Below are 57,671 nucleotides of genomic sequence, written 5' to 3' on the forward strand. Positions count from 1 at the left end.
GAGTTAATCTAGCCACACCCTGATTCCTTGCGCCGCGCCTCAAAACGGGTTTTATCCTGATTCTTTATCTTCCCACTAATATGGTCTGTTTATTTCCGCCGACCTGTACTAGTGGTATTGCTCACGACCTCAATAATGTCTTGGCACCAATTTTAATGACAGCCCAACTTTTAGAAGTCCAATTACAAGATGAACGTTCTCGCAGGTTATTACCAATATTAATCACGAACGCTAAACGTGGAGCAAATTTAGTCAAACAAGTCTTGTCTTTTACGCGGGGAATGGAGGGAGAACGCACCCTTGTCCAATTCAAACATTTAATCATCGAAATTCAGCAGATTATTAAAGAAACATTTCCCAAAACTATCGAAATTACAACTCTATTAGCGCAAAATCTATGGGTGATATCTGGTGATGCTACTCAACTACATCAAGTGCTGATGAATTTGTGTGTGAATGCCCGTGATGCCATGCCCAATGGGGGAATATTAAAAATTACTGCCGAAAATTTTGTGGTAGATGAAAATTATGCCAATATGCACCTTGATTCTAAAATTGGCCCATATATAGTGATTTCTGTAATTGACACTGGTTTAGGTATTCCCACAGAAATATTAGACCGCATATTTGAGCCATTTTTTACAACTAAAGAACTTGGTAAAGGCACAGGGTTAGGACTTTCCACAGTACTAGGAATTGTAAAAAACCACGGCGGTTTTATCAATGTTCATAGTGAAGCAGGACAAGGTAGCCAATTTAAAATATATTTGCCAGCACAGGAAATCACCGAAACTGTAGAAGAAGTAGAAGCAGTATTTCCTGGTGGTAATGGAGAATTAATTTTGATTGTTGATGATGAAGCTGCAATTCGGGATATTACTAAAACATCTCTTGAAAGTTATAACTATAAAGCCATTACCGCCAGCGATGGCATTGAGGCGATCGCTTTATATGCTGAACATCGAGATGAAATTTCTTTGGTATTAACTGATATGCTTATGCCTTCTATGGATGGTCTGACGACTATTCGCACTTTGCAAAAAATTAACCCAGAAGTCAAAATTATTGCTATCAGTGGCCTGGTTTCTAGTGATAAGGTGAATGCCGCTTATAATATGGGGATTCAAGCTTTTTTGTCGAAACCTTATACAGCTAATCAGTTATTAGAAGCGATTAGTTTTATCAAAGATAAAAACTAAAATTCAAAGAAGGCTGTCATTGATTATGGAAAACTTGCTCTCCGTTCCCTTATCCGCCGCCGCTTCGGTGATGGTTAATCATGGCAGACAAAGTTTCATCCAAAAGTGCGATCGCATTTTGGTAGCGTCGATTGTGAATTGTTCTTTCTGGAGTACCACAAAGCATCAACCCCCAGCGATCGCATCTGTCTTCTTTTATCGTCGTCACAAACTTGGGATGAGGTAGAGTCAGTAAATCTTGGCTCATAGCAACATTACTCCATCAAAATCTGCAATAATATATGAGTATTGCTCATGTTTTAATAATATGAGCAGAAATCATTTATTGTCAAGTAGAATGTGAGTATCGCTCATTTATTTCAACAGGCCTTTGGAGCAATAAAGTTCAGTAACAATTGATGGTTGGTGCGTGACGCTATAAATCTGATGACTACGTTCAAATCTTCTCATTGCGTCACACACCCTACAGAAAAAATATGCTAGTTGCGTAAGTCCTACTAAATTAGAACAAAACCAGCAAATGATAACTCAACAAAAAACAAAAAAATGACTTTGGAGGGGGATTGGGGGATTCTCTCCCAAATCTTGCTCATTTTCTAATAGGTAGAGCAGAAATTGAGAAATCAACTCTCATCACCTTAATTGTATTGACTTAGGAGGTAATCTATGAATGAAAATCCATCAGCAGCAGGTGGAATGCGCCGCCAACCCAGACAAGCGCGTAGCCAGGAACGAGTTAATCGGATTTTGGATGTAGCAGAAGAACTTTTTATTACTCAAGGCTATGCAGCCACCACAACCAATGCGATCGCCTCTGGTGCGAAAGTCCCGATTGGGTCACTTTATCAGTTTTTCCCGGACAAATCTGCAATCATGCAGGCACTTGCCTTGCGTCATGAGGAAAATATTCATCAAAAGTTAGCAGTGCTGGATAATCCTGAATTAGCCAATCTGCCCTTAGAAATTCTAGTAGAACAAATGATTGATATCACCGCCCAGCATTTCTCTGATAATCCTGGTTACTACGCCATTTTTATGGCACTCCAGGGTTCAATGCCCGAATTAGAAGCCGTCGGAGAGGTGATGGATGCTAAATTGATGCAAGATTTAGCCAGTTTACTAGCTAAACGCAAAGCAGGGTTAGAGACTACAGACTATGAAGCGATCGCCTTTATTTTAGTCAAAGCGATCGGCACATTACTATGGCTATCCCTCAGTCAAGAAAAAACATTTCAACCGCGATTGATAGCAGAAACCAAACGCTTGGCGTTAAGTTATCTGCAAAGCTATTTCCCGTCTGGTGGAAACAACGCGACTTTGTGAAATCATCACTATTTGTCCAACTTATTGCTTACATCCAACACCCTCATAAGCTATTAAGCACTTAGTTTGCAGTTTAGACCGCAGGGGAGCAGAGGGGCAGAGGAGAGAGTTTAAGTCATTTATGTACAATTTCAATAGTGCAGCTTAAATGCTGATTAGCTTATAATTCGTCGGGGCTTAAATTTCAGGATCAGCCAAGCGAGTAGTCGGGCGACTTTGAGACAAATCTTGAATAACTTGTACAGCAGAAACCACAGCTACTAAGGCGATGACGAAGATTGGTAATAAACCTTTGCCAAAAAGTGCGATCGCCAGTAGCACCACAGCACCACCCAAGCGATACAGCGAACGAATCTTACAATATCGAATCACACCATAGCGGTGCAGAACACCCACAGCTAACGAGCATAATGCCACTGAACCACAAATCAACCATCTTTGGGCATCTGGTAACGCCAGAGTTGGCGGACTTACCAAGATTTTTTCGACACCAACACCAGTAGCTGCAATTCCAATTACTAAGGGTAAATGGGTATAAAGCCAAATATTAACCGTCCCAACTTTTCCTTGAGTGCGTGCAGTTTCAATTGGTGTCCCACCTAAATTGTCAAAATAAACCCACCACCAACTAAAAGCAATTATCAGTCCAAAAATTGCGGAAATGACAGTCAACACCTGCCATTTTTGTTGTGAGACACCTTCAACCACCGCAATAATCGCTTCCCCCAACACAATAATTGTGAACAATCCAAAACGTTCTGGTAAATGAGAAGCGTGAGGAAGTAAGCCAATTTGATGTTTGCGTGCGGTGATTGGTGTACCAAAATCAATCGCAATTCCCACGCCCCAAAGTGCAAATCGCCAAGGAACAGGGACAAAAGCCGAACTCAACCAAATCAAAGATGCGATTGCAAAACCAATGGCGTAGCGAGTTGTTAACGGACGCGCCGACGGAATATGTATCCCCGCCCGCACATACTCCGCCACCAATACCGCCCGACCAAGTGCATAAGCTAAAGCAAAACCCGGCGAACTTTCTCCCAAGCCATGATGAATATTCACAGCCATCCCCGCAGCCGTTAACATTTGTACCCCAACCAACAACCGATGAATCACATCATCGCTATCAAAGCGGTTAGCATAAAACGTCGTCCCAATCCATGACCACCAAATCGGGATAAACAAAACTACAAATCCCAGTAATCCCGACAGCGAAATGTCTTCCTTGAGATTATGCGCTACTTGCGACACAGCAACCACAAACACCAAATCATAAAACAGTTCCAGCCAAGTGGCGCGTCTTTCTTCTTCACTATCTTCCTCACCAATACGTAATCTTGGCGGCTGGAGAAAATTTGTCATAAAAATTACTGGCAAATCGCTAATAGCTTTTTATCATACTGACAAAAGAGATAAGGAAGACAAAGGAGGGAGATGTTTGTCAATCATTGAGAATTGCTATAGGCTTTTCTAGCCTACTGATGTACAAATTCATCTGCGTTTATCTGTCTTGAAAAGTTTGCTCAATTCGGCAGAGCCACCCACGCAACGCCAGTGAAGGAGTCGGGGAACCCGCCCAACGCACTGGCTCAACTTTTCGCTGCGTTCATCTGCGGTTAATTAAAGTCAGAATTTAAATGTAATCTCAAGAAACTGTACTTTAAATCAGATTAATAAAGACAAAATAAAAAGTCCGCACTTGCGGACTTTGGTTAGGCTTTCTGTCACTGTAATTGGCTACAATCATGTATCATGATGCTTTTATTTTTCCTTATTTATTATTAGCAATCAAGCTGTGTAGTCTGTATATATAGACATAAAATCATAAATTTTATCCTGGAAATTTAATTAATCAAAGTCATTAAACAAGAAAAAATATAATTTTGAGCAATATAAGTGAGATTGTCCACAAAATATGTATAGAATCATTTTATTGAGATAATAATATCATATTAATAATATTTTTCATAAAATCTTGCTAGACATAAGCCAAATATTTAAGTCTATTGTAAACATCCACTTTAATTTTGCATCAATTATAAATAAAGTAAAGGTGGTCAGGTTATCAGCCCTAGGGATTCCCAGCCCTAGGGTTTTACTTTTTTGTGTAGTGCCAATTATTGATAAATTGATGTGTAGAATTAAAAAAAAATTAACCACTCGTCAGATAGATGTAACTGACAAAAAGACTATTTAAATTATAAATATAAAACCAAGGACGTTACGAATTTAGGGTGCAACTATCCTAATGAGCAACCAAAAAATACACAGAGTAAATATAATTTTACTCTGTGTTTATCTGTGGCTGAGGATTGCTAGAGCAGTCTTATTTGATATGTGAAGAAAAGAGATAAGGGAAAGATGTGGGTAAATCATTTAGGATTACGAATATTGAGCTACAGCCTTGCTTGCCATAGCTCAATATCCTCACAATTAAATTTCAGCGCCGGCTTTAGGTTCTGCACCCATTGGTGACACATAGTCGCGGAAAAGATTAATCTGCTGTTCAAAAGCTAATTCTTTAATTTGCTCCAGCAAAGTTTCTGCTGCTGAAGAAAGACGATAACCAGCAGGTACAGGAATAATTACATTACTATCCATTCCTTGAGAGAGACGATACCAAAATAGCAGTTTGGTAGTATCTCCTAACGAACCATATTCTCTGCTTATTTGAGTATCTGCTCGATTAATTAAGTCTCGCTGAACTTGTAATTGTTCTTCGTGACTTAATTCTTTTACCTGATTAAATAAACCTTCAGCAATTTCTGGAGAAACAGTACTAGCAGCAGGAGCCGCAGGTGTAACAGACTCACCCATTTCTTTATAGATAAACCAGAATAAACCTAGTTGTTCATCTACATCTAATTTTCGCCAAGATTCAACACATTTACGAATGGTAGGGTCACTAGTTTGAGTGTAGGTCATAACAAATCTACTTGTGATTTATGTTGCCATTAGTCACCTTATCAAACACCTATTTCTGGTTTAACCCTACTGAAGACAGATGTGGTTCAACCAAAGAGAATAATTCAGAAATGATATGAATCATTGAAAATATGGAGGTTAGACAAGCTGGCTATCCTCCCAAATTCATGATTTATTATTTACAAATTCTTAGGCATTAACGAAGATATCTGCATTGGTTAAGGCTAATCCGGTGTTGAGTGTCGCAATTTGAACTCTGGCGATCGCACCTGAGCCATCTTGGTCAAAGAATAACCGCCTGTTGTATTGTTGTAACTTAAAGTATTTTTACTGAATTTTGGCTGAAATTATCACATATTGATGAGAATTTGTTGATAGGCTTGAATCATTTGCCGGGCGATCGCATCCCAGCTAAAATTTTCTAAGGCATATTTTTGAGCATTTATTCCCCGGCGTTGGCGTTCTTGGGGATTTTGCAAAGCTTGTTGCAATAACTCCAACAACGAAGATACCTCTGTTTGACCCACCCATCCCGACTGACTATCGCTTACTTGCTGCCAAATATGCACCTGGTCAGAAATCACTACAGGTATCCCCGCAACCATAGCCTCAGCGACTGCAATACCAAAGTTTTCGTAATAAGAAGGTAAAACAAATAAATCAGCCGCTTGCAGTAAACCAGCTTTCAATTCACCACTCACAAAGCCTGTAATGGTAGTATGCGATCGCAATGGTGAATTTTCGATTTGAAATTTGATTTTGTTTTCATAGTCTGGGTCTTGAGGATTTGTCCCAGCTAAAACAAAATGAAACTTGTGATTATCCGCCAACAGCTTTTCTAAAGCCGGAATCAACAAATTCAAACCTTTCTTTGGGTCAATACGCGACATAAACAACACCAAAGGCACATCTTCCGGTATACCTAACTGACTGCGTACTGCACTTGCTGAAATTCTTTGCGTTGGTTTTACACCCAAAGGAATTACTAAATCTTTTGTCTTGACTCCAAATCTTGCTGATATTTTTGCTTCTTGTTCACTAGTAAAATGAATTGCGGCTGCACCTGCTAAATTTTGGCGTTCAATCAACTCAACATACAGCTTTTTTAATTGTTTTTTCTTTTGTAAATCAGCCGGGTCAAGAGTACCTAAAGGACGCAAAATATAAGGTAATTTTTTCTCCCGACATACTGTCGCGGCTGCACTACTAATTGGCGAAAATAAAGCATGAATATGCACTAAATCAAACTCCTTAGCATGAATTTTTAGCCAATTGAGTAACTCCAGGGAAAATTTATAGCGACGAAATGGCGCACAACGAAAGTAAATTATTTCATAACCATCTTGTTGAATTGGGCGATTTAAAGGTACATCTAAAGGTTGTTGACCAGTATCACCATTGCTATCTGTGGTCAGAATAGTAACTTTTACACCTTCTTTTGCTAAAGCCGGCGCTAACCCTAAAACCATTTGGCTAGGGCCACCATAAATTAACGAAATAGACGGAACAATTTGTAAAATTTTCATGCCTATTTACTCTGAAATAATTCTTGATAAAACTCATACTGCTCTTTAGCAAGTGCCTTATTAGTGTATTTTGCCATTGCTTTTTGATAGCCATTTACAGCTAGATTTTGGTGTAATTCTGGTTGCTTGAGCAATTTTTTGATGCAATCAGCCAGTAGTTGAACATTGCCTTCGGGAAATATTAATCCACTATCACCAATCACATGAGGTATTTCCCCAGAATCAGAACCAATCACAGGCACTTGACAAGCCATAGCTTCAATTAATACATGACCAAATTGTTCTTTCCAACCAGCAGCAGTTAAAGTTTTAAATTTATAAGTAGTTTCGGAAGGTAGCACCAAGGTACTCATTAAATTAATATAATTAGTAACTTCGTGATGAGGAACACTTTCTACCATAATTAATCTGTCTTGGATTTGATTATCTGTGGCTATTTTCAAGATTTCATCTCGCAGTTCGCCTCGTCCTAAAAGCATTAATTTCCAAGATTCATTTTTTAAAGTTACTAAAGCCTGCAATAAAGTCAATAAACCTTTTTCTGGAACAAATCTTCCAACAAAACCCACCACAAAATCATCAGGTTTAATCCCTAATTTAGCAGCTAATTCTGGTTGTTTTTTGGGAGAAAAAAGAGTTTCATCAACACCTAATTGGGGCATAACTTTAATTGCGCCCTGATACCCTCTTTGCCGTAAAACTTCTGCTCCATCTTGATTCCCAGAAATAATTCCGTGGCTATTATTGAGATTAAATTTTTCTAATAAAGCCGCAGGTAATTTTAATGTGTAGGGTAAATTCCACCAAGTAAAAAATATATTTTTTGCCTTTAATCCCAACAATTTATTTAAAATAATCATTTGACTGTATGCCAAGCTTCTTGATGCTTGTTCTACTTGAATAACTTGTGGACGAAATTGCTGCATCAAAGATATTAAATCAGTTCCAAATGTCAATAGCCCTTGATGATTTTGACTGAAATTAGAAATCGGCACTATTTTAAAATTACCTTCATCTTTATATTGACTTTCAATAGTCTGATTCTGTACACCACCGGGCTTCCAGATTTTAGGCACAACAACTGTCACCTCAATATCTGGTACTAACTGAGCTAAAGCACGTAGTTTTTCACAATTAAGGTCTACTATATATGTATGACTAGCAACTAAAATTCTCATAGTTAATTTTCATGATAGATTGATAAATTTAACCGCAGATAATATCATTTATCTGCGGTGATAAAATCTAAACTTGTTCATCCAAATGGCTATAGATTTGTCCATCATTCCACACTGACTGAATGACAGTACCCAAAGCCTTCAGGAAACCCAAAGTGTAAAAAATAGCGCGAGTGAGAATTTTGATAGGTGAACCACTTTTATGACAAGGTGGTCTTCCGAGAACATGACAATCAAATAAACGGGCGTATAAACGTAAGGCTTGAGTCAAGGTTAAATTTTTCAGCCCTAATAAAAAGTGGTTGTGATAGAAAGTGAGTTGATATTTGAGCGATCGCATACTAATATCATGACAACCCCCAGTCTCTTCTCCCAAATGCACTAAATCAGCTTTTGGGTCATACCAAATTTTGTATCCAGTCTGTCGCAGTCGCAAACAAAAATCCGATTCTTCCCGGACTGCACTCCCGCGAAATCTCTCATCAAACTTCAGTCCGTATTTCGTAAAAATTTCGCGCCGAAAAGACATATTGCAACCCCTAGCTGTTAAAACCTGCTGGGGCTTAATAGTATGTACTAAATCAATATGATACCAAGCAATGCCAGGATCCATTGCTTGGGGAGGGAGATATTCAATTTCTAATTTTCCGCCAGAATCACCCAATTTCATTCTGTCAAATACTCGTCCGGCTACAGCTCCTACCTCTGGATTTTGTACATAATTTTTCGCATGAGCCATTAAAAAGCCAGGCGTTAATTTTACATCATCATCAATAAATAAAATTATTTCCCCAGATGAGCGACGCACACCATAGTTTCGCGCTCCTGGTAAACTTGCCCAATTTAGGTGAAACAATTTAATTTTCCCTTTTGCCGCTACCTCTTCTAAATATGCTTGAACTTCTGGTTGGTGTTTTGGATATTGGTCGATTACCAAAACTTCAAAATTTGGATAGTCCTGATTGAGAATATCAACTATACTATCGCGTAGTGGTTCATCTCTTCCGTAAGTTGGTATGATTACGGAAATTAAAGGAAAATCATTCATGTGTTTGATTGTGAAATAAATTGTTTGTTTTGCTCGTAGAATTGCCCAATGTGGAGTCTATCGCTGTTGATGGAAACTTAATGAATTAAAACTTAATTTTTAAACCTTTTTTATTTGTTGCTTTTTCAGGGTTGGCATCTTCCTTCTCTTGTTTATCTATCACTGGCAATTTGAATAGTATTCCTGCACCCAACCAGTAATATACAGATACTGGATCGACATCTAAAGGATAGTAGTAAGTGTTGTAACTAATAAACAATATAAACACCCACATCGACGCTGCGTAACTGCGGAAATTACGGTTTTTTATCGAGCGATAAGTTGTGAACGCCGTAAATGTCAGTGTAGTAACTAAAGCCAGAAAACCCAATACGCCAAAAATCCCAATCTCATATATTAATTTGGGGTAGTAAGTCTCTACTAGTTTGGTTTTACCTAATGCACGAGCAGAGTTAGTGGCTCGACCTAAACCACTTCCTAGAGGGCTATCTGTATCTTTTAAGTTTTCTTCAAATTGCTGAATAATAAAATCTTGAGGTGGTGAAGCATTCCAACGACTGGCAAAACTATCTATTCTCTCTTGAACGACTACAGGGTTACTCACAACGGCAATTCCCAAAATCATCACTAACCCTACTCCTATGGGGATAAACCGTTTCAAGTTAGCAATTTGACCAGTCAGCAAGAGTAACATGACAAAACAAGTAGGTACTAAGCCTAGGGCGATTCTTTGTCCCGAAATTACTGCATTGACAAAGATTAAAGCCATAGAACCTAAACTTATTAACCGCCAAAAAATTGACGGGTCGGAAAAGCCTGTAGCAAAGGCAAAAAAAGTACTAGAAATTAAAAACCATGCCCATTGCCAAGGTGCAACAAATGTTCCTGGTAGCCGAATTATTCCTTGACTGGGACTGTAGACTAGGGAACCACCAAAATAACATCTAGCGTCAAGTGTAGCCTTAAATAAGGCAGAACCTTCGAGATTTTTAGTTCCTTCACAAATTCCAGTGAGTAAGAATAAGTATTGGATCAATCCTAGGACACAACAGACGATAATTAGTACAATTTGTAGACGCGATAAGAAGAAAAAATCTTGCTTATTGCGAATTAGGTAGTAAATACAAGTAATTAAAGATACGTAACCTAAAAGAACTTTTAAACCGAGAATTCCTAAGCCTATGGGAAATTCTTTAACAGGTTCCTCTAATAGTCCAGCTGGTGGTGGGTTAAACTGTTGTCCACCATTGATAAATACGAGAGTGAGCAAACAAGAACCCAATAAAATAAACAATGGAATTTTAATTTGCTTGGGGATGATGAATGGTAGTTTCTGTTTGCGGCAAATTTGCCAAAGAGCGATCGCAGCTGGGATGTAAAATGAATCTTTAGCCAATTGCAGAATCGGACTATTACCAATGTAATAAGTAATTGTGCCGCCAAAGGGAACGTAGATAATAAAGGCAATTAAAGCCTGACGAGGGTATTTATAAGAAAAAGACATCACCAGTACCCCCAAGACAGCAGGTAATGCAGCCTTAATACCGGCAACTAAAAACAGCAAAAAACCTAAAAACAACGCACCAGATAAGGATTTAGTGAGTAAATCCATAAATTCTTTGCGGGCTTTCGTTGCTTGACGCTTTTGGGCTAACCTTTCTTGGAGGCTAAGAGTCGGTGCTTCCTTTTTAGGCTGCTTTTTCGAGTTTTTTGATTTCTGGACTTTTGATTTTACTTTTGCCATAGCAGCGCCTTAGCCTGTTAGCCTTTGTATAAAAAGTGCTGGTTACTGAATTAGAAATATAAGTTTTCCAGTGCTTTTTTTGTGTTGATGCTGGCTAATTACTCAATCCTGAAAGTTAAAACCCGATAATAACATACATAAAGCTAGTGTCTAATGAGACGCAAGAACTTGCTGATACTAAGTTGTAGTAAGTCCTAAAGTCGTATTTCCTCATACATTATCCAATGTGTTGACTCAGCAAGACCTCTATCTCCCTTGTCTCCCTTGTCCCTGAATGATGAGATATTTTTTTAGTTGTCAATCCCCAAGATTATTCCTGGCGCACACCTCCAACTACAGGTGTAACTTGATTCGTCGAAAATGGATCTGTACCACCAGTCCAATTAAAGTCACTAATGCGAATGCTGAAACCGCCTAATTCTAAGACGGGATTGTAGCGTAGGGTAATGCCATAGGTGCGGCGGCTATATTCTAAAACATAGTCTGTACTGGTTTCTCTGCCTGTATCCAAGTTAATTGAGGTCTGAAACCCAATCCGAAATGGCCCATAAATTTGTTGAACAATTCCCGCATTCAAGACTTGGTTATCAACAAATCGGTCGAACAAAAAAGGTGATAATCCGCTAGTTAAGCCTCTAGAGTAACTGATATTAAAGCCTGTGTAATCAAAAAAAGGACGGGAAAAATGGCCAATCTGTCCTTGTAAACCAACTGAACCAATGAGATTGGTTTGGTCATCTCCACTGGTGTAATAAGTACTAGTACCTCTGATACTAGCTACCGCTTGTATATAAGGAACTACAGGTCTAGGTGTATAACGCAAGCCGGCGGTAGCTGTGGGGGCTAATGGTTTTCCCTGCCAGAGAAACACACCAGTGCTGAGAGCGGCGCTGGCTTGTAGACGACCTAAAGAGACACGATCAATTGTTTGACCAATGTTGGTGCTAAATAAGTTTTGACGATCGCTATTAGCAGTAATATATTGTGCGCTTGCTTGATAGTCGAGGTTAATACCACTTTTCCCCAAAGGAATAATCGGCGAGGTGACAACAGCGCCCAAATTACTTTGGACAGTTTGAAAGCCAAGAGAACCGTTATACAAGCGATCGCGGTAACTATATTCCACATTTAAAAGATGTGGATTGCGATCGCCTAATTCTCGCCGCAGTCGCAAACTCGCCCGCAAATTTGAGTCTAGTTGGCTCAAGTCAAAACTAGTTAATTCTCCTGAACCGCGCAGTGTGGTTTTTGGGTCTAAAACTGAATTCAGTTTACTTCTCACACCAAACAAAGATGCGGGATTTTCTAAACCTGACTGAATGGCTTTTTGTAAAAAAAACTGCGGTGTAATTGTCCAACTTGTTGTTTCGGTATTGATGGGTGTAAAACCTCGTTCCAAATATAAACCACCACGGTCATCGCCATCATAGCCAGGCGAGACAATTGCAGGAGTGACTTCTTGTTCCCGGCGGTCAATAGTTTGGCTATCTACGGGGATGGGTAAACTCAGACCTTGATCAAATACCAAACGCTGACGTTCGGTTTTAATGCGGTCAATTAATGGAGCTTGGCGTGTCAGTGTAACTTTACTCGCTCGTAACTCTAGTTCGGGAGGTGAAAATGGGTCATTGGTAATTCGCACATCCCTAGCTTGCCAACCCCGTGGATAAAAATCGATGTGCCTAGCTTCAAATCGCAGTCGCTTAACTTGTCCGCCTTGTTTTGGTGTTGGTAGATTACTTGCGCCACGACCACCGACAACCACGTTCACTTCGCCCGGATTTTGGACATTGGTGAGGGGTTGATTAGTACGAATGCGATCGCTTGGTGGTCTGAGTTGTAAACCACCAGGGGTATTCTCAGCAGGTAAAAAGCCCAAATCTGTAGAGGATGTGGGGATATAAATTTCGCCTCTGCCATTTTCTAATTCCCCACTGTCTTGCAAAAAGTTATAAGTAAAACGTTGACCACGCAATACTTGATCACCTCTAGTCAAGGCCACATCCCCTTCCCCAACGGCAATTAAGTTGGCTAAATTCACTTGTAGGCGATCGGCATCCACTACAGCCCCATCAAATCGCACTACTACATTGCCTTCCGCCGTCACAATTCTTCGTTGTTCATCATACTCCTGCCGATCTGAGATCACTTCCACAATTCTTTCTCTAACCACTGGTGTGGTTGTCTGTGATGGCTGTTGGGGAGTGGGAGAAGTTGTGCTTGGGGGAGTTGGTTGGTTAGGTGATTTAAATTCTATATTGGTCGGGGTATTTGATTGGCTGGTGAGGTTGCGAGATTTAAACTCAATAATATTTTGAACTGGCTGAGTGTTAGGTATATAGTCGCTAAATTTCCCCGAAAGATTAATAGTTTTTGGTTGTTGTGGCTGTGCTGTTGTGCTTTGTGATGCGGGTGGAGTAACTTGTTCAGCAACGACTTTTGCTGCTGGGGGAAATTGCTGAACAGGTGACTGTGGTGTGATTTTTTCAGTGACGACTTTTGCAGGTGCGGGGATTTTTTCTGCCGATGCTGACTGAGTAACTGGTTCAGTGACGACTTTTGCAGATGCGGGGAATTTTTCTGCCGATGCTGGCTGGGCGACTGGTTCAGTGACAAATTTTGCGGGTGCGGGGAATTGCTGAACAGATGCGCCAGTTTGTGATGGATTTTCACCAATTAGATTCCCTGACTGAACGCCATAACCAATGCTGAGAGGTTGTCCTAAACTTGTAGCACTTCTGGAGGGAGAAAACGGTGACAGTGCTGGGGGTAAAGTTTCTGGTGTATGGGGAGTGGGTAGAGTTTTTGTCTTGACTAAATTATCTGAAGTAGATGCGATCAGTACTAATTGAGGCGGTAGATTTTTAGTATCGGCAATTTTGGCAGTTTGCGGTTTTTCAGCCGTGTTTTGAGCATCACTAGCTGATTCTACAAAAGCATGAGTTTGGGGATTGTCAACTGATGACAGCGAATTTGTCGATTTGATCGGTTCAATAACAGGCGGTGGCGCAGGCGGCAGAACTGGATGAAGCATATCTGGGCAAAATTAACCTAACAAATAGCCAACGATTAGCCGGAAAGATGAGAACACTTGTGTCTTCCGACTTTTGCTTTCTGCCTACGTGCAGCAAGCTGCTAAAAAGAGGAAATTCCACTGTCAAGGACACTGCTAGAAAACGCTTTCCTACTAGGGATAACTTTGCGATCGCCTAATAAATAGTATATTTTAATACTATTACTTTAGTAAAAACCCAGTTACTGTGAAGGGAAACTCCGTGTTAGCCAATGGCTGCGGATTTTCCCTGTGTAGCAACTGCTAATCAGTATTTAAACGTAAAGCTTTCCTGTAGGATAGCCAGCAATTGTCCGTGACTTTGGTTGTTTTCCACCTTCCGGCAGTCGCGGATAATTTGTCTTGTACTTACTCTAAATCCCGACGGCCGGGGTTACGAGCAGGATCATTTGACAAGAATCCGAAGACAAAGATAGTCACAAAGAAGGCAACAACAATATAAACAGCGATTTTTAAAGTCAGCATAGAAATATCTCCAAAGGGGGTCGGAAAAAGCTTCTCTCGGTATCTGCCATGCAGAAAAGATAGCTCCTTTATCTTACCCAAATCTTGTCTCGTTTTGAGCGCACTCTGTTGATAGGGGAGGCTATGTTATGACTACCCCATAGAGTATGGCACAGGTTTCGCCATTATCTCATGCTGTGGGTTGTTTTATAGCAGAAGGTAGGTTACAGGTGATAGGTGACAGGTTACAGAGTTAAATAAAAGCCTGTTGCTGTCGTTTACATTTACTAATGTCTTAACCAACCTAGACACTACTATTAAGTAGATGCTAATGAGATGTAGTTTTTGACTGGCTAATGTTGTGACGTTAATTAATGCCAGAGGTTTCCTGAAATTTTAGGGTGTAGGGGTGTGAACAATACGGTTCGGATAAGAAACTTACTTGTGTAGGCAAGCAAGGGTGCAGGGGTGCAGGGGTGAAAGGGGGAACGAAGGTACGCTCTCCCCTGCACCTGAAGCTCCTCCGCCCCCCTGCTCACCTCAACAGATACATTTGTTAACCGAACCGTATTGGGGGTGTGAGGGTGTGGGGTGTAGTTGTTCAGCACTCTTACACCCCTACACCCTTAAACCCTTACACCCGCCTCAACCAAAAACCGAATTTATCTGATTTGATCAGTTCACTTTCAAACCAGCCCTAGCTTGAATATATTCTGCTAGTTCGATTTTCACGGGTACAGCATTCCAAATTTCTTGGCAATATTCTTTAATGGCTCGGTCAGAAGAGAATTTACCCATCCTAGCTGCATTGAGAATTGACATTTTTGTCCAGTGTTCTTGGTCACGGTAAGCATGATTTACCTGGTCTTGACAGTCAATGTAAGACTGGTAATCGGCAAACAGCAGATAAGGATCGTGGTACAACAGTGAGTCTACTAATGGCCGGAACAGATTAGTATCACCATGCGAGAAGAATCCTGAACTGATCAAGTCAATGACTTCTTTGAGTTGGTGATTGCTATGGTAATAATCCCAAGGGTTATAACCTCTGGATTTTAAATCATATACTTGTTCGGTTGTCAGTCCAAACAAGAAGAAGTTTTCTGCACCTACTTCTTCCCGAATTTCGATGTTAGCGCCATCAAGTGTACCGATAGTTAGTGAGCCATTCATGGCAAATTTCATATTGCCAGTCCCGGAAGCTTCTTTACCAGCCGTCGAGATTTGTTCGGAAAGGTCGGCGGCTGGGTAAACTCGTTGACCAAACCTGACATTGTAATCAGGTAAGAATACTACTTTTAGGCGATCGCGCATATCGGGATCATTATTAATCACATCCCCAACAGAATTGATGAGTTTAATGATTAATTTCGCTATGAAGTAGCCGGGAGCAGCTTTCCCACCAAAAATAAAGGTGCGGGGTGTAATTTCCAGATTGGGATTGTCTTTGAGGCGTTTATAAAGGGTGATGATGTGCAGCACATTCAAGTGTTGGCGCTTGTACTCATGCAGCCGCTTCACTTGCACATCAAACAGTGATTCGGGATTGACTTCAATTCCGTGGTTGTCCTTAATATAATTTGCCAAATAAGTCTTAATATCTTGCTTGGTTTGCCGCCATTCATGACGAAACTCAGCATCTTCGACAAAAGCTTCGAGTCGCTTTAAATCTTCTAAATGGCTAATCCAATCTGTCCCAATTTTACGAGTAATCAAGTTAGCCAGTTGGGGATTACTCACTACTATCCAACGTCGGGGTGTAACACCATTGGTTTTGTTGGTGAATTTCTCTGGCCAAAATTCGTAAAAGTCACGCAGAACATCTTGTTTGAGTAACTCTGTATGTAAGGCGGCGACACCGTTAATTGCGTGGGAACCAACACTGGCTAAATGTGCCATACGGACATATTTTTCCCCACTTTCATCAATCAATGATAGCCGCGCTAGGCGATCGCTATCGTCGGGATATTTAGCACGCACTTGACCGAGAAAGCGTTGGTTAATTTCATAGATAATTTGCAAATGTCTGGGCAGTAAGTTACTGAATAGTCTTAAAGGCCACTTTTCTAGAGCCTCTGGTAATAAGGTGTGATTGGTGTAGCCAAAGGTATTTTGCGTAATTTGCCAAGCTTGATCCCACTCTAGTTGATGTTCATCTACCAAGAGCCGCATCAATTCTGCCACACCGATGGAGGGGTGAGTGTCATTGAGTTGTACGGCAAATGATTGATGAAAAGTCTCTATGGTTTCGCCTTTTTGCAAGTGCAGCCGAATCATGTCTTGCAGAGAACAAGACACAAAGAAATATTGTTGTTCTAGGCGTAGTTCTTTACCTTGCTGCAACTCATCGTTAGGATAAAGGACTTTGGTAATATTCTCGGAAACTACTTTTTTGTTGACAGCACCGTAATAGTTACCATCGTTAAATGCCTTAAATTCAAACGATTCCGGCGCTTCAGCTTTCCACAACCGTAAAGTATTCGCCGTGTTGACGCGATAACCTAAGATGGGCGTATCGTAGGGAACACCTTTGACCACTTTATCGGGAATCCAGCGTACCCGATAACGGCATTTTTCATCGTAATAACCTTCCGTGCGACCACCAAACTTGACTTCGATGGTTTCTTCTAGGCGGGGAATTTCCCAAGGGTTGCCTAAATGCAGCCATTTATCTGTAATTTCGACTTGCCAACCATCCCGAATTTCTTGGTCAAAGATACCAAATTCATAGCGAATTCCATAACCAATGGCGGGAATTTCGAGAGTTGACAAAGAGTCCATATAACAAGCCGCCAGACGACCTAGACCACCATTTCCTAGTCCTGGTTCTTCTTCAATTTCGCGCAGTTGCACAAAATCTAGCCCAGTTTCTTCCACGGTTTGGCGGACTAAATCATAAATCCCCAAGTTGATCAAGTTATTGCTTAAGTGCGGCCCCAAGAGAAATTCTGCGGAGAGATAACTGACAACTTTGACACCTTTTTTTGTATAGGCTTCCGTAGTTTTAAACCAACGTTGCAACATGCGATCTCGCACGGTGTAAGCCAAAGCCATATAATAATCATTGAGCGTGGCTGTACCAGGGTATTTACCTTGGATGTAAAAAAGATTATCAGCTAAAGCACGTTTGATAGTTTCTTTACTTAACCCGGTGCGATCGTCTTCAAATTCGCACTGAAATATTGGAGCTTGCTCAAATGTCGTCATAATTATTTCCTATCAAGAATAGAGAGTAGACAAGAGCGAAATCACCACTCCTCACCCTTAAGTCATCACAGTTGGGTTCATGCTGTTAGTTGCTTCAGCCAGAGTAATGAAACAAGCAAGTACTCTTTAGGTATCAAGGTGATGTGCGATGTGATTTTTCTCTAGCTGGCTCAATAAACTCTGGGGATTGCACCTTGAGTACCTGTACCGGAAATTTTCACCACTACAGGAGAAGCTTGATAAAGCCAATGCGAATACCCTGTTTATGACTAAAACTGCCATTAACAGGGTGGGTATAACTTAAGTCATGATTATTTTATGACTTGGTTTCTTGAAGGGAAAAAAAAGACACACTTTTCTTTAGATACAGTGGTGATTATGTCCGGGTAATGCCTACGCCTGTTTCTGATAATTGCTGATTCATCCGATTTTTGACGACTTTTGCAGGTACACCCACAGCCACGGAGAATGGCGGAATATCTTTTGTGACGACTGCGCCTGCACCAATAACGCTACCTTGACCGATGGTTACACCATCTAATACAGTGACTCCATGTCCTAGCCAACAATCATCTTCAATCACAATTCCTTTGCGTGTGATGCCTTGGTCTTTAATTGGTTCTAAGGGATTTGTAAAGTTGTGATTGTTAGCATATATGCCGGAGTGGGCTGCAATCATACAGTGTTTGCCAATGGTAATATCTCCTGGCCCGGCAATACATACATGAGGGCCAATAAAAGTTTCTTCGTCAATATAAATAGATGTGTTGTCTAAACAACCAATATCAACATTGCGTTCAATAGCTACACCATAACCCAAATAAATTTTATTGTTGGAATGTCCTTGGGCATCAATTCTCACACCTTTAAAGATATGTACTTTTTTACCAATAGCGATGCAGTTTGTCCCCAAAAATTCCACACCGTTTTGGATATAAACTGAACTGTCTAACTGAGAAAAAATACTGCGATATAACCAATTACGGAGTTTTGTACCGAGAGCCATTGTCGGGATATCTGCTAATAAGGTTGTGAGTAGTACTTCCTTGAAACGTTGAATTTTAGCGGCGTATTTTTGGTTACTCATGGCTATATTTGGGGTATTTTTTTGAATGAAGTGAGAAGAGAAATTGTAGGTAGCGCAATTTCTCTGAAATTAATCAAAAACTTAATTAGTAAGTCTTGAGCCGCAACTTATTAAAATATCTGGCAATAAATTACAGGATAAAAGTGTATTTGATGAAAGTTAATCTCGTTTGATCAAAGTGCGATCACTTGAGATTTTCTAGCTCTTTATCAATTACTTTTAGCAACAAAATTTTGCATTTAGTATCAAGATTAATCTCAGCCAGATACTAATGCTGCTGCTAATTTATCCAGCAAATGACAGATGGTGACATCAACTATTCAACTGTTTGATAGTTGAAATAAATTGATATCTTTACCATCAAGTTGCTCTATGCAGTTGTTTTAAATATGTTCAATGACCTAATTAAACAAGGACAAATTCTGGCAATAACAATATGTATGTGATTGTTGAAGCTCAAAACCTACTGCGGACTGTTTACCAATCACAAAATAATTGCTAATCCTCTTGTTATTTTTAGGTCAATTAAAAATTGATTTTAATTAAGGTGGAGTATCACCAACTTCAGCCATCACATTAAAGTTTACCATCGGTGCAAACAAGTATGCGCTTCCCCGACTGCAATGACGACTTTCTTGCAATAAATTTCTAGAGTATCCCGCTACGCTCATGTTGCACACGGATGATTTACAACTTAACCAAGTCACGATTTCATTTAGATGGGTGGCTTTTCATAACAATTGCCTCCCAGAATAACACATTTTATTTTTGATGGATCACTCCCAAGTCGGAAGTTTTTAACAATATAATTAATTGACTACAGTTGGTAGTTTAAACAACATTTGTTTTATCCCAACTAGCAAGATTACAAATTTTAGATTCGTGATTTAAAATACATTATATATTTAGGAAAGTAATGAGTAATGAGTCAAAGATTTACTTATTACTCATTACTCATTACTTAATACTCCTGGTGTACCTTACTGACTTCAAAAGTGCTGTATTTCAATACAGTTCCACTTAGCCTAATTCTTGGTTTCTTTCCCTTCATACAGAAACTTTCGGCACGAAACCGGACAGGCGTATAACCATAATTGCCAAATTTGTAAATCACCCAATCAGGTGAACCAGATGGACGATGTGTCTAGGATATCTCCCATTATAAATTGTGAAGTCTAGAGAAAATTCACGCGATGAGAAGTAATTCTCACAAGAAAACCAAATTTACAGACTAAGCTTCTTTAAATTAACTCCCACACTTGGTTGAAATTATGGTTGAAATTAAACAAATCGTCCAGCAAGCTTTTAGAACTGGTTATTTGAGTATCGCCGATCGCAACCAGATCCAAACGTTATTGCGCCGAGAGTACGACTCAGAAGACTTGGACGCTTTTATCATTTTGCAACGCGCGATCGCCTCTGGTGAAGTGATGCAGGAATCAAAACCTCGTCCCAAAACTTCTGCCACACACCACAAGGATAGCGCATCTAATATCAAACTTGCTTATAAGATTGCAGCAGAGTTGGCTTATGCGGCGGCGCAAAGTCTCACCATGCCAAAAAAACCACAAGATCAGCCTTCTTTGGGCAGTTAAACATGACGAATAGACATTAACCTCTCTGTTCTCGGTGGGAATGGGGAGTTTTGATGTCAATAGCGCCTCAATTATTAAATTTTCCTTATTAATTCAGACACTCCAGCAGAACATCAACAAGTAACAATCCGCTTGGGGTAAGGTTCTGCACTGATTTTCGTCTCAGTTTTTAATACTTAACAAAGTCATCTGTACTTTACAAACACAGTATAAAGAATTGGCAGCATTGGATAAACAAGGTAAACAATAACCATAGCTGAACTTGGAGAGTTGCTAACCTATGCAGCCAATTCGCACATTCAATGTTTCCCCGTCACTACCGCCGCGCCTGGAACCACTGCGGCGGTTAGCATATAATTTGCATTGGGACTGGAATGTTGAAACTAAAGATTTATTTCGCCGTTTAGATAGAGATTTATGGGAATCTAGCCATCACAATCCAGTGTTGATGCTGGGTACTATCTCCCAAGCACGGCTGTTGGAGGTAGTAGAGGATGATGGGTTTTTAGCACAAATGGATCGTGCTGCTCGTCAGTTAGATGATTATCTCCAAGAAGGAACTTGGTATCAGAAACAACGCGCTCAAAAGCCAAAAGAATGTTATGCCTATTTTTCGGCAGAGTTTGGCTTGGTTGACTGTTTACCTGTTTATTCTGGTGGCTTGGGCGTTCTGGCTGGTGATCATTTAAAATCTGCCAGTGACTTAGGGCTACCATTGGTAGGTGTCGGCTTGCTTTATCAACAAGGGTATTTTGCTCAATACCTCAACGCTGATGGTTGGCAACAAGAACGTTACCCCATCAACGATTTTTATAATATGCCCTTGCATTTAGAACGCAATCCCGATGGTTCCGAATTGCAAATTGCGGTTGATTATCCAGGGCGCAAGGTATACGCCAGAGTTTGGCGGGTACAGGTGGGGATGGTGCCTTTGTATATGTTAGACACCAACATCGAACCCAATAATCAATATGATCACGACATTACAGATCAACTGTATGGCGGCGATATTGATATGCGTATCCACCAAGAAATTATGTTGGGGATTGGTGGTGTACGGATGCTGAAAGCTTTGGGTTATGATGTCACTGCCTACCACATGAATGAAGGCCATGCGGCTTTCTCGGCGTTAGAGCGCATCCGCATCTTAATTCAAGAAGAAGGTTTGAGCTATGCCCAAGCCAAACAGGTAGTGATGTCTAGCAACATCTTTACCACACACACGCCTGTACCTGCGGGAATTGATTTGTTCCCTCCCGATAAAATTTTGTATTATCTGGGTTACTATGCAGATATCTTTGGTTTGCCCAAAGAACAGTTTTTAGGCTTAGGCAGAGAAAATACAGGGGATTTATCCGGGCCTTTCAGTATGGCGGTGCTGGCGTTGAAAATGGCGACATTTTCTAACGGGGTGGCGCAGCTGCACGGTGTGGTGTCACGGCAGATGTTCCAAGGCTTGTGGAAAAAAGTCCCTGTCGAAGAAGTGCCAATCACCGCTATTACCAACGGTGTTCACGCTCGCAGTTGTGTGGCAAAATCAACCCAAGAGTTGTACGATCGCTACTTAGGGCCAAACTGGTCATCAGTACCACCAGATAACCAACTGTGGGAGAGGATGGATGCAATTCCCGATGAGGAGTTGTGGCGCAATCACGAACGCTGCCGTTTGGATATGGTACTGTATGTGCGGGATCATCTCGTCAAACATTTACGCGATCGCGGTGCTTCTTCTTCAGAAATTGCCCAAGCCCAAGAAGTATTAGATCCCTACGTTTTAACTATTGGTTTTGCCCGTCGGTTTGCAACTTATAAACGCGCTACCTTGTGGATGCGTGATTTAGAACGTATTCAACGCATTTTACTTGGTGATAAAAACCGCAAAGTTCAATTTGTGATTGCTGGGAAAGCCCACCCCAAAGACATTCCTGGTAAAGAACTGATTCGTGAAATCAATCATTTTATCCGCGAACATCATTTAGAAAAACAAGTTGTTTTTGTACCTAACTACGATATTCATATATCTCGGTTGATGGTGGCTGGTTGTGATATCTGGTTGAATACACCACGTCGTCCCAGGGAAGCTTCGGGAACTAGCGGAATGAAAGCCGCAATGAATGGCTTACCTAATTTAAGTGTTTTAGATGGTTGGTGGGATGAAGCCGATTATGTCCGCACCGGTTGGGCGATAGGACATGGGGAAAATTACGAAGATCCCAATTATCAAGATGAGGTAGAAGCTAACGCCCTCTACGATTTGTTAGAGAAAGAAGTTGTGCCTCTATTTTATGACCACCGCGACGAAGATGGACTGCCCCGACGTTGGGTAGCCAAAATGAAAGATGCGATTCGCCTGAACTGTCCGTTCTTTAATACAGCGCGGATGGTACGGGATTATGCCCAAAAAGCATATTTCCACGCCAGCGATCGCTATCATACTTTAGTGGATGATAATTATGCCCCAGCCAAAGAATTAGCCGCTTGGAAAGCTAAACTCAGCGACCACTGGTTTAACATCAGAATCAAAGATATTGATGTATCTGTAGGTTCAGATATTAAAGTTGAGCAAAAGGTAGCAGTGAAAGCCAAAGTTGATTTAGCCACTTTGAGTAATGATGATATCCAAGTAGAGTTATATCAAGGTGCGATCGATGCCAACGGTGAAATCGTGAATGCGGTTCCAGTTGTCATGGATTACCAAGGTCAAGATGACCAAGGCTTGAGTCTCTACACTGCTGATATTGTCTACACTACCTCTGGTTTTCAAGGCTTATCCTTGCGTGTGTTACCCAAACACCCACACCTGTCTAATGCTTATGAACCCAGATTGATTGCTTGGGCGGAATAAACTGGGGAGTAGGGAATAGGGAGTGGGGAATGGGGAAATTTCTACTACTCCCTACTCACCACTCACCACTCCCCATTTTCTTAGGGATGACAATGTAACCTGTAGTGCGATCGCCTAATACTAAGTTACGTTGTTCTCCCCAATACCACCAGTGTGCAGCCACATAAGCACAGATTAAACTATCTAGTTTATCTTCGGTGGCTTTGAGGGCTGCACCTGTGGAAGGTAAAAGGAAAAAGTCAAAAGGAAAAAGATGAGATTGTGGTGTTTTAAGACTAGGTTCGAGAATAGGTAAAACTTCGAGAATATATTGATAAAGTTTGATTAATTCTACGCGACGTTCACTGATGCGCCCTTTTTTATATTTAAGAATACGTTCTAAATTAAATAAATGTACAATTGCTGGGTGCGGAAAAACTTCTATTTGATATCTACCAGGTGTTTTTGCTGCTATCGTTGGTGCATGGGCAAAACCACGGGATTCTAATTCTAAGCCAAAGTTAATTGTCCGCTCGGCAAAAGGTAAATTTTGATTAGCAGGATAGCAGCCGGCGTGATATTTGCCAAAGTATTTATGAGTCAGTTTGTCGGGGAGACGGCTACCTGTAGCGTTAGGAATCAAAGTCGGCGCATCAACCGCAATCATCGCTGGTGCTGCTGGTTGTACCCAGTTATCTATCCAAGTTAAAATGTCAGCGATCGCATCTTGGCGATCTAAATCTAGTAATTGCAATTTTCCATCGATTAATTCTAAACAGCACAAGCCACTTGGTTGCGATTTCCAACCTAAATCAATCCCAAGAAATTTCATTTATAACTAACTAATTCATTTGTTAATATAATTGCACAATTATATTTAAGTAGTAGGACTAAATTAAAACTAACTTAAAATTACCGGGTTTCGACACTTCGACAAGCTCAGTGCATCGCTGCGCTCAACCCTCTTATTCTCAAGGATCGAGCATTGAGCGTTCGCGTAGCGTCTCCCTTGGGGAGAAGTCGAAATGCGTCTTCTAAATAATTGTGTCTACCTACTTACAAGTAAGCAGAGAAATAAATATTTATTCCTCTGCCTCATACACTTAATTTATTAAAAGGAAAAAAGAGACTTTTTCAACTTGTTCAAAATCTCATTAGTCTTGACTTTGAGAACCTTGTCCGCCGTAACAATCTTGTCCGGGTAAACACTTGGCAAATGGTGTTACTGTAATGATATTACCTACAACTAGACGGGCTGATGGTTGTGGTGCAATCATGGGTGATGACTGTTCAGGTGATGACTCTTCTGCTGGCGATACTCCTTGAGTTGGTTGTTCACCACGACCATAATATTTACATCCCCCAGCTAAAAATTCTTGTTTTTCTGGAGATAAATCCACAAATAAATCGGATACTTTTGTTTGAACCAACATAATCTTGACCTCACTTACGTTACATAGGTATTTGTTAATTACCTATGCTTAATTTATAGACATATTTGCGAAATCAAAAATTATTCTTTGGTTATAAAAAATTAGAATAAGATTCTATCTTTAGAAGTTGAATAAATATATGTAAATTACTAGTTGGAGATTTGATAAATATTTATTGTATCTTTTTAGATAATTAATATAATTAATCAGTGCCTTTAGTTATACAGTAGTGAGTATAGGTAGCGATCGCCCCAAGTCCAGCAATAATTAAAATGCCCTAGATGAGTGAGTGCGATCGCCCCAAATCCAGTAATAATTACAATGACCTAGATGAGTAAGTGCGATCGCGCCAAATCCAGCGATAATTACAATGACCTAGATGAATGAGTGCGATCGCTCCAAGTCCAGCGATAATTACAATGACCTAGATGAGTAAGTGCGATCGCTCCAAATCCAGCGATAATTACAATACCCTAGATGAGTGAGTGCGATCGCTCCAAATCCAGTAATAATTACAATGTCCTAGATGAGTAAGTGCGATCGCCCCAAGTCCAGCGATAATTACAATGCCCTAGATGAGTGAGTGCGATCGCTCCAAATCTAGCGATAATTACAATGCCTTAGATGAGTGAGTGCGATCGCTCCAAATCTAGCGATAATTACAATGCCTTAGATGAGTGAGTGCGATCGCTCCAAATCCAGCAATAATTAAAATGCCCTCAAAGTAAACAAATTCCGCCCTGAATTTCTTACTAATACTGGTCACACCCAGATAAATCAATATTGCTTCTTTCATCTGTTGGCCAAGCCGCGACAGACCAAGGAAGTTGCGCTGCATTGGCTACTAAAAAGCATCATTTATCTGAGTTTTCGGCAAAGTCAGAAAATTTGATTCTTATTTATTGACTACTAAAGCTTGACTTCCATAGATAAAATTACAGCTTTATCAGGGTAGGGTTGAAAGTTTTTCGTAAGTAATCAAGTACATAATTATTAGGACTTACGCAAACACCCTCTCAAATCCTCTTAACTTCGTGTCCTTTGCGCCCTTTGCGGTTCGTTTTTTCATGACTTCGCGTAAGTCCTGATTATGATATTTTCGTCAAACTTTCATTTCTCATAAGTATTTCAATGTCACAATGGCTTTTGATGCGGGACACCAACCGCGCGGGGAAATTGAGGCGGTGTGCTTGCTATCTTTCGCAAATATAAGCAGTGGCGAATGCTATTAGTTAAGGGAGTTGTGAATTGTTCAATTGCTGCAATTTCACCACCTAACTGTTTCACAGCATTTTGCAAAACTGTGGTTTCTTCTTCTGTCCAAGTACCTCGGTAAATTACCGCTAAACCACCTTTTTTAATTAATGGTAGGCTGTACTCTGCACATTCGGAAGCTGTACCGACGGCACGAATGAGGGCAAGATCATAGGTTTGGCGGTGTTGAGTTTGCTGACCGATTTCTTCAACTCTGCCAACGAGAGTTTTGCAATTGCTGAGTTCTAGTGAAGTTAATACTTTATCGATAAAAGCAATTTTTTTGCGGGTGGAATCTAACAGAGTAATTGTGCTGTTGGGTGCAATTATTCCTACGGGAACGCCGGGAAAACCTGCACCTGTACCAATATCAATAACAGATGCACCTGTTTGGAGAGATGCAATAAATTGGTTGTTGAGTACAATTCCCCGCAAGGAATCCCAGAGATGTTTTTCCCAAAATTCCTGGGGTGCGGTGATGCGAGTTAAGTTTAATTGGCTGTTACCTTCCAGAATTAACTCATAAAGTTGCTGGAATTGTGCCTGTTGCTGTGTGGTTGGTTGCCAATTGAGGGTTTGCTGCCAAATTTCTGCCATTTCTGGCAGCAAGGGAGTGGTGGAATTTGTCATTAGTCATTGGTCATTGGTCATTGGTCAAACGGCAGAAGACTAAAAGATGAAATTTCATACTTCACACTTCATACTTCATACTTATGAAGTCACGCTGCTGGTTGGGGTTCTTTCACTTTACTACTAAGTGTCGCTGGATCAACTGATTGCAGTTCGCCGTGATTGAGCGTCCAACAACAGTCAGCGATCGCTAACATATCTCCAGCATCATGTGTTACTACTAACAATGTCCAGTCTTGTTTGAGTTTCGCCAATAAATTAACTAGTTGCTGGCGCATTGACCAATCTAACCCGGCTGTAGGTTCATCTAATAACAAGAGGTTTGGCTGACGAATTAACTGCACTGCTAAAGCTAAACGCCGTTGCTGTCCTCCACTTAAAGCATAAGGCGCAGCAGACAAAGATAAATGTTCTAATCCCACTTCAGTAAGTGCTTGCTTGACTCGTTCTGTTCCTAACTCTGGATGTCCTAAGCGCAATTCTTCTAAAATTGTCCCGCCGCAAAAGTGCCGTTCAGGAAACTGAAATACAATTCCCGCTAGTTGTTGTAGTTGTTCGGCGATGAGTCCTTGTTCTCGCCAAAACACTCCGCCAGAAGTTGGTTCGGCCAGTCCAGACAAAATTTCGAGTAAGGTGCTTTTCCCAGAACCACTAGGGCCAATAATTAAACCTAATTGCTGAGGGGGTAATTCTAGGTTAACTGACTTGAGAATTGCGGTTGGGCAAGCTGTGGGATGATAAACTAAATTTCTGAGATAGAGCATTTGTTAAAATTACCAAAATTGGCGAATAGCTTACTAACTAACGTTAACTACACCAAGTACAACCGGAGAATTCCGAAACGCTTCAAGCATGATCTCACAGCCAGACTATCTTTTTATTTTGGCAGAAGAACCCTAGATTCAGAACTAGAACAATCATGGGAACTTGCAAAAATGAGCCTAGTCAACCTTTTGAGAATGTGATGACAAATAGGTTACAGGTGAGAGGTGATAGGTTACAGAGTTAGAAGGATGTTGTTTTTATTTGCATTTCATCGATGTCTTAACTAACTTGGTTACTGCTATTAGGACTAAATTGAGATGAAACATTGTTGCATTCTAGGTAACATATAAAACTATTTCAACCGCAATTATTCTGAGGGTGCTGATGACTCAACCATTTCCCAATGCAAAAATAGTTTTTACTAAATTAACCAAAATTGCCCAGGTAAGTTTTACGACTGCGATCGCATTTCATCTTTGGGTAACTCCTGCTTTAGCTGGCGACCCCTTTGGCCGCAACGCAGCACATCAAATTGGCGATCATACAGAAGCGGCTTTTAAAGCTATTTTCCAACAAGGTAATTATCCCGAAGCGGAACGTCACCTCAAAGAAGCTTTGGCAAAAGAACCAAATGAACCCTTAGCTTATGCCATGCAAGCATCGTTGGCATACACCAAGGGGGATATGACAGGTTTAGATAAATATAGCCAGCAAATTTTAGATGCTGGGCAGAAATTAGTTGCTAGTGACCCTTTGCGTGGTAATTTATACACCGCCGTTGGGCATTTTTTTGAAGGTGCGGTAATTGTGACGCGGGAAGGTGCGGCGAAAGGTGCGACTCAAGCTTTAGGTAGGTTGCGCCAGGTGTACGAGTATTTAGATAAAGCCGAAGCGATTTCGCCCAAAGACCCCGAATTGAATTTACTCAGAGGCTACATGGATTTGATGCTTTCTGTTAACTTACCCTTTGCCAATCCAGATGAGGCAATTGGGCGGTTAGAGACAAGTGCAGCACCAAGATATTTGGCAGATAGAGGCATTGCGATCGGCTACCGAGATTTGAAACAATATACTCAAGCCTTAGATTATGCCAATCAAGCAATTCAAGGCGCACCAGATAACCCAGAGTTGTATTATCTCAAAGCCCAAATTCTCAGGGAAAAGGGAAAACGGGAAAAAAGTCAAGAGTTGCTGCGAGATGCGATCGCTAATTTTGACACAGCTTTGACTAAAAAATCCCAATTACCCGCTAGTTTAGTCAAACAAATTGAGCGAGAACGCAATAGTGCAGTGAATCAGCTAAATAAATAGGGATTCAAGAATATTGTTACATTACGCGATGTGCAACTTATTCTTGAAACCCCTCTCCAAACCTCTCCCCGTTGGCGTTAGCCTGCCGTTAGGCAAGCGGAGAGAGGCTTTGAATCTTGCTCCCCTTCCCTTGTAGGGAAGGGGTTGGGGGTTAGGTTTGAGAGAAAGTTGCACACGGCGTTACATTACCCCGTCCCTCTATTTCTCAGATCTCACTTCTCTTTTCAAACAAAAATTAACCAAGGATAAGATAAATGGATGTAATTCCTGCAATTGATTTACTTGAAGGTCGTTGTGTGCGACTGTATCAGGGAGATTATGAAAAATCCCAAGTTTTTAGTGAGAATCCTGTGGATGTGGCTAAACAATGGGTAGATCAAGGTGCAACTCGCTTACATTTAGTTGATTTAGATGGCGCAAAAGCAGGTAAAGTAGTAAATTTGAAAGCGATTGAAGCGATCGCTCAAGCAATATCAGTACCAATTGAAATCGGTGGTGGATTGCGCGATCGCTCTAGTGTGCAGCAAGTGTTTAACTTGGGTGTACAATGGGCAATCTTAGGAACTGTCGCCGTCGAACAACCACAGCTAGTCCAAGAACTCTGCCAAGAATTTCCCCAACAAATTATCATCGGTATTGATGCACGAAATGGGAAAGTCGCTACCCGTGGTTGGTTAGAAACCTCGGAAGTTTTAGCCACCCAACTCGCGGTGCGAATGCAAGAATTAGGTGCAGCAGCCATTATCTACACCGATATTCACCGTGATGGTACTCTCAGCGGCCCCAATATTGAAGCATTACGCGAACTCGCCAATGCGATTTCCATCCCCGTAATTGCTTCTGGTGGTGTGAGTTCGGTAACTGATTTGTTGAGTTTATTAGCCTTAGAAGCACTAGGTGTCACAGGTGCAATTGTGGGACGTGCTTTGTATACTGGCGATATTTTACTCAAAGAAGCACTACGAGCGATCGGCCCAGGACGCATTCAAGATGTACCACCAAATCTTGGCTTTTCTTCCTTTGCTTAATAATAGTTCGATTTTAAATCGCGGCTAAACACAATCATACATAGTTTCTACTCCGCCCTAAGTAGAGACGTTGTATCCAGCGTCTCTACAACTGCAACTACTTTATCCGTCGTCTCTAATTTCCGGAATAGCTATTTACACTGTTGTAATTAAAGTAGTAAAGAGTTTACGAACAATCAGTGTAATCTTATGACTCGTCAAAAACCCCGGAATAACGGTAAGCCACGTCAAACAGAACCTGGTGCTATTCGGTTTATTGGCAAAATTGACACAATCAATCAACAGAACTCGAACAAAATTGATAAACCAGAATAGTTTTTTGTAAAACTTAACTAACTATAGCAATCACATTTACTAAAACTTTTAATTTTTTACAATATTGGGTTTCTTCTCTATCTAGAGGCGCAAGTATAACCGCGTCTCTTTTTTATTTTTATATGTAAATTTTTTGACTAATTTCTGGATTCAGTAATATTCTTGTTGTATGTCAATATAGAGTTAATTCCACAGTATTATGTCTAACCAAAAATCAAACCCCAACCCCCAACCCAACAAAAAATCTAATGAAAGCGTAACGCCCCGCAAGAAACCTCTGAACAATGGTAAACCGAATAAAACCGAACCCTGATTATCAATAATTATTGACTACAAATTATGCCTAAATAGTAGAGACGTAATTCTAAATTACGTCTCTAAATTAATTTTTATTTATTCTTCACCTGACTTTTTGCTTGTTCTAACGCAATCTCTTTAATTGCTTGGTAAGAATTGACATTTGCAGTTCCTTCAATTGCCTTAACTGCTAAATCTTGGACTTGCTTCAATGCAGAGTCTAATTGTTTCGAGAGATTTTGAATCCGTGTTTCTTGATTAGTAATAGTTTGTTCTAGAGATTGTAATCGCTGCTCATAAAAACGCTTCTGTCCTTCGACTTCTTTCCCATATAAATCAGATTTTACCTTGGCTTGGTAATGAGCGATTCCTTTACCTTCTTCTGTAGCTTTTTTGATGGCTGCTTCTTTCTCTTTCGGGAATGCTTCTACCTTTGCTTTCGCTTCTTCAAACTGCTTTTCGCGTTCTGCAATTTGTTTTTCCTTTTCAGCCCATTGCTTTTCTGTTTCTTGTTGAAATTCTTCTAACTGCTTGTATAAAGTTTTTTGAGTTTGTTCATATTCATCAGATTCTAATTTGCGTTGCAACTCCAAATCATATTTATACTCGGCTGTGTCTCGTTGTCGGGTTTTATTTAAATTATCATTGCGTTCTTTAATTGATTGCTTATATTCGTCCTGTTCTTTTTGCCAAGTAATACGTTGCTCAAGTATTTCTTGTGATAATATTTCATAACGCTGATTATATTCTTCTTGATATGCCTTAGAATTATCTTCATAGGCTGTAATCAAAGTATCTAATGTATCTTCACCAACTTCTAAATTATGTAATTGTTTTAAGGCGGTAATTTCTGTTTCTACAGATTGCCTAATTTCTCCTAATTTAGAGGCTTGGGTGGTTAACTGTTCTGATAAATCATTTGCCGCACTACCAAAGCCCAATTGAATTTTAGCTAAACTTTCAATTGTATAATTCATCTTTTGTTGGATAGTTGCAGGCTGAGTCATAGTGATAGTTGTATTTTGTTCTACTTTTGGCTTTTCTACGTTGGTATTTTGATTTGCTTTTAAGGCTTGATTTAGTTGAGTTTTTAGCCCTGATGTTTCTTTAGATAACTCTTCATAAGCTTGCAGAATTTCCGCCTTAGTATTCTTATCTGTGAGTTTCTTACTAGCCATATTTAACCTCCAATGATTCTAAATTACTCAGATAAGAATTATCTATTTAGCAGCAGAATTACCAAAAGCTCTCATGGCTAAATCTTGCGCTTGCTTCAGAGTGGCTTGTAATTGGGTAGAAATACTTTCGATTTGTTCAGTTTGCTTGGTAATTGTCTGTTCTAAGCTTTGGATTTTGAGTTCATAGCTTTGCTTGGTAGATTCCCATTCTTTCTCAAATAAATCAGCTTCAATTTTGGCTTTTTGACTAGTTTCTTTAATTGCTTCTTCTCGCGCTTTTTTCACGGCTTCTTCCAATTCAGTGGGGAAAGCCGCTACTTTTTGCTGATATTCTTTAAATAAAGCTTGATTACTAGATAAAACTTTCTCCCGTTCAGTCCAGTCTTTTTCTTTTTCCTGTGTCTTTTCTTGGATATCTCTTTCTGAGGTGCGTTTTTTGGCTTCGTAAGCATCGGTGTTGAGCTTACGAGTAGTTTCTAATTTATATTGATATTCTTCTTGTTCTCGTTGACGTTCTTTATTAGTTGTATCATTGTATGCTGTGATAGCTTCTTCATATTCTGACTGCTCTTTTTGCCATTCTTTACGTTTGAGAGCAATTTCTTTTTCAATAGATTCTTGTTTACTGGCGGTATCTTGTTCTAAAGTTTTTAACTTTTCTTGATGTTCTTGAGTAAGAATATCTAATGTATCTGCAACAATTCTAATTCTTTGCAGTTCTTGAAGGTTTTGAGTAGCAATTTCTATCGCTCGGTTGAGTTCATCTAATTTGGAATTTTCTTTTGCCAGTTTTTCTGATAGAGAGGTGACAATACTACCAAATTCAAGTTGTAAATCGGCTAAACCTTTAACAATGCTATCAACTGTATATGTAGAAGCCGCAGTTAAAATTTCTTGGTTTTTGGCTTTTTCAGCTTCTTCTTGTTTAGTCGCAATTTTTGATTCTAATTTTTTTTGTTCAGCTAAAATTTGTTGAAATGCTTGTATTAGTTGCTGTTTACTGTCTTTAACTGCAACTGAAGTCATACTCAAACTCCCTTAATTAGCAATGAATTGAACAGGTAGCAAACCATACCAATAGCTACCCTATGCAGACATCAGAGTAACCTTTAACACAGTAATTTTTGTTCAGTACAAATACTGGAATAAAGAAATACTTAAAATCCAGTACGATGTCAATTAACCGTACTGCTTTAGTTGTTGGTATGGCTTCTAGTTAGTAGAAGGCAGAAGGCTTTAAATGTCCTTCCCTAATACTGCGATCGCTTATATATAGTAACTTTGTACTAATAAGTATACTCAAACTCTCTTGCCCTTGTCAAGAGAGAGTGATGGCTGACGTGAAAAGCTTGTTTTTAGCCGATGTAGCAGTGTAGAATCACCTAGTCTGCAACTAGTAGCAGATAACAGCAAACTCCATAACATTTGAGTGTGAAGTTTGACAACGAGTTTTTTGCTAATATGCAACAAACTTGCTTTATAATGTTTTGTAGACATGACTGTTATATATGTTACTTTTTGCAAAGTAATTTGCTCAGGTGCGACAGTGAATGCACCGAGAGATTAGATAATTGACTCGTTTCTCAATATTGATACAAGCACAGGGCAGACTTTTGTGATATCAATGTACACCAGTGAATCGACCAAGTATTCTGCCAGAGCAGATATCGGACACACAAGTCAGATTCTAGTGGTAGAAGATGAAGAGTTAATCCAAGAGATGCTCTCTGTAGCATTGGAGGAGGAAGGTTACGGGGTCGTGACAGCGCCAGATGGCAGGGTTGCGATCGAGTATCTCAAAAGTGTTGAACCCAACTCCGGTGAGTTCCCTTTTGATTTGGTGATTCTTGACTTGATGTTGCCGCAAATCAATGGTTTAGATATTTGTCGTTTGCTGCGCCATCAAGGCAATCCAGTGCCGATTTTGATGCTGAGTGCCAAGGGAAGTGAAACCGATCGCGTGTTGGGTTTAGAAGTTGGCGCAGATGACTATCTCACCAAACCATTTAGTATGCGGGAATTAGTGGCTCGTTGTCGCGCCTTGTTGCGTCGTCAACGTTTAAGCACTTTACCGCAATTACCCGTTCTGAAATACAAAGACGTGACCTTAAACCCCCAAGAATGTCGGGTACTAGTGCGGGGTCAAGAAGTTAATCTTTCCCCGAAAGAATTCCGGTTGCTGGAATTGTTTATGAGTTATGCGCGGCGAGTTTGGTCGCGGGAACAGTTGTTAGATCAGGTTTGGGGGCCAGATTTCGTTGGCGATAGCAAGACTGTAGATGTTCACATTCGCTGGTTGCGGGAGAAGTTAGAGTTAGATCCTAGCCACCCCGAATATATTGTGACTGTAAGAGGATTTGGCTATCGTTTCGGATAATTGGTGAAGATAGTTGTTAGTTTTTATTAATTACGACGCAACTAGCAACTGGGACTCACAATGTTCTTATTGGGATTAATTCTAGGTTTGGCGGTAGGTATAGGGTTTTGGATTTGGCAACAGATTCAATTAAACCGTTACTTGGGGAGAGTTCTTCAACCCTACTCTAGTTCTACAGATGTAGCTCTACCGCTATTACCTCGTTTGCGTCAGGAAATCAAGACATTACAACAGCAGCGCCAAGATTTACAGCAATCCCTACAAACTTATCAAGACCTATTGGATTTTGCACCCATAGGATACTTGCAAGTAGATGAAGAAAATCAATTGCTGTGGTGCAACGAACAAGCGCGAGAAATTTTATCTCTGCAACGATGGCAACCGGGACAGGTGCGCTTGTTGTTAGAATTGGTGCGTTCTTATGAATTAGATCGGTTGGTGGAACAAACACGCGATCGCCAAAAACCCCAAACCAAAGAATGGTTATTTCATCCCTCATCCGACAATCCAGCCGAACTACCTACAATCAAGTCTATGACCTTACGCGCCTCTGGCTTACCCTTACCCAATGGTCAAGTAGGCGTATTTTTAGAAAATCGTCAACCACTTTTAGACGTAAATCAAGAACGCGATCGCTCATTTTCTGATTTAGCCCATGAACTCAGAACACCCTTAACTTCCATTCGCCTGGTTGCAGAAACCTTACAACATCGCCTAGAACCACCCTTAAACCGTTGGGTTGACCGCTTGATGCAAGAAGTTGACCGATTAATTAGCTTAGTCCAAGGCTGGTTAGAACTAACGCAAATCGAAGCTAACCCAACCATGCAATTGCATTTAGAACCAGTGGAATTGCGATCGCTGATTACATCGGTTTGGGAAACCTTAGAACCCTTAGCACAAAGACAACACCTGTCGCTGCACTATTCTGGGCCGGAAGATATTTGGGTAAAAGCTGATCAAGCCAGAATTTATCAAGTTTTTTTAAATTTGCTTGACAATAGTATTAAATACAGTTCTCCTAGCACCAACATTCAAGTAGAAGCAAAGATTAAATTTTCTGAAGACAATCATCAAAATAATTCGATATCTCCCTTGTTAGAAATAAATTTAATTGATGCTGGGGCAGGTTTTTCCGAAGCCGATTTACCACATATTTTTGAGCGATTTTATCGGGGAGATAAAGCTAGAACACATTCCCCCTTACAAGATAATTCCATTGGTTCTATTGTCGGCAATGGTTTGGGTTTAGCGATCGTCCGGCAAATTCTCTTAGCTCACGGTGGTTCCATCAAAGCCATGAATCACCCCCAAACAGGTGGTGCTTGGATGCAAGTGATACTTCCCGAAGTTGTGGCGAACTCTCAAAGCCAAGACTATAGTTAATAGTATCTTCACTTTTGAGAATACAAGTGTGGAAGCTGTCGTTTATAATTCCAACCCTGACAGTTCTCAGTTGGCGCGTGCCATCAGGCGCTTAGAACGAGATGTTTTACGTATGGGAGCTTTGGTAGAACAATCATTTCGCCTCAGCCACCAAGCGTTATTTGCTCGTAACCTTACGGCTGCTGAAGAACTCCCCCAATTAGATAAAAAAATTGACCGTTTTTATAGACAAATAGAATCAGACTGTACAGCCATCATGACTCAAGCACCAACAGCCCAAGATTTGCGCTGTTTGAGTGCTTTTATGCAATTAGTCCGAGATTTAGAACGGATAGGAGATTATGCTAAAGATTTAGGCAAAATAGCAGTTAAACTTTTCCCTTATCCACCTCATACATCTTTACCAGAAATTGAAATCATGTCACACCATGCCCAAGCAATGTTAGCAACTAGCTTGGTAGCTTTGGCTGATTTAGATGAAGCTGGCGGACGGGGAATTAAGCACTTAGATGATGCGGTAGATAATGCGTATGATCGCCTTTATCAAACTTTAGCTCAACAACGGGATATTCCTGGAGTGGTGGAGCCAATTATTTTGTTAGCACTAGCAATTCGTTGTTTGGAACGGATGGCAGATCACGCTACTAATATTGGTCAGAGAGTAGCATATATTGTCACTGGTCAACGTGGTTAATAACCGGTTGGATTGCCGAATCTACTTGTGTAGATAGGGAGTAGGGAATGGAGAGTGGGGAGTGGCTGTATTGATTTTTCCCCAAATCAAATATGAGTTTTTGAGATTTTTCCATATTATGGAATTGATGATTTAGTAAATATTTTGTTACTAAATACAACATAAAAAAATCGAGAATTGGGATATATAAATTTCCAATTCTCGATTTTTTTTAGCTGAGGAATCAAGAGATCCCCGACTTCTTTAAGAAGTTGGGGATCTGAACTGACTGGTAAGTAGTTAAACATAATTAATTACACAAAGTCATTGCGAATGGAGCGAAGCGAAATGAAGCAATCGCAAGGGCTGGGATTGCTTCGCTTCGCTCGCAATGACTGTAATTAATTTTGCTTTACTTATTTTGAAATACCAAAAAGTTAAAACTTGCTTAACTGAGTTAGATTTCACTGAATTTTTACCTATTCTTAACCTTGGCTGATTAAAGTATCGGAAATCACAGGAACTATCGCTTTACTGATATAAATGAGTATCAAGCGTCGGGATTTATTGCTATTGATGGGAGGTAGCGCGAGTGCATTGGCGCTGGCTAATCTCACAGGTTGCGGTCAAAAAACAACGACGCAAAGAAACACATCATCTGTGGGAGAATCGGCATTTTCATTTAAACCCATCAAAGGGCCGATTCCCTTAGAAACAGCAGGCTTTAATCGAGAACAGCAACAAGTCCAATATAGTAGTTATGAAATTGTAGATGACTTGGTACTGCCAGAAGGGTTTGGATATCAAGTCATTGCGGCTTGGGGTGATCAAGTCGGGGATTCGCGCTTTGGTTACAACAACGATTATTTATCGTTTATCTCCACCACAGAAAATGCTGGTTATCTGGCAGTGAACTTTGAGTATATCAGTGCGATTCCTTGGATGGAAACTTATCAGCAAGTCATTGGTCAATCATTACCGTTTGCTGAGGTGAAAGCAGCTTTGGCAAGCACAAATTCCGGGAAAAGTGCCATTAACGCATATACTTTGCCAGATAATAATCCAGTAAAAGCTCAAATTGCCGAAATTTGTCAAGCAGCCTTAATAGACCAAGGTTTAGGTGTAATTTCCCTGCAAAAAACAGCCAATGGCAAGTGGGAAAGAACCAATTCCCCAGCAGATAGACGCATTAGTGGGATTTCGGGCTTAAAAGATAATCGCTATTTAAAAGCCACAGGCCCCGCCGTGGCAATATTTCGCAAGCAAACAGGACAAGGATACATCGATAAACTGGGCGATCGCATTATTGGGACTTTCGCCAACTGTGCAGGGGGAACAACACCTTGGGGTACAGTTTTGAGTGCCGAAGAAAATTTCCAAGCCCAAGTGCCAGAACCAGTTTATGCTGATGGTACAGCTTTTGACCCTGGGACATTGCCCTTTGCTTTGGGTGATGAAGAATTATTCGGACAAGGAAATGTATTTGGTTTAGCCGGGAATAAATATGGTTGGATTGTGGAAATTGACCCCGCTAACCCCCAAGATTACGGGACAAAACACACTTGGTTAGGACGTTATCGCCATGAAGCCGTCGGTGTGCGGGTAGAAGCAGGTAAACCACTCGCGTTTTATTCAGGATGCGATCGCCGTGGCGGACATATATATAAGTTTGTTAGTCGAGATCAGGTCAAAAATCCCCAAGACAAAGGCAATTCACGGCTATTACAACAGGGAATGCTGTACGCCGCCAAATTCAACGCCGATGGTACTGGTAGCTGGATACCCCTAAAAGCCGAGACTCCGGTGAATCCAGATGTGCCGAGTCAAATTGCTGGTAATATCATTTTGTTGCCCCTGGGAACCAAAGCCGAAACAACAGACCCCAAGGCGGGTTATTTTGCAGTCAGCAAAGATGAAGCGATCGCCCAGTACAAACAAAAGTATCAAAAACTCGCAGACCTTTACACAGGCAACACCGAAGAAAAACAAGGCGCAATTTTAATTGATGCACATTACGCCGCTAATGCTGCTGGCGCTACCTGCACAGCCCGTCCAGAAGATACAGAAATTGCCCCCAACGGTGATTTATACATCACTTTTACATCTGGTGCGCCAGACAAACAAGGTGGTTCGGATGTGCGAGTGTTTAAAAGTCCCAAAGGTGAACCAGGCTATGAATACGGCTGGGTGATGCGTTTAACTGAAGATAACAACGACCCCGCCGCCATGAGTTTTCGTTGGCAAATGTTAGCCACAGGTGGAGAACCAGCCGCAGGCGGGATGGGTTTTGCCAATCCCGATAATTTATTGCTCGACCGACAAGGTAATGTCTGGATGGTGACAGATATTTCCACCACCAAACTCAATAACGCCGTGAATAACCGCAATGCTGAACCCGGAAAATCGGTGAGTTTGTCTGGCTTGTTTGGCAATAACTCTATGTGGTTTATCCCCACCAGTGGCGCAGATGCAGGCAAAGCCTTTTTATTTGCAATGGGGCCAATGGAATGTGAAACGACAGGCCCTTGTTTCACAAATGATCAAACAACTATGTTTTTATCCATACAACATCCAGGTGAAACAAATGGCACGAGAAAAAACCAAGCAATCGAAACCAGAAAATTTGTAGTGACCTCTACCACAGGTGAAGAATTTTTGCAAACTCGCCAAGTTCCCGTTGGTTCTAATTGGCCTGAGAAAACACCAAATGCCCCCCCAAAACCGGCAGTTATCGCTATCACAAAAACGGCAATATCTACTAACAAAATATATCAAAATCCTCAATTAGCCACATAATCAGCCATCTATTATTTAGCTAAAATCTTCTGGTTTTATCAAGCAAATAGCTGTGAGGAATTAGTCTAATTAATTTTGCTGCGATCGCCTTGAGAACAAATCAAAACTTTCACCAGATCCCATAAAATTTATAATGACATCTACTAGTTTGACCCCAACATTCTCCACTGCATCTATTAGTGAGCAACTTTCACTAAAAATCTTTGCCCGAAAAGAAATTATCCCTTTAAGAAACGAGGTCATCTGGCGCATCGAACGTGGTGCAGTCCGCACCCTTACTTGGGCTGAAGATGGAACCTTCATCACGTTAGGTTATTGGGGGCCAGGAGATTTGATTGGCTCTCCCCTATCGAAAGTCAAACCCTACCAAATTGAGTGCCTAACCAGTGTCGAGGTAAGTATTGTACCTGCTTACCTCTGGCATCAAGACCTAGCAGGTTTATTTAACCATATTCAACAGTCAGAAGAACTTTTAAGCATTGTCCATCTCAAGCCTATTTCCCTGCGGTTATGGAAATTTTTATTATGGCTGAGTGATAAGTTTGGACGGGATGTCGAACAAGATCGAGTTATCGACATCAACATCACTCATCAAGAAATTGCCGAAGTTTTAAACACCACTAGGGTGACAATTACCAGACTATTACAACAATTTGAAGAAGAAGGTGTCTTGTTAAGATACAAACGGCGGATTATTTTGCGTTTACCAAATAAATTTACTACCCAAACTATCGTTAAAAACAATGTTTATTAACTTGTGTTGGTTGTATCCTGTCTGATATATTGATTCCTGTTTGGAATTATGTGTGTTGATTCTTAAACCAAAGAATACTCTTTACGTCAGTACATCGGCACAATTTTCACTTTCTAGAATTCAACTTACGTGATATAATGGAAACTGAGTTTATGAGTATTTTCCCTTAAAAAATAATAAGGGATGCACCCACAAACTTTGAAGTATGGTGTGAGTGAAAGCAAACAAAATCATGAAAAATTCTTTCTGGAATGTACTAAAAGTTAGTCCAGCAATTTTAGCTGCGTCTTTACTAGCAGCTAACAGCGCCTTAGCTGGAGAAGCTAACGAACAAATCACAACTGTGGCTCAGTTGACCCAACAAAACGACAGCATGGGTCAAGTAACATCCGTATCGCAGTTTTCGGATGTGCAACCAACAGATTGGGCATTCCAAGCGTTACAGTCTTTAGTAGAACGTTACGGTTGTATTGCAGGTTATCCTAACGGTACATATCGCGGCAACCGGGCTTTAACCCGCTATGAGTTTGCGGCTGGTTTGAATGCTTGTTTAGACAGAGTTAATGAACTAATTGCTACAGCCACAGCAGATTTAGTCACTAAAGAAGATTTAGCGACATTACAGCGTTTACAAGAAGAATTTTCTGCGGAATTGGCAACTCTGCGTGGTCGGGTAGATGCACTAGAAGCCCGCACTTCTGAGTTAGAAGCTAATCAATTCTCTACTACTACCAAGTTAGTTGGGGAAGCTATTTTTACTGTAGCTGCGCCTTTTGGGGATGACCGCGCTGATACCACCACAAGTAGAACCGATAATGCTGACTTAGATAGCAATGTTATTTTTGCTAACCGGGTGCGGTTGAACTTGTACACCAGTTTCACAGGTTCAGATAGATTGCAAACTCGTTTGCAAGCTCGGAATATTACCCAATTTGATGGTGCAGGTAGTGATGGAATAAATGTCACTGGCACTAACATGACTCGCTTAGGTCATGATGGTAATAATGGCAACAACGTTGAAGTTGATAAACTCAACTATGAATTCAACTTGGTGAGTGATGCAGTGCGAGTCAAGGTTGATGCGTTTGGTGCAGAACTGTGGAACAACATCAACGTGTTCAACCCAGACTTTAGAAGTAGCGGTACAGGTGCGATCTCTCGCTACGGACGTTTCAGCCCAATTTATCGTGCATCATCTCCTGGCGGTGCTGGTTTGACAGTCACAGTCAACCCCAAAGGCCCCATCAGCTTAACAGGTGCGTATCTTGCACCCAACGCTAGTGACCCCAGCCAAGGTAATGGTCTGTTCAACGGATCTAATGCCTACTTTGGTCAAATAGACTTCAAACCAAGCAAACAGATCAACGTTGGTTTTGCCTACTCTCATACTTACCAAAACGATGGTGCTGATATTGATGTCAACCTGTTTGGTAGCCAAGGTAGTTCTCTTGCCAATAGACCTTTCGGTAGTAATATTGCTGGCCAAAACGTGGCTACCTCTGCTAATAACTACAGTTTCATGGCTAACTTCCGCCCCACCGATAAAATTGGCATTGGTGGTTGGGTAGGTTACACAGATGCACAGGTTGAACAGGGTACAACCTCTGGTAGTGCAGATATTTGGTACTGGGCTGCTAATTTATCAGTCAAAGACCTGGGTAGAGAAGGCAACACCTTGGGGATCATTTTTGGTCAACCACCCAAAGTTACTGACCTCAATTTTGGTGGTAGAGCAAATACCGACAGAGACACTTCTTATCACTTAGAAGGTCTTTATAAAATCAAAGTCAGCGATAACATCTTAGTTACTCCTGGCTTGTTGGTAATCTTCAACCCAGAACATAACAACAACAACGATACTATCTACGTAGGTACAATTCGTACCACCTTCTCTTTCTAGATTTCAGTTTTGGATGAGATGAATAAAACCCCACCGTTAGGTAGGGTTTTATTTATTAGGAGAATTTGTGAAGAACAAGATCCCCGACTTCTTTGAGAAGTCGGGGATCTGAGTAATTATAATTTTCACAAATTCAAGTTATCTTCTGGTTTGACTAAATCTGATGGCGGCCTGTCGCTACTCCAAGCCCACCATGCACAACCACAATGGCATTTATAAAATTCTTGCCATTTGCGGCGATGTTCTTCTGAGAATACAGGCGATCGCCGATTGATCCAAACCTGTAATGCTTCTAAACTACTAGAACGGCAAGTTGGACAGCAAAATTCATAGGCGTGAACTGCCTTGGATGTCCATTCAGGTGGGATGGGAGCAAAAGCGTCCATGTAATTTAAAATTTAATCTCAGTAGGCAGCATATCAGCCCGAATTAATATATATCTGTTTATCTGGTATTTTGCTAAATTCGTCTGTTTTTTTACAACTCTTAATTTGTCTAAAGGTCAAGATCCCCGACTTCTCAAAGAAGTCGGGGATCTGAACATCTCAATTTTTCATCAAAACTAACCACAACAGTCGCAAAAAATACAAAGATGGAACAAAATGCTGAAATTCGTCGGTTGTTAGATGTCATGCCAGCTTCTGGGAGAATGGCAATTAAAATCGTCAGTAAACCGGAGCAGGCACAAGTAATTGATGCTACTTTTCCTCTGCCTTGGCAACAGTATAGACCGATATATATTAATTTTGATTTGTGGGGACGTTTAACAAAGGCACAACGGGATTTATTGCTGTTGCAGAAGGTGAGTTGGTTGAGTGGGGTGAGATGGTTTAAACCGGATATTTATCAAGGGGTTGTGCTGCTGGGGTTGTTGGCGGGATTAATTGAATCGTCACAGTCTGATGCTGTGGGTGTGGGTGTGGCTGTGGGATTAAGTGCGATCGCAGCTTTCCGCATCTGGCGCAGCAATCAATCATCAGAGTCAGAGTTAAATGCAGATAAAGCAGCCATTAAAATAGCCCAACGCCGGGGTTATTCGGAAACAGAAGCGGCTCAATATTTACTCTCTGCAATTGAAGCAATGGCAAAAGCAGAAAAACGTCCTGGGTTAGATTTTACCGAGTTAATTCGTTGCCAAAATTTGCGAGCGATCGCAGGTTTATCACCTGTGGGTATACCCGAAACTTACAGTTGAAAAAATTAACCAAGAAATTTAGCTCTTTCTCTGACTAATTTTTTGCTGGCATCACTGACTGTCATAATTCAGAAATGATTTTGGCATTTTGGCTGCAAATTTACCAACTGCGACAAAATTGAGGGTGAGATGAATACTCTACTGTAGCGAGGAAAAAAGAAGCCAGTGCAGGAGGTATAAGGTTTTGATAGTGGTAAAAAAGCTATGATTCATGGCTCATTGATTCGTCTGATGATCAGGCGAATGGCATCTTAAGCTTTTGTTTACACATCAGCTCTTAGGTGGCTTTTTCAGTAATATGCAACTAACTAGCTAGATATCAAGAGGCATAAAGTGGAACATTGGCAAGCTATCCTGAGCGTTTTCACCTTTTTGGGTGTAATTCTCCTAATTATGACGGAATGGGTGCATCTGACTATCGCTGCTTTATTGGGAGCATTGCTATTAGTTTTCACCAACGTCATGACATTAAAAGAAGCTGTGGGTTATATCGGTAATAGTCATGGAACATTAGGGTTATTTTTTGGTGTGATGGTGCTTGTCAGAGCATTTGAACCAACTAAAATATTTGATTATTTAGCTACTCAAATTGTGATTTTAGCCAAAGGTGATGGCAAACGTTTGTTATTAAGTATTGTCGGGATTGTTACGCCGATTTGTGCAGTTTTACCCAATGCCACAACCGTAATGTTATTAGCGCCATTAATTCCGCCGATGGCAGAAGAAATAGGTATAAATTTTGTACCATTGTTGATATTAATGGTGTTTATAGCTAATAGTGCTGGTTTATTAACTTTAGTCGGTGATCCAGCGACGTTTATTGTGGGAGATGCAATTAATATTAGTTTTATCGATTATCTCTGGAAATTAAGTTTAGGAGGAGTAATTGCTGTTGTTACAGTTACAGCCACCCTACCATTTTTATTTCGGAAAATTTGGCAGACTAAGCTGGATAATCTGGAAGAATTACCACATCCCCAAATTAATCATCCACGAGTATTAACTGTGGGGGCGGTGATTATCGCCTTTGTCTTAATATTTTTTGTGATTGGTGAATCTTTACCAGTGCCGATTTCACCTGCTGCTGTGGCTTTATTAGGTGCAGCTTTGGCATTGTTACTATCTCATCACAGCCGCATTGATAATGTTAACAATATTTTACGTGATGTTGATTGGAGTACATTAATATTTTTTATGAGTATTTTTGTATTAATTGGCGGCTTAGAAAAAACAGGTGTAATTAGTGGTTTATCAGGTTTTTTGGCACTTATTTTAGGAAAAAATATCATTCTCGGTTCTTTAGTTTTATTATTATTTGTTGGGATATTATCTAGTGTTGTGCCGAATATTCCTTTAGTGGTGGCAATGGTACCCTTACTCAAACAATATATTGTCAGTGTAGGGTTAGCGCCAACAGAGGTGTTAGCACAAGACTTTCAAGGGCAATTTCCGGCTGAAGTTTTACCGTTGTTTTACGCCATGATGTTTGGTGCAACCTTGGGAGGTAACGGTACACTTGTAGGCGCATCTTCTAACATAGTTGCGGCTGGTATTTCCGAACAACATGGTCGCCGCATATCATTTAAAACCTTTCTGCACTACGGTATTCCCGTGATGTTTTTGCAACTAGCAACTTCGGGATTATATGTGTTAGTGCGATTTCTGATCTAGACATAATCACAACTAATACAAATTCCTTCTGGAGAGGGATGATTTTAACAGCACGTATTTAAATATACTTACGTGTATGGTTTTGTCGTGGCTATAAATGTTGCATTATAAGTATAAGAGCAAAATCTAAATCAGCTTCAAAAAGGATCAAAGTTATGAACCCGCCTGAAGAATATACCAATTACAGTGCGCTTGAACCAGTACAAGGGGGGGTGAATCAAGTCAATAACAAACTACAATTTACTACTAATGGAATTGGTGAAACTAACAGTTTAGATAAAGTCCGAGACCTTCTGTTTGGCAACCAGATACGTGATGTTGACAAAAGACTGACTCGCTTAGAAGAAAATTTATTTTCAGAACTTGTGAGCTTGCGAGAGGAAACCCGCAAACGTTTAGATGTTTTAGAAAGTTATATTAGACAAGAGGTTGATTCGTTAACAGAACAACTGAAGAAAGAGCAATTAGAGCGTGATAGTGGGATGCGATCGCTCTCGGAAGAACAGAAAAATAGTAACTTATCTTTAGAACATAAAATTTCTCAAGTTGACGAACAAACTACCAACCGTCAACGAGAATTGCGTGAACATATCCTCAATCAATCGAAAAATTTACAGGATGATCTTCAGCAAAAATATGAAGAAATTTTAGCGGTGCTGAAACGCGAAATGCAAGAAATGCAAAGAGAGAAAACAGACCGTTCTAAGTTGGCTGCTTTGTTTACAGAACTAGCAGTGCGGCTGAATACAGATCATAAATTTTGAGATGAAATTTAAATTACTTGTTTAGATTAAGGGATTTGGGTAATGAATAATTATCTCCCGAATCGAGTACCTACAGAAGCAAAAAGTATGAATGGAGAATCTGCTGACTTAGATTCTCTCAATCAAGATGACCTCACTTTACTTCGCAGTTTACTCCTGGGGATTGAACCTTCTCAACTCAATAAACTCTACGAAAGATTAAATAATCCGCAAATTCAACCAGAAGATATCAGTCGTTTGCTTCCCGAAGCTGTGGTTTTGCGTACCAAGCAAGATCAGCAGCTAGTAGAAGCGATGGTTGCGACTGTGGAACAAGCAATTCAAGCCTCTGTCAGCCAAGATGAAAATGTGCTGTCTGAAGCATTTTTTCCCATTATTGGCCCAGCTTCTCGTAAAGCGATCGCTAACGTCTTAGACGAAATGATGCAATCGCTGAATCAAGCCTTAGAAAATAGCCTGTCGGTACAAAGTTTTCAGTGGAGGTTAGAAGCCAGACGCACCGGAAAATCCTTTGCAGAAATTGTCCTGCTGCGGACTTTAATTTACCGCGTTGAGCAAATATTTTTGATTCACAGACACACTAGTTTATTGCTGCATCATGTCAGGTTACAACAAGTAGCCGTTCAAGATCCCGATTTAGTCGCGGCGATGTTGACAGCAATTCAAGATTTTGTCAAAGATTCCTTTAAAGTACAGCAAGAAGATACATTAAGAAGTCTGCGCTTTGGCGAACTCACAATTTGGGTGGAAGCAGGGCCACAAGCAATTATCGCGGGGATAATTCGCGGTAAACCACCGCAAGAATTACGCGTCGTTTTTCAAGCAGCAATTGAAAAATTACACCTTAAACTCGGAACAGAACTCCAGAGTTTTACAGGCGAAACCGAACCATTTCAAGCTAGTGAACCTTATTTAGAAAGCTGCTTAACAGCACAGTATAAAACTCCGGCTCGGCAAAATTATATCTATGCTTGGACTTTCTTTGGTTTAATGGCGATCGCAGCTGGAAGTTGGGGCTTTTTTGCTGTGAGAGAAAATATCCGTTGGCAAACTTATCTCCATAAACTAAACTCCCAACCGGGAATTGTGGTGCTGAACACTCGATATTACAACGGGAAACACTTTATTTCAGGAATGCGTGATCCTGTGGCTGTAGATCCCAACACCCTGATTCAATCAACCAATTTGCAGCCAGATAAAGTTATAGCTAAATGGCAATCTTACATATCATTAGAACCAGAAATTATCACTAAAAGAGCCACAGAATTACTGCAACCACCAGCCACCACAAAACTACAAGTGAATGATTCTGGCATTCTTGTAGCTAGTGGCTACGCACCACAAAAATGGATTACAGAAGCTCAGAAACTCTGGCGCTTTATTCCTGGAATCACACAATTTCAAACTAAAAACCTATTAGCAAATGAACTCAAAGAATTAGAAGCGGCTAAAAATCAAATTGAATCCACGACATTTTTATTTGTCGAAGGCAAAGATGAGTTCATTCCTGGAGAAAATCAAAAAATCCCCAAGTTACGGACAAATTTTTCTACCCTTTTCAAAGTAGCTCAATCCTTAAATCAGGACGTACAAGTTTTAATTCGTGGTCACACTGATACTACTGGTACAGAAGGACAAAATTTCCTCCTCAGTCAAATACGGGCGAATAAAATTTTTACGGCTTTAAATCTGCCGAAAATTCATACCAATAAATTTAAACTTGCTGCTTTAGGTTCTACACTACCTTATCAACCAGAATTAAATTTAGATGCCAGAAAACTGAATCGGAGAGTGTCTTTTCAAGTATTCATCACTGACAAAAGTAAATAAATCATGCTGCAAAAAAAAATCTGTATGGTAGGTGCATTTGCTACTGGTAAAACCAGTTTAGTTTCCAGGTTTATCTACAGTATTTTTTCTGATAGGTATTATACAACTGTCGGTGTCAAAATTGATAAAAAAACTCTCAGTCTGCAAGGCAACAATGTTAATTTAATTCTTTGGGATCTTTACGGTGAAGACGAGTTTCAGAAAGTTAGAATGTCTTACCTAAGAGGTTCATCTGGTTATATTTTAGTTGTAGATGGTACAAGGCGTAGCACTCTCGATAAAGCTTTTGAGTTGCAAACTAAAGTAGAAGAAAGTATTGGTCAAGTACCGTTTATTTTAGTCTTTAACAAATGGGATATGACAGAGGAATGGGAAATTGAACCCCAGGAGTTAGATAGTATTCTCAGCAAAGGCTGGAATGTAATTAAAACCAGTGCTAAAACAGGACAGGGTGTGGAAGAAGTCTTTCAAACACTTGCTCATCAAATCATCAATCGATAAATGGCAGACATCCCCAAGGCTGTAGTTTTATATATTCTCAATTTTATCATCGAAGAGCGATCGCTTGCTTATCTCTTAGTCAACAAGGACGGTGGACTGGAAGCCTGGGGGGGAAAACTCGGTGAGTATGGCATTACAAATCTCAGTCAAGGAATATCGGTATGTGAACAAATTTTTTTTCTCGAAGGTTTACTACCTATAGATGACTCTCCGTTATTTCTCCCCTTCATCAAAATCGCAGCGAGTATCTGTGCGGATGTCCATATTTTTCCCTCCGAGGAAGGTGATTGGGTATTACTATTGAATAGTATGTTAGATGAAAAGCATCTCTCAGCTATGCAGCAAGAAGCCAACTACTCCAGCCTAGCACAAGAACAATCTGATAGATTAATAAGGAAGGATTTAGGAATCAGCAGTCAAAATTCAGAATAATTAATAAACAGGAGTCAGAAGACAGAATTCAGAATTCAGAATGCTCCACCCATAAAGGATGGAGTTTAAATGAAGAAAAAAGTTTTATTTTGATTTCACCCATGAAGCACGAAATTTTCCACCAATATTAATCACCCAGCGATGCACTGAGCTTGCTGAAGGTTCCCTAAGAATAAAAACTATATTATCTATAAAACTCATATTTGATTTGGGAAAAAACAAGGTATATTTATAATCTCTTTTTCCTATTACCTGCCTACGCAATGATGTTCAGTTATCAAGTTGGATTGCTAGATATTTTTATGATATGACTACAACTATATTATCTGACTTATTCTTAGGCTTAAATATTTTAGTCTTAGAAAGAATTGATATTGGCTTATTTAGAGTTACGGCTCAACCACCTACATGGTTACAGCGTTTTTGTAGCCAGCAATTAAGATTTGGCATGGATATGTTAATTCCGCAAGAGGAATTTGCATTTTTAGAAAATTTTTTGTTTGATGCCGAAGATTTTTGGAGCGAAAATAAGATTGGTAAGCTTAATTCTGGTCTTTGGAGTCAAAAAAATTTAAATGGCTATGAAGAGCAGTTAGAAGCTTATGCTTTGTGTGTAAATGAAAGTAAAATTTTATTAATTGAATTAGCAGAAGATAAATTTAAATATAAACAGCACCTAATTCAAGCAGGTCGAGAACAACAATTAAATTATCAACAATTATTAAAAGACAATCAGAGAAAAGAAGTCTTAGTTAATTGTATTATTCATGATATAGCAGGGCAACTCAACGCCATTAATTGCTGTTTAGCCTTGCTAGAGTTTGAAAATTTAACAGATAAAGGTAAGGAAAATTTAGAAATCGCTCGTAAGCAATCGATTAAGCAAGAAATGTTAATTAGAAATATTTTAGATGCTTTTTCGGATGAGGTGCGATCGCTAGAAAGTTTTATCGTAGATATTGACACTGCGCCTGATATTCTTAGGGCTGTAGAAGAAACTATCGAACTATTTAAAGCTACCTTTGCACTGACTAACCAACAGTTACAGCTTGCAGCTAATGTTGACAGCACAGCCGATTGGAAAGTTGTCGGCGAACAATCACGCCTAGACAGAGTTATTACAAATCTGGTGGAAAATGCTTATCGCCACAGTCCAGAAGACTCAACAGTAACTATTAATTTGCAAGCAGAAGTAGGATATGTACTCTTCACTATTGATGATGAAGGTGAAGGTGTATCACCAGAAATGAGCAATAATTTATTTCAAAAGTTTTCCCAAGGTCAAAATCGCGCAGGTAGAGGAGGAATCGGTCTTTATTTTTGTCGAATGACGATTGAACGTTGGGGTGGAAATATTGGTTATTTACCTCGTCCCGAAGGCGGTTCCCGTTTTTGGTTCCGCCTTCCCAGACCATTAGGAAATGAGTAATGAGTAATTACTCATTACCAGGACTAAGGAGATTGGGAGTAAGGGTTTTAGATACATACACCCTTACTCCCTACTCCCTATTCCCTACTCCCATATATTAGTAACCAATCAAATGCAGGACATCACGAACTACGCTATAGCCGGCTAAGTCCCAGAGTAAATAAGCCACAAAACCAATTGCTGCTAAACGGCCATTCCAGAGTTCGGCTTGGGGAGTCCAACCAAACAAAAATTCATTGCGATCGCGTCCATTATAAGCATTAGCAACTCCTGGTAAATCTGTAGAGGGACGAGTTTCCATGATTGTTCTCCAAAATTAAGTTAGTATTGGCAAATTTTTCTTTAGTCAGGACTTACGCACAAAGATTATCTGTGGAGATTGGGTGTAAGGATTTTGAATCAGTACACCCCTATCCCGAATTTCTCACGCATGGTTAGGGGGTGTGGGGAGTGTAGGAAGAGAGGGGAGTGTGGGGAGTGTGGGAAGTGTGGGAAGAGAGGGGGGAAAGATTTCTTTACCATCCTCCCACCCCTACACCCTCGCCACAACCCTTGATTTTTCGTTTTGATGCGTAAGTAAGTCCTATTTAGCGACCTATTAGATGTAAGACATCGCGCAGAACGCTATAACCTGCTAAATCCCAAAGTAAATAAGCCACAAAACCAATCGCAGCCAAGCGACCATTCCAGAGTTCAGCTTGGGGAGTCCAGCCAAAAATAAACGCATTGCGGTCTATGCCGTTATACTCTGTAGCGACTGGTGGTAAATTCGTCGAGGAGCGAGGTTCCATTTGTTGAGTCCAAATTGATTTGTTACTTAACTTCACGTTAGCTATTTACCACCAGCCTGCTTTCCGTCTAGAGGTACAAACTCTAGCCACCTCTTCTGGAAGATACAAACAGCCAAAAACTGTTAACATCTCTTTCTTTAGAGGTGCTAAAAAGCATATTTATAAATAAATGTAAATTGCTATTAGCTAAATCTTGGATATTTTAAGATGAAATCAGAGGATTTAGACAATATTAATTAATGGAAATTAATCGCCACAATATTTATAATCATAGGCATTTTCCTGTGATAATTTCAGCAATCTCCCCAAAATTAAATCTTTCGATTCATCAAACTTCTACCCGACGCTAGATATATTATTCAAACTTCAGATGGATGCTGGAATCGCCTAAATTGCCCGATTCTGAGATTTACAAGAGTTAGGTATAGCGATTGTTAACAGATATTAATTGCATAATTGCTGCTCAGATGATTCTGATATCTCTCCAAAGTTAAACATTAAAAAATAAGGAAATACAATGATTCAAAGTACAGGCATTATGTTGGGACTCTACAAACCATTGTTATGGGTAGCACAAATTTCTGTAGATCCCTCCAACGTCACGCCAGCGCAAGCATCGGTGCTGACCTCCGGGCCGCGCTTTTTTGTCGCCTTAATTTCCGGGGTGATTTTAGCTTTTGCTTTTCAATTAGTGCTAACTAATCTCTCCGTTGCTGCTGGTATTTCCTACTTGGGACATTCCTCAGATGCGGATTCTCATCATGGGGAAGCAGGTAGTTTTGGCGGCACAATTCGCAAAATTGGGACGGCTGTAGGGATTTGGACATTAGTCACTGTTACCATCGCCTTATTAATTGCCAGTTTCCTAGCCGTAAAATTAAGCTTAGTGATTTTTGACCCCAGATTAGGGGCGATTTTGGGGTTAGTGATTTGGGGTGCATACTTCTTATTACTAGTGTGGGTTAGTTCTACTACTGTGGGTTCCTTAATTGGTTCAGTGGTGAATACTGCTACCTCTGGTTTTCAGGCGATTATGGGTACTGCTACCGCCGCCTTGGGTACGAAAGCCGTCAATCAGCAAGTGGTAGCCACCGCCGAAGCCGCCGCAGCTGCTGTACGTCGAGAATTAGGTAGTGCAATTGACCCGATTAGCATTCGAGAAAATGTTGAAGATTACCTAGAAAAGCTGCGTCCGCCTGAGTTGGATATCTCCCAAATCCGGGGCGAATTTGAAAAATTACTTAATGATCCACAATTAAAAGCAATCGCCGGTAGCCCCGATTTACGCCAGATTGACCGCGAAAAATTTATCGATTTAGTCAGCAGTCGCACCGACCTTTCTAAACGCGACGTTAACCGCATTGCAGATACACTTTACAATGTTTGGCAGCAAGTAGTAGGGCAACAGCCACCTGTTCCAGATCGTTTAGGGGAATTAGTTGACTATCTCAAATCTTTACCACCAGGACAAACCAGAACCGACGAACTCAACGCCAAACTAGAACAGTTAATTACTGAAAGCCGTTCAGCTAAACCAGCCGACCAAAAAGCCGCACCGGGACTGATTCAGCAGACAGTCCAGCAAGGTCTAACGGCTTTGACTGGGATTGTTTTGGGACGCACTGATTTATCAGATATTGATGTGGAAAAGATTTTACAGTCCCTAACCACAGCCAAAGATAAAGCCACAGAACAAGCTGATAAACTAGGTCTTCCCGTACCTTCCCAACCTTACAGCCCAATTCGCGTTGACATCGAAAATTATCTGCATAACACTTATGCTTGGCAACTCAGCCAAGAAAGAATCGCCCAAGAATTCCGCGATGTTATTTATGACCCAGCCGCCGACCCTGGCATTATTAAAAGAGAATTAGACCGCCTGTCTCGTAATGATTTCGTCAAGATTCTGCAAGATAGAGGTCTACTCACCCAAGTTGAAATTCAACGCATCGCCGACCATCTAGAAGTTGTGCGTCAATCAGTATTAGTCACTGTTACAGCCGAAGAAGAACGAGAAATTGCCCAAGATTTACAACGGCGAGTTGAAAGTTATCTGTTAGTCACACCAAAATCAGATTTGACGGCGGAAGGTATTGAACGGGATTTTCAGTCTTTGTTGTCAGACTCTGATGCAGATTATGAAACACTTTCACGCCGTTTGGCAGTAATTGACCGGGCAGAAATGCGACAAATTCTGCTGGAACGCAACGATGTGCAAGTATATGAAGTTGAACCAATTTTAGATGAATTGGAAAGACAACGCGATCGCGTTTTAATTGCAGCCCAAGGTATAGCAGAACAGGCAAAATATCAAGCAGAAACCCTGTGGTTGAATGTAGAATCATATCTGCGGAACACAGGCAAAGCAGAGTTAAACCCTGATGCAATTCGCGCCGACCTGAAGCGATTATTAGAAGACCCCCAAGCCGGGATGATTGCCATTCGCACTCGGTTGTCTCGTTTTGACCGCGATACCTTGGTACAGTTATTGAGTCAGCGCCAAGATTTGAGCGAAGACCAAGTTCATAACATTATTCATACTGTGGAAGATTCTTGGCACAGTATTCGCCACGCACCGCAAGCCGTCGCTGACAAAGCCAAAGAACAATATGATTCTGTCATGACGACAATTACAGATTATCTGCGGAACACTGGCAAAGCAGAACTCAACCCCGAAGGGATTCAACGAGATTTAGATCGCTTGTTTGCCAATCCTAGAGAAGGTGCGATCGCCCTGCGGCGACGGTTATCGCAATTAGACCGAGATACCTTAGTGAAATTATTGAGTCAACGACGAGACTTGAGTGAAGAACAAGTCAACCAAATAATTGACTCGATGCAAACATCAATCCGCAATATTGCGCGTGCGCCCCGCCGTTTTGCTACTCGTACCCAGCAAAGAATGGATACATTCAAAGCTTATCTCGAAGAATATTTGCGGCAAACAGGTAAAGAAGAACTCAACCCTGAAGGTATTAAACGTGACTTGCAATTATTGTTGCATGATCCACGGGTCGGGGTAGAAAGTTTGAGCGATCGCTTGGCGCATTTTGACCGTTCTACCATCATCGCTTTACTGAAAATTCGGGAAGATATGAGTGATGAAGAAGCCGCCAGAATTGCCGACAATATGATTTCCGTCCGGGATCAATTTGTCGAACAAATACGGAGTATTCAACGCCGGATACAAGATGTTGTAGATAATATTTTTGACCGTATCCGTAACTATCTCAATTCTTTAGATCGCCCAGAACTTAATTATGATGGCGTTAAGCGGGATGTCCGCCAGTTATTTGACGATCCCCAAGCTGGATTTGATGCCTTGCGCGATCGCCTATCTGCCTTCAACCGTGATACCCTAGTCGCCATCATGAGTTCCCGCGAAGATATCTCTGAGGAAGATGCTAACCGCATTATTGACCAAGTAGAACGCGCTCGGAACACAGTCTTACAACGTGCAGAACGCATCCAACAAGAAGCACAACGCCGTTTAGAAGAAGTCAAACGTCAAGCCCAAAAGCAAGCCGAAGAAACCCGCAAAGCCGCAGCCACAGCCGCTTGGTGGTTATTTGCTACAGCCGTCGTTTCTGCAATTTTCGCTGCCTTTGGTGGTGCGATCGCTGTTGTGTTTGTCTAGCTTAAAAACTGTCTCCGCTAAAATTTTAGCCTCCCAATGTGGGAGGCTTTTCATATCTCAAGAAAATTCAGCAGTCAGATTTAGGACTTATACACAAAGGTTATGCCCATGCGTAAAGATGATTACGACAAATAGATCACTACCAATCCAAAATCCAAAATCTAAAATCCAAAATTGATATAACGCAGACGTACTCTCAAAAGACGCAACCACCGCAGCCAAACTTGTGCAGGTTGCTCAAAGAAAGTGAAAATATCACCAAAGCCCAGGTTCGTTTTATTATGATGTAGCCAGTGTCTTTCGGGAGTTGTAATGAATAGAAATTGACACAAAATATTGATGACCTTTGGAGTTTGCCAACCCAAAACACTAACGTGTCTCCACCATACATGAAACTGACCTAATAGCAATCCTAAAATCACACCAATGGGAGAGAAAGACCAGAAAATAAATGCCATAATTATATAAGGCAAAGCTCCCAAAATTCCATCTAAAAGTACCTGAAGATTTGCCGTTAATATGGCATAGTGGCGAAAGTCCTTCTTCCAAGAATGATGTGTTCTTAAGTGGAGGCTACCAAAAACATGCTCAGGTATGTGATACACGAATGTAGATAAAAAATCACCAAAAAATAATAACAGCCAAGCAACAACGATAGCCTCAAGCATTTGTACTCCTCACGTTCAATTAAACAAATCCACACAAAAAAATCCCAAAAAGACAGTTGATGCAGCGTCGCATCTTGTCAATTTTTCGGGTGACATTACCGTAATATTTAAAAGTTTTATTGATGTGCGATTGTCAGTTTAATCAATCACATTAATGACTCCTTTTTTCTTCTGTCAGAAAGAAATTAGCCGATACATCTAAAACTTGATAGATTTAGTGTATTTTAGTATTGTTACCCCATAATCTTCTTATGAAGACAGACAGTATGAGCAAAGAACCAGTTAAAATTAGTACAAATTTAGGTTAAGAATTTCTGCACAGTTATTTAGCAGAGATTAACTACAAGTTATCTGGCATTGAGAGAAAATTTTACTATGTTGACTGAAGGATAAATCTATCTGCGGTTAATTATTTTTATCAATAACTCACTAAGTTAAGAAAGGTGATGAGATATATCAAAAATTGATGTGTTAAATATTACCTAAAAAATCAAACTATGGCAATCACACAATACCAAATTCCGATTATAGATATCAGTGCCTTAGTCACAGAAAGTAGCGATCGCCACCTGACAGCAACAAAAATTGGTCAAGCCTGTCGGGAATATGGATTTTTCTATATTATTGGGCATGGTGTAGATATAGACTTGCAGCAGCGCCTAGAAGATTGTAGCCGTGAATTTTTTGCCCAAGATTTAGCCACCAAAATGCAAATCCCTATGGCGTTAGGTGGAAAAGCATGGCGGGGTTACTTTCCTGTGGGTGACGAACTCACATCAGGAAAGCCAGATTTAAAAGAGGGGATTTATTTTGGTGCGGAATTAACTTCATCACACCCGCAGGTAAAAGCTGGTACACCTATGCACGGTGCAAATTTGTTTCCGCCTAATCTGCCACTATTTCGTGAGACAGTACTAGAGTATATGTCAGTAATGACCAAGCTGGGACATATTTTAATGACAGGTATTGCCTTAAGCTTGGGATTAGAAGCATCTTACTTTAGCGATCGCTACACCAGCGACCCCTTAATATTATTTCGCATCTTTAACTACCCGCCTGACCAGTTATCAAGCAACGACGAAATTCGTTGGGGAGTCGGTGAACATACAGATTACGGCGTATTAACTATTCTCAAACAAGACAATTTAGGTGGTTTGCAAATCAAATCAAAATCACGCTGGATTGATGCGCCACCTGTACCGAACTCCTTTGTCTGTAACATCGGCGATATGCTCGATCGCATGACAGGCGGATTATACAAATCTACACCCCATCGGGTACAAAATTTTAGTGGACGCGATCGCCTATCCTTTCCGTTCTTCTTCGATCCCAACTTTGATGTAGAAGTCAAACCAATTGAATTAAATCACGTCGTCCAAGAAGATTCTCAAGAACGTTGGGATAAAGCCAGTGTGCATAACTTTCAAGGAACCTACGGTGATTACGTGCTGAGTAAAGTAGCCAAAGTTTTCCCAGAGTTACAGCGCACAGTTTTATGAAGAGTGCTGAGTTGAAAGTGCTGAGTTAAAAGAACACCCCCACACCCTGACACCCAAATTTCACAGATAACCTATGTGCCTTGAAAGCGTTACCCTAGATGGTAAAGCTCAAATTTAGACTATGACACCTGACGAAATTGCGGTAACACTAACAGAATTCTTTGGTACAGAAAGTATAGCTGCGATCGCACCTGGATCTTGGCAAGTAGACTCACCTAGTTTTCGGCTGTTAGTGCTGCTGTCAGAAGACCAAACTTGGCTGCGAGTGCTATTGCCGATTGTACCGTTACAAGAAGCGGAAACATTTTTAACCCAATTTTTAGAAGCCAACTTTGATGAAACTCAGGAAACCCGCTACGCCATCTATGACGGAGTAGTTTGGGGAGTCTATCACCATAATATGGGTACATTAGTGAGTGCGGATTTTGCCAATGCTATTTCTAGACTGCTTTCTCTTCATAAAGCTGGTTTAAATGATGTCTTCAATCGATTTATTGAAAACCGCCTCCGCAAAATTATCCAAGGCGCAAAACAGCAAGGACAATCTCTACAAGCCACAATGCAAAACTTAGACAGATTTTATGCAGAAGGCTTAATGGGTGAAATTAACCAATCTGCTAACGATAGAGAACAAGTATTAGCAACTTGGCAATATCAACTAGAACGCCTGTGGAATGAAATATAGCAAAGTGCTGAGTGCTGAGTGCTGAGTGCTGAGTGCTGAGTGCTGAGTGCTGAGTGCTGAGTGCTGAGAAAAAATACTAATCCCTAATTCTTAGTCCCTACCCCCTACCCCCTACTCCCTACTCCCTACTTCCTACTCCCTATTTTTATTCATGGATATTATCGAAATTCTCAAAGAAGATTATCAAAGATTTCCTGAAAATCAAACATATTCAATTTACGCAGAAGATGTTTATTTTCAAGATGCGGTTTTCAAATTTCGAGGAATTAAACTTTATCAGTGGATGATTAAATTTATCCAGACTTTCTTTTTAAATCTCAAAATGGATTTACATAGTATTCAACGTTTGGGAGACACCATCAAAACTGAGTGGACACTGAGTTGGAATAGTCCCTTACCTTGGAAACCCCGCATTTCTATCACTGGCTGGAGCGAATTAAAACTTAACTCTGATGATTTGATTATTTCTCACATTGATTATTGGAATTGTTCACAGCTAGATGTAATTAAACAGCATTTCTTTCCAGTTAAATAGTGTGATCAAAGCTTGTTCAGATACCCGACTTCTTGAAGAAGTCGGGTATCTTGTTGCTCTCAAATATTCCAAGTTTGTGACAGCAGCACTTTTAAACACTCATTTCTAACATCCGTTGCATGGGACGCAGCGCCGCCACTCTAATATCTTCAGACATTGTAATTTCAGGAGTGCGATTTTTCATCGCTAAATACAATTTTTCTAATGTATTGAGTCGCATAAACGGACACTCATTACAGTTACAATTATTTGTCGGTGGCGCAGGAATAAAATGCTTATCTGGCGCAAATTTTTGCATTTGGTGAATAATTCCTGGTTCTGTCGCCACAATAAATTCTTGGGCAGGGCTGGTCTGACAATATTTGAGTAAAGCTGCCGTCGAACCAATATAATTAGCGTGGCGCAAAACGCTAGTTTCACATTCTGGGTGCGCGATCGCCTCCGCTTGGGGATGTGCTATTTTTAACTGGACGATTTTCTTTTCGGAAAAGGTTTCATGGACAACACAGCTACCTTGCCACAGTACCAAATCTCTGCCAGTTTGTTCCATTACATAGCGCCCTAAATTCCGGTCTGGAGCAAAAATAATTGGCTGGTCTTTGGGTATCTGCTGCACAATTTTGACAGCATTAGAACTAGTACAAATAATATCGCTCATTGCCTTAATGTCAGCAGAGCAGTTAATATACGAAACCACCAAATGATCAGGATAAGCTGCTTTAAACGCCGCAAATTCCTTTGGTGGACAACTATCTGCTAAAGAA

Annotated in this window: 47 protein-coding genes and 1 pseudogene (1 of these 48 running past the window's edge); 24 read left to right on the plus strand and 24 right to left on the minus strand. The window is 40.5% G+C overall.

The window, feature by feature from the left end; translation table 11 throughout:
• Positions 1 to 101 precede the first annotated feature (101 nt).
• Positions 102 to 1,199, plus strand: a pseudogene (locus tag H6G28_RS29530) (hybrid sensor histidine kinase/response regulator); the annotation flags it as partial.
• Between the two features lie 49 nt (positions 1,200 to 1,248).
• Here H6G28_RS29530 and H6G28_RS29535 read toward each other — a convergent pair.
• Positions 1,249 to 1,446, minus strand: coding sequence for a hypothetical protein (locus H6G28_RS29535; RefSeq protein ID WP_190676260.1), 198 nt, complete (start codon positions 1,444 to 1,446; stop codon positions 1,249 to 1,251).
• A gap of 419 nt (positions 1,447 to 1,865) precedes the next feature.
• Between H6G28_RS29535 and H6G28_RS29540 the strand changes: the two genes are divergently transcribed.
• Positions 1,866 to 2,522: a TetR/AcrR family transcriptional regulator gene (locus tag H6G28_RS29540; RefSeq protein WP_190594439.1), complete on the plus strand. Its 657-nt coding sequence runs from the start codon at positions 1,866 to 1,868 to the stop codon at positions 2,520 to 2,522.
• A gap of 177 nt (positions 2,523 to 2,699) precedes the next feature.
• Here the strand turns inward: H6G28_RS29540 and H6G28_RS29545 are convergent, their stop codons facing one another.
• From H6G28_RS29545 to H6G28_RS37515, 11 genes are all read right to left on the minus strand, one after another.
• Positions 2,700 to 3,884 (minus strand): low temperature requirement protein A, encoded by a 1,185-nt coding sequence (locus tag H6G28_RS29545; RefSeq protein ID WP_190594438.1) that lies wholly within the window; start codon positions 3,882 to 3,884, stop codon positions 2,700 to 2,702.
• A gap of 1,071 nt (positions 3,885 to 4,955) precedes the next feature.
• Complete coding sequence (locus tag H6G28_RS29550; RefSeq protein ID WP_190594437.1) at positions 4,956 to 5,447, minus strand: orange carotenoid protein N-terminal domain-containing protein; 492 nt, start codon at positions 5,445 to 5,447, stop codon at positions 4,956 to 4,958.
• A 350-nt stretch (positions 5,448 to 5,797) separates the two neighbouring features.
• Entirely contained in the window at positions 5,798 to 6,973 is a 1,176-nt protein-coding gene (hpsP, locus tag H6G28_RS29555; protein WP_190676261.1) for a hormogonium polysaccharide biosynthesis glycosyltransferase HpsP, read from the minus strand.
• Between the two features lie 2 nt (positions 6,974 to 6,975).
• The gene (gene hpsO, locus H6G28_RS29560) at positions 6,976 to 8,151 is read right to left on the minus strand and encodes a hormogonium polysaccharide biosynthesis glycosyltransferase HpsO (RefSeq protein WP_190676263.1); all 1,176 of its coding nucleotides are present in this window, start codon (positions 8,149 to 8,151) and stop codon (positions 6,976 to 6,978) included.
• A 67-nt stretch (positions 8,152 to 8,218) separates the two neighbouring features.
• Positions 8,219 to 9,199, minus strand: a complete 981-nt coding sequence (gene hpsN / locus H6G28_RS29565) for a hormogonium polysaccharide biosynthesis glycosyltransferase HpsN (protein WP_190594434.1) — start codon at positions 9,197 to 9,199, stop codon at positions 8,219 to 8,221.
• Between the two features lie 85 nt (positions 9,200 to 9,284).
• The gene (gene hpsL, locus H6G28_RS29570; protein ID WP_190594433.1) at positions 9,285 to 10,943 is read right to left on the minus strand and encodes a hormogonium polysaccharide biosynthesis protein HpsL; all 1,659 of its coding nucleotides are present in this window, start codon (positions 10,941 to 10,943) and stop codon (positions 9,285 to 9,287) included.
• A gap of 310 nt (positions 10,944 to 11,253) precedes the next feature.
• Positions 11,254 to 13,977, minus strand: a complete 2,724-nt coding sequence (locus H6G28_RS29575) for a DUF3769 domain-containing protein (RefSeq protein ID WP_190676265.1) — start codon at positions 13,975 to 13,977, stop codon at positions 11,254 to 11,256.
• Positions 13,978 to 14,364: 387 nt separating this feature from the next.
• Entirely contained in the window at positions 14,365 to 14,481 is a 117-nt protein-coding gene (locus H6G28_RS29580) for a photosystem II reaction center protein I (protein ID WP_015114068.1), read from the minus strand.
• 654 nt (positions 14,482 to 15,135) lie between these two features.
• Complete coding sequence (locus H6G28_RS29585) at positions 15,136 to 17,667, minus strand: glycogen/starch/alpha-glucan phosphorylase (protein WP_190594430.1); 2,532 nt, start codon at positions 17,665 to 17,667, stop codon at positions 15,136 to 15,138.
• 376 nt (positions 17,668 to 18,043) lie between these two features.
• Positions 18,044 to 18,754, minus strand: a complete 711-nt coding sequence (locus H6G28_RS29590; protein WP_190676267.1) for an acyltransferase — start codon at positions 18,752 to 18,754, stop codon at positions 18,044 to 18,046.
• 542 nt (positions 18,755 to 19,296) lie between these two features.
• Positions 19,297 to 19,425: a hypothetical protein gene (locus H6G28_RS37515; RefSeq protein WP_277880687.1), complete on the minus strand. Its 129-nt coding sequence runs from the start codon at positions 19,423 to 19,425 to the stop codon at positions 19,297 to 19,299.
• A gap of 600 nt (positions 19,426 to 20,025) precedes the next feature.
• Between H6G28_RS37515 and H6G28_RS29595 the strand changes: the two genes are divergently transcribed.
• Together H6G28_RS29595 and glgP are read left to right on the plus strand one after the other, a co-directional pair.
• Positions 20,026 to 20,349: a hypothetical protein gene (locus H6G28_RS29595; RefSeq protein WP_190594428.1), complete on the plus strand. Its 324-nt coding sequence runs from the start codon at positions 20,026 to 20,028 to the stop codon at positions 20,347 to 20,349.
• 280 nt (positions 20,350 to 20,629) lie between these two features.
• The gene (gene glgP, locus H6G28_RS29600) at positions 20,630 to 23,194 is read left to right on the plus strand and encodes an alpha-glucan family phosphorylase (protein ID WP_190676269.1); all 2,565 of its coding nucleotides are present in this window, start codon (positions 20,630 to 20,632) and stop codon (positions 23,192 to 23,194) included.
• Positions 23,195 to 23,249: 55 nt separating this feature from the next.
• On the opposite strand, the gene H6G28_RS29605 is transcribed toward glgP, so the two are convergent.
• The 5 genes from H6G28_RS29605 to H6G28_RS29625 form a co-directional block, all read right to left on the minus strand.
• Positions 23,250 to 24,005, minus strand: coding sequence for a DUF429 domain-containing protein (locus H6G28_RS29605; protein WP_190676271.1), 756 nt, complete (start codon positions 24,003 to 24,005; stop codon positions 23,250 to 23,252).
• A 322-nt stretch (positions 24,006 to 24,327) separates the two neighbouring features.
• Positions 24,328 to 24,606 carry a hypothetical protein gene (locus tag H6G28_RS29610; RefSeq protein ID WP_190676274.1) on the minus strand — a complete coding sequence of 93 codons (279 nt, stop codon included), beginning with the start codon at positions 24,604 to 24,606 and terminating at the stop codon, positions 24,328 to 24,330.
• A gap of 649 nt (positions 24,607 to 25,255) precedes the next feature.
• Positions 25,256 to 25,444 carry a hypothetical protein gene (locus H6G28_RS29615; RefSeq protein WP_190676276.1) on the minus strand — a complete coding sequence of 63 codons (189 nt, stop codon included), beginning with the start codon at positions 25,442 to 25,444 and terminating at the stop codon, positions 25,256 to 25,258.
• A 296-nt stretch (positions 25,445 to 25,740) separates the two neighbouring features.
• Positions 25,741 to 26,490: a 16S rRNA (guanine(527)-N(7))-methyltransferase RsmG gene (rsmG, locus tag H6G28_RS29620; protein ID WP_190676278.1), complete on the minus strand. Its 750-nt coding sequence runs from the start codon at positions 26,488 to 26,490 to the stop codon at positions 25,741 to 25,743.
• Between the two features lie 89 nt (positions 26,491 to 26,579).
• Positions 26,580 to 27,254, minus strand: a complete 675-nt coding sequence (locus H6G28_RS29625; protein WP_190591402.1) for an ABC transporter ATP-binding protein — start codon at positions 27,252 to 27,254, stop codon at positions 26,580 to 26,582.
• A 385-nt stretch (positions 27,255 to 27,639) separates the two neighbouring features.
• On the opposite strand from H6G28_RS29625, the gene H6G28_RS29630 reads away from it, so the two are divergent.
• The 3 genes from H6G28_RS29630 (at position 27,640) to H6G28_RS37520 (ending at position 29,909) form a co-directional block, all read left to right on the plus strand.
• Positions 27,640 to 28,566: a Sll0314/Alr1548 family TPR repeat-containing protein gene (locus H6G28_RS29630; RefSeq protein ID WP_190676279.1), complete on the plus strand. Its 927-nt coding sequence runs from the start codon at positions 27,640 to 27,642 to the stop codon at positions 28,564 to 28,566.
• Positions 28,567 to 28,820: 254 nt separating this feature from the next.
• Positions 28,821 to 29,594 (plus strand): 1-(5-phosphoribosyl)-5-[(5-phosphoribosylamino)methylideneamino]imidazole-4-carboxamide isomerase, encoded by a 774-nt coding sequence (gene hisA, locus H6G28_RS29635; RefSeq protein ID WP_190676281.1) that lies wholly within the window; start codon positions 28,821 to 28,823, stop codon positions 29,592 to 29,594.
• A gap of 189 nt (positions 29,595 to 29,783) precedes the next feature.
• The gene (locus H6G28_RS37520) at positions 29,784 to 29,909 is read left to right on the plus strand and encodes a hypothetical protein (RefSeq protein ID WP_277877280.1); all 126 of its coding nucleotides are present in this window, start codon (positions 29,784 to 29,786) and stop codon (positions 29,907 to 29,909) included.
• Between the two features lie 389 nt (positions 29,910 to 30,298).
• On the opposite strand, the gene H6G28_RS29640 is transcribed toward H6G28_RS37520, so the two are convergent.
• Positions 30,299 to 31,384 carry a coiled-coil domain-containing protein gene (locus tag H6G28_RS29640; protein ID WP_190676283.1) on the minus strand — a complete coding sequence of 362 codons (1,086 nt, stop codon included), beginning with the start codon at positions 31,382 to 31,384 and terminating at the stop codon, positions 30,299 to 30,301.
• A gap of 42 nt (positions 31,385 to 31,426) precedes the next feature.
• Positions 31,427 to 32,410, minus strand: coding sequence for a coiled-coil domain-containing protein (locus H6G28_RS29645; protein ID WP_190676285.1), 984 nt, complete (start codon positions 32,408 to 32,410; stop codon positions 31,427 to 31,429).
• A 598-nt stretch (positions 32,411 to 33,008) separates the two neighbouring features.
• On the opposite strand from H6G28_RS29645, the gene H6G28_RS29650 reads away from it, so the two are divergent.
• The 6 genes from H6G28_RS29650 (at position 33,009) to H6G28_RS29675 (ending at position 41,270) form a co-directional block, all read left to right on the plus strand.
• Positions 33,009 to 33,761, plus strand: coding sequence for a winged helix-turn-helix domain-containing protein (locus H6G28_RS29650; RefSeq protein WP_190591397.1), 753 nt, complete (start codon positions 33,009 to 33,011; stop codon positions 33,759 to 33,761).
• A 60-nt stretch (positions 33,762 to 33,821) separates the two neighbouring features.
• Complete coding sequence (locus tag H6G28_RS29655) at positions 33,822 to 35,147, plus strand: PAS domain-containing sensor histidine kinase (RefSeq protein WP_190676287.1); 1,326 nt, start codon at positions 33,822 to 33,824, stop codon at positions 35,145 to 35,147.
• Between the two features lie 28 nt (positions 35,148 to 35,175).
• Positions 35,176 to 35,841: a phosphate signaling complex protein PhoU gene (phoU, locus tag H6G28_RS29660; RefSeq protein WP_190591395.1), complete on the plus strand. Its 666-nt coding sequence runs from the start codon at positions 35,176 to 35,178 to the stop codon at positions 35,839 to 35,841.
• Between the two features lie 522 nt (positions 35,842 to 36,363).
• Positions 36,364 to 38,616 (plus strand): PhoX family protein, encoded by a 2,253-nt coding sequence (locus tag H6G28_RS29665; protein WP_190676289.1) that lies wholly within the window; start codon positions 36,364 to 36,366, stop codon positions 38,614 to 38,616.
• A gap of 133 nt (positions 38,617 to 38,749) precedes the next feature.
• Positions 38,750 to 39,370, plus strand: coding sequence for a Crp/Fnr family transcriptional regulator (locus H6G28_RS29670; RefSeq protein WP_190676291.1), 621 nt, complete (start codon positions 38,750 to 38,752; stop codon positions 39,368 to 39,370).
• Positions 39,371 to 39,602: 232 nt separating this feature from the next.
• On the plus strand, positions 39,603 to 41,270 hold the full coding sequence (locus H6G28_RS29675; protein ID WP_190676293.1) for an iron uptake porin: 1,668 nt from the start codon (positions 39,603 to 39,605) through the stop codon (positions 41,268 to 41,270).
• A 125-nt stretch (positions 41,271 to 41,395) separates the two neighbouring features.
• Here H6G28_RS29675 and H6G28_RS29680 read toward each other — a convergent pair whose 3' ends face one another.
• On the minus strand, positions 41,396 to 41,656 hold the full coding sequence (locus H6G28_RS29680; RefSeq protein ID WP_190676295.1) for a hypothetical protein: 261 nt from the start codon (positions 41,654 to 41,656) through the stop codon (positions 41,396 to 41,398).
• 206 nt (positions 41,657 to 41,862) lie between these two features.
• Here H6G28_RS29680 and H6G28_RS29685 point away from each other — a divergent pair, with 206 nt between their 5' ends.
• The 7 genes from H6G28_RS29685 (at position 41,863) to H6G28_RS29715 (ending at position 49,092) form a co-directional block, all read left to right on the plus strand.
• The gene (locus tag H6G28_RS29685; protein ID WP_190676297.1) at positions 41,863 to 42,465 is read left to right on the plus strand and encodes a DUF3318 domain-containing protein; all 603 of its coding nucleotides are present in this window, start codon (positions 41,863 to 41,865) and stop codon (positions 42,463 to 42,465) included.
• Between the two features lie 333 nt (positions 42,466 to 42,798).
• Positions 42,799 to 44,136, plus strand: coding sequence for an ArsB/NhaD family transporter (locus H6G28_RS29690; protein ID WP_190591388.1), 1,338 nt, complete (start codon positions 42,799 to 42,801; stop codon positions 44,134 to 44,136).
• Between the two features lie 155 nt (positions 44,137 to 44,291).
• Positions 44,292 to 44,900, plus strand: a complete 609-nt coding sequence (locus H6G28_RS29695) for a hypothetical protein (RefSeq protein WP_190591387.1) — start codon at positions 44,292 to 44,294, stop codon at positions 44,898 to 44,900.
• Between the two features lie 42 nt (positions 44,901 to 44,942).
• A complete protein-coding gene (locus tag H6G28_RS29700) occupies positions 44,943 to 46,730 on the plus strand; it encodes an OmpA family protein (protein WP_190676299.1) in 1,788 nt (595 codons plus the stop codon).
• Positions 46,731 to 46,733: 3 nt separating this feature from the next.
• The gene (locus tag H6G28_RS29705) at positions 46,734 to 47,231 is read left to right on the plus strand and encodes a Rab family GTPase (protein ID WP_190591385.1); all 498 of its coding nucleotides are present in this window, start codon (positions 46,734 to 46,736) and stop codon (positions 47,229 to 47,231) included.
• A complete protein-coding gene (locus H6G28_RS29710; protein ID WP_190676301.1) occupies positions 47,232 to 47,663 on the plus strand; it encodes a hypothetical protein in 432 nt (143 codons plus the stop codon).
• A 307-nt stretch (positions 47,664 to 47,970) separates the two neighbouring features.
• The gene (locus H6G28_RS29715) at positions 47,971 to 49,092 is read left to right on the plus strand and encodes a sensor histidine kinase (RefSeq protein ID WP_190676303.1); all 1,122 of its coding nucleotides are present in this window, start codon (positions 47,971 to 47,973) and stop codon (positions 49,090 to 49,092) included.
• 97 nt (positions 49,093 to 49,189) lie between these two features.
• On the opposite strand, the gene H6G28_RS29720 is transcribed toward H6G28_RS29715, so the two are convergent.
• Both H6G28_RS29720 and H6G28_RS29725 read right to left on the minus strand, forming a co-directional pair.
• A complete protein-coding gene (locus tag H6G28_RS29720) occupies positions 49,190 to 49,393 on the minus strand; it encodes a high light inducible protein (RefSeq protein ID WP_190591382.1) in 204 nt (67 codons plus the stop codon).
• A gap of 286 nt (positions 49,394 to 49,679) precedes the next feature.
• On the minus strand, positions 49,680 to 49,883 hold the full coding sequence (locus H6G28_RS29725) for a high light inducible protein (RefSeq protein WP_190591381.1): 204 nt from the start codon (positions 49,881 to 49,883) through the stop codon (positions 49,680 to 49,682).
• A 517-nt stretch (positions 49,884 to 50,400) separates the two neighbouring features.
• Between H6G28_RS29725 and H6G28_RS29730 the strand changes: the two genes are divergently transcribed.
• Positions 50,401 to 53,520 carry an MFS transporter gene (locus tag H6G28_RS29730; RefSeq protein ID WP_190676305.1) on the plus strand — a complete coding sequence of 1,040 codons (3,120 nt, stop codon included), beginning with the start codon at positions 50,401 to 50,403 and terminating at the stop codon, positions 53,518 to 53,520.
• A 161-nt stretch (positions 53,521 to 53,681) separates the two neighbouring features.
• Here H6G28_RS29730 and H6G28_RS29735 read toward each other — a convergent pair whose 3' ends face one another.
• Positions 53,682 to 54,188, minus strand: coding sequence for a fatty acid hydroxylase (locus tag H6G28_RS29735; protein ID WP_190676307.1), 507 nt, complete (start codon positions 54,186 to 54,188; stop codon positions 53,682 to 53,684).
• Between the two features lie 497 nt (positions 54,189 to 54,685).
• On the opposite strand from H6G28_RS29735, the gene H6G28_RS29740 reads away from it, so the two are divergent.
• The 3 genes from H6G28_RS29740 to H6G28_RS29750 all read left to right on the plus strand — a co-directional run bounded on the left by H6G28_RS29740 (position 54,686) and on the right by H6G28_RS29750 (position 56,907).
• Entirely contained in the window at positions 54,686 to 55,687 is a 1,002-nt protein-coding gene (locus H6G28_RS29740) for an isopenicillin N synthase family dioxygenase (RefSeq protein ID WP_190676309.1), read from the plus strand.
• 121 nt (positions 55,688 to 55,808) lie between these two features.
• A complete protein-coding gene (locus H6G28_RS29745) occupies positions 55,809 to 56,372 on the plus strand; it encodes a hypothetical protein (RefSeq protein WP_190591376.1) in 564 nt (187 codons plus the stop codon).
• A 151-nt stretch (positions 56,373 to 56,523) separates the two neighbouring features.
• Positions 56,524 to 56,907, plus strand: a complete 384-nt coding sequence (locus tag H6G28_RS29750; RefSeq protein WP_190676311.1) for a C6orf136 family protein — start codon at positions 56,524 to 56,526, stop codon at positions 56,905 to 56,907.
• Between the two features lie 91 nt (positions 56,908 to 56,998).
• Here the strand turns inward: H6G28_RS29750 and nadA are convergent, their stop codons facing one another.
• Positions 56,999 to 57,671, minus strand: the 3' portion of a protein-coding gene (gene nadA / locus H6G28_RS29755) for a quinolinate synthase NadA (RefSeq protein ID WP_190676313.1). The gene runs 302 nt beyond the window's last position; 673 of the gene's 975 nt are visible here — the last part of the coding sequence; its start codon lies beyond the right edge, outside the window; it ends in the stop codon at positions 56,999 to 57,001.

Origin of the sequence: Nostoc sp. FACHB-190, from assembly GCF_014696905.1 — a bacterium.
Lineage (GTDB): Bacteria > Cyanobacteriota > Cyanobacteriia > Cyanobacteriales > Nostocaceae > Nostoc_B.

Excerpts from the sequence above, each read along its gene's own strand:
- H6G28_RS29535 (WP_190676260.1), bottom strand. The coding sequence starts at position 1,446 with ATGAGCCAAGATTTACTGACTCTACCTCATCCCAAGTTTGTGACGACG.
- H6G28_RS29540 (WP_190594439.1), top strand. The coding sequence starts at position 1,866 with ATGAATGAAAATCCATCAGCAGCAGGTGGAATGCGCCGCCAACCCAGA.
- H6G28_RS29545 (WP_190594438.1), bottom strand. The coding sequence starts at position 3,884 with ATGACAAATTTTCTCCAGCCGCCAAGATTACGTATTGGTGAGGAAGAT.
- H6G28_RS29550 (WP_190594437.1), bottom strand. The coding sequence starts at position 5,447 with ATGACCTACACTCAAACTAGTGACCCTACCATTCGTAAATGTGTTGAA.
- hpsP (WP_190676261.1), bottom strand. The coding sequence starts at position 6,973 with ATGAAAATTTTACAAATTGTTCCGTCTATTTCGTTAATTTATGGTGGC.
- hpsO (WP_190676263.1), bottom strand. The coding sequence starts at position 8,151 with ATGAGAATTTTAGTTGCTAGTCATACATATATAGTAGACCTTAATTGT.
- hpsN (WP_190594434.1), bottom strand. The coding sequence starts at position 9,199 with ATGAATGATTTTCCTTTAATTTCCGTAATCATACCAACTTACGGAAGA.
- hpsL (WP_190594433.1), bottom strand. The coding sequence starts at position 10,943 with ATGGCAAAAGTAAAATCAAAAGTCCAGAAATCAAAAAACTCGAAAAAG.
- H6G28_RS29575 (WP_190676265.1), bottom strand. The coding sequence starts at position 13,977 with ATGCTTCATCCAGTTCTGCCGCCTGCGCCACCGCCTGTTATTGAACCG.
- H6G28_RS29580 (WP_015114068.1), bottom strand. The coding sequence starts at position 14,481 with ATGCTGACTTTAAAAATCGCTGTTTATATTGTTGTTGCCTTCTTTGTG.
- H6G28_RS29585 (WP_190594430.1), bottom strand. The coding sequence starts at position 17,667 with ATGACGACATTTGAGCAAGCTCCAATATTTCAGTGCGAATTTGAAGAC.
- H6G28_RS29590 (WP_190676267.1), bottom strand. The coding sequence starts at position 18,754 with ATGAGTAACCAAAAATACGCCGCTAAAATTCAACGTTTCAAGGAAGTA.
- H6G28_RS37515 (WP_277880687.1), bottom strand. The coding sequence starts at position 19,425 with ATGAGCGTAGCGGGATACTCTAGAAATTTATTGCAAGAAAGTCGTCAT.
- H6G28_RS29595 (WP_190594428.1), top strand. The coding sequence starts at position 20,026 with ATGGTTGAAATTAAACAAATCGTCCAGCAAGCTTTTAGAACTGGTTAT.
- glgP (WP_190676269.1), top strand. The coding sequence starts at position 20,630 with ATGCAGCCAATTCGCACATTCAATGTTTCCCCGTCACTACCGCCGCGC.
- H6G28_RS29605 (WP_190676271.1), bottom strand. The coding sequence starts at position 24,005 with ATGAAATTTCTTGGGATTGATTTAGGTTGGAAATCGCAACCAAGTGGC.
- H6G28_RS29610 (WP_190676274.1), bottom strand. The coding sequence starts at position 24,606 with ATGTTGGTTCAAACAAAAGTATCCGATTTATTTGTGGATTTATCTCCA.
- H6G28_RS29615 (WP_190676276.1), bottom strand. The coding sequence starts at position 25,444 with ATGCAGCGCAACTTCCTTGGTCTGTCGCGGCTTGGCCAACAGATGAAA.
- rsmG (WP_190676278.1), bottom strand. The coding sequence starts at position 26,490 with ATGACAAATTCCACCACTCCCTTGCTGCCAGAAATGGCAGAAATTTGG.
- H6G28_RS29625 (WP_190591402.1), bottom strand. The coding sequence starts at position 27,254 with ATGCTCTATCTCAGAAATTTAGTTTATCATCCCACAGCTTGCCCAACC.
- H6G28_RS29630 (WP_190676279.1), top strand. The coding sequence starts at position 27,640 with ATGACTCAACCATTTCCCAATGCAAAAATAGTTTTTACTAAATTAACC.
- hisA (WP_190676281.1), top strand. The coding sequence starts at position 28,821 with ATGGATGTAATTCCTGCAATTGATTTACTTGAAGGTCGTTGTGTGCGA.
- H6G28_RS37520 (WP_277877280.1), top strand. The coding sequence starts at position 29,784 with ATGACTCGTCAAAAACCCCGGAATAACGGTAAGCCACGTCAAACAGAA.
- H6G28_RS29640 (WP_190676283.1), bottom strand. The coding sequence starts at position 31,384 with ATGGCTAGTAAGAAACTCACAGATAAGAATACTAAGGCGGAAATTCTG.
- H6G28_RS29645 (WP_190676285.1), bottom strand. The coding sequence starts at position 32,410 with ATGACTTCAGTTGCAGTTAAAGACAGTAAACAGCAACTAATACAAGCA.
- H6G28_RS29650 (WP_190591397.1), top strand. The coding sequence starts at position 33,009 with ATGTACACCAGTGAATCGACCAAGTATTCTGCCAGAGCAGATATCGGA.
- H6G28_RS29655 (WP_190676287.1), top strand. The coding sequence starts at position 33,822 with ATGTTCTTATTGGGATTAATTCTAGGTTTGGCGGTAGGTATAGGGTTT.
- H6G28_RS29665 (WP_190676289.1), top strand. The coding sequence starts at position 36,364 with ATGAGTATCAAGCGTCGGGATTTATTGCTATTGATGGGAGGTAGCGCG.
- H6G28_RS29670 (WP_190676291.1), top strand. The coding sequence starts at position 38,750 with ATGACATCTACTAGTTTGACCCCAACATTCTCCACTGCATCTATTAGT.
- H6G28_RS29675 (WP_190676293.1), top strand. The coding sequence starts at position 39,603 with ATGAAAAATTCTTTCTGGAATGTACTAAAAGTTAGTCCAGCAATTTTA.
- H6G28_RS29680 (WP_190676295.1), bottom strand. The coding sequence starts at position 41,656 with ATGGACGCTTTTGCTCCCATCCCACCTGAATGGACATCCAAGGCAGTT.
- H6G28_RS29685 (WP_190676297.1), top strand. The coding sequence starts at position 41,863 with ATGGAACAAAATGCTGAAATTCGTCGGTTGTTAGATGTCATGCCAGCT.
- H6G28_RS29695 (WP_190591387.1), top strand. The coding sequence starts at position 44,292 with ATGAACCCGCCTGAAGAATATACCAATTACAGTGCGCTTGAACCAGTA.
- H6G28_RS29700 (WP_190676299.1), top strand. The coding sequence starts at position 44,943 with ATGAATAATTATCTCCCGAATCGAGTACCTACAGAAGCAAAAAGTATG.
- H6G28_RS29705 (WP_190591385.1), top strand. The coding sequence starts at position 46,734 with ATGCTGCAAAAAAAAATCTGTATGGTAGGTGCATTTGCTACTGGTAAA.
- H6G28_RS29710 (WP_190676301.1), top strand. The coding sequence starts at position 47,232 with ATGGCAGACATCCCCAAGGCTGTAGTTTTATATATTCTCAATTTTATC.
- H6G28_RS29715 (WP_190676303.1), top strand. The coding sequence starts at position 47,971 with ATGACTACAACTATATTATCTGACTTATTCTTAGGCTTAAATATTTTA.
- H6G28_RS29720 (WP_190591382.1), bottom strand. The coding sequence starts at position 49,393 with ATGGAAACTCGTCCCTCTACAGATTTACCAGGAGTTGCTAATGCTTAT.
- H6G28_RS29725 (WP_190591381.1), bottom strand. The coding sequence starts at position 49,883 with ATGGAACCTCGCTCCTCGACGAATTTACCACCAGTCGCTACAGAGTAT.
- H6G28_RS29730 (WP_190676305.1), top strand. The coding sequence starts at position 50,401 with ATGATTCAAAGTACAGGCATTATGTTGGGACTCTACAAACCATTGTTA.
- H6G28_RS29735 (WP_190676307.1), bottom strand. The coding sequence starts at position 54,188 with ATGCTTGAGGCTATCGTTGTTGCTTGGCTGTTATTATTTTTTGGTGAT.
- H6G28_RS29740 (WP_190676309.1), top strand. The coding sequence starts at position 54,686 with ATGGCAATCACACAATACCAAATTCCGATTATAGATATCAGTGCCTTA.
- H6G28_RS29745 (WP_190591376.1), top strand. The coding sequence starts at position 55,809 with ATGACACCTGACGAAATTGCGGTAACACTAACAGAATTCTTTGGTACA.
- H6G28_RS29750 (WP_190676311.1), top strand. The coding sequence starts at position 56,524 with ATGGATATTATCGAAATTCTCAAAGAAGATTATCAAAGATTTCCTGAA.